The sequence below is a fragment of the Gemmatimonadaceae bacterium genome (assembly GCA_036496605.1).
Taxonomy (GTDB): Bacteria; Gemmatimonadota; Gemmatimonadetes; order Gemmatimonadales; family Gemmatimonadaceae; genus AG2.
Genome location: DASXKV010000054.1, coordinates 57672 through 115342 on the forward strand (window position 1 = coordinate 57672; position 57671 = coordinate 115342).

At 64.9% G+C, this 57671-nt stretch carries 53 protein-coding genes (2 of these 53 cut by a window edge); 34 read left to right on the forward strand and 19 right to left on the reverse strand.

Annotated features, from left to right (window positions below; genetic code table 11):
• The 4 genes from VGH98_21510 to VGH98_21525 form a co-directional block, all read left to right on the forward strand.
• Positions 1–1358: the 3' portion of a molybdopterin cofactor-binding domain-containing protein gene (locus tag VGH98_21510; protein ID HEY2378572.1), read on the forward strand. The gene continues 1012 nt to the left of window position 1, outside the view; only the last 1358 of its 2370 coding nucleotides appear in the window; its start codon lies off the left edge, out of view; it ends in the stop codon at positions 1356–1358.
• A 1-nt stretch (position 1359) separates the two neighbouring features.
• Complete coding sequence (locus tag VGH98_21515; GenBank protein ID HEY2378573.1) at positions 1360–2211, forward strand: xanthine dehydrogenase family protein subunit M; 852 nt, start codon at positions 1360–1362, stop codon at positions 2209–2211.
• A 113-nt stretch (positions 2212–2324) separates the two neighbouring features.
• Positions 2325–2501 carry a hypothetical protein gene (locus tag VGH98_21520; GenBank protein ID HEY2378574.1) on the forward strand — a complete coding sequence of 59 codons (177 nt, stop codon included), beginning with the start codon at positions 2325–2327 and terminating at the stop codon, positions 2499–2501.
• A gap of 18 nt (positions 2502–2519) precedes the next feature.
• Positions 2520–3077 (forward strand): PRC-barrel domain-containing protein, encoded by a 558-nt coding sequence (locus VGH98_21525; GenBank protein ID HEY2378575.1) that lies wholly within the window; start codon positions 2520–2522, stop codon positions 3075–3077.
• Between the two features lie 14 nt (positions 3078–3091).
• Here VGH98_21525 and VGH98_21530 read toward each other — a convergent pair whose 3' ends face one another.
• Together VGH98_21530 and VGH98_21535 are read right to left on the reverse strand one after the other, a co-directional pair.
• On the reverse strand, positions 3092–6238 hold the full coding sequence (locus VGH98_21530; GenBank protein HEY2378576.1) for a hypothetical protein: 3147 nt from the start codon (positions 6236–6238) through the stop codon (positions 3092–3094).
• Between the two features lie 26 nt (positions 6239–6264).
• Positions 6265–7272: an acetamidase/formamidase family protein gene (locus VGH98_21535; GenBank protein ID HEY2378577.1), complete on the reverse strand. Its 1008-nt coding sequence runs from the start codon at positions 7270–7272 to the stop codon at positions 6265–6267.
• 135 nt (positions 7273–7407) lie between these two features.
• Here VGH98_21535 and VGH98_21540 point away from each other — a divergent pair, with 135 nt between their 5' ends.
• Complete coding sequence (locus VGH98_21540; GenBank protein HEY2378578.1) at positions 7408–9231, forward strand: methyl-accepting chemotaxis protein; 1824 nt, start codon at positions 7408–7410, stop codon at positions 9229–9231.
• 124 nt (positions 9232–9355) lie between these two features.
• The gene (locus VGH98_21545; GenBank protein HEY2378579.1) at positions 9356–10006 is read left to right on the forward strand and encodes a hypothetical protein; all 651 of its coding nucleotides are present in this window, start codon (positions 9356–9358) and stop codon (positions 10004–10006) included.
• A gap of 66 nt (positions 10007–10072) precedes the next feature.
• Here the strand turns inward: VGH98_21545 and msrA are convergent, their stop codons facing one another.
• Entirely contained in the window at positions 10073–10615 is a 543-nt protein-coding gene (gene msrA, locus VGH98_21550) for a peptide-methionine (S)-S-oxide reductase MsrA (GenBank protein HEY2378580.1), read from the reverse strand.
• A gap of 87 nt (positions 10616–10702) precedes the next feature.
• On the opposite strand from msrA, the gene VGH98_21555 reads away from it, so the two are divergent.
• A complete protein-coding gene (locus tag VGH98_21555) occupies positions 10703–11392 on the forward strand; it encodes a hypothetical protein (GenBank protein HEY2378581.1) in 690 nt (229 codons plus the stop codon).
• Between the two features lie 47 nt (positions 11393–11439).
• On the opposite strand, the gene VGH98_21560 is transcribed toward VGH98_21555, so the two are convergent.
• The 4 genes from VGH98_21560 to VGH98_21575 all read right to left on the reverse strand — a co-directional run bounded on the left by VGH98_21560 (position 11440) and on the right by VGH98_21575 (position 17984).
• Entirely contained in the window at positions 11440–11817 is a 378-nt protein-coding gene (locus VGH98_21560) for a hypothetical protein (protein ID HEY2378582.1), read from the reverse strand.
• Positions 11814–14360, reverse strand: a complete 2547-nt coding sequence (locus tag VGH98_21565) for a penicillin acylase family protein (protein HEY2378583.1) — start codon at positions 14358–14360, stop codon at positions 11814–11816. The genes VGH98_21560 and VGH98_21565 overlap by 4 nt, the downstream gene beginning before the upstream one ends.
• Positions 14357–17278: a PAS domain S-box protein gene (locus tag VGH98_21570; protein HEY2378584.1), complete on the reverse strand. Its 2922-nt coding sequence runs from the start codon at positions 17276–17278 to the stop codon at positions 14357–14359. The genes VGH98_21565 and VGH98_21570 overlap by 4 nt, the downstream gene beginning before the upstream one ends.
• A 64-nt stretch (positions 17279–17342) precedes the next feature.
• On the reverse strand, positions 17343–17984 hold the full coding sequence (locus VGH98_21575; protein HEY2378585.1) for a hypothetical protein: 642 nt from the start codon (positions 17982–17984) through the stop codon (positions 17343–17345).
• Positions 17985–18193: 209 nt separating this feature from the next.
• Between VGH98_21575 and VGH98_21580 the strand changes: the two genes are divergently transcribed.
• The 6 genes from VGH98_21580 (at position 18194) to VGH98_21605 (ending at position 22645) form a co-directional block, all read left to right on the forward strand.
• Entirely contained in the window at positions 18194–18478 is a 285-nt protein-coding gene (locus tag VGH98_21580) for a hypothetical protein (protein HEY2378586.1), read from the forward strand.
• 110 nt (positions 18479–18588) lie between these two features.
• Positions 18589–19176, forward strand: coding sequence for a sigma-70 family RNA polymerase sigma factor (locus tag VGH98_21585; GenBank protein HEY2378587.1), 588 nt, complete (start codon positions 18589–18591; stop codon positions 19174–19176).
• A gap of 25 nt (positions 19177–19201) precedes the next feature.
• Positions 19202–19660, forward strand: a complete 459-nt coding sequence (locus VGH98_21590; protein ID HEY2378588.1) for a hypothetical protein — start codon at positions 19202–19204, stop codon at positions 19658–19660.
• Positions 19661–19683: 23 nt separating this feature from the next.
• Complete coding sequence (locus tag VGH98_21595) at positions 19684–20202, forward strand: hypothetical protein (protein ID HEY2378589.1); 519 nt, start codon at positions 19684–19686, stop codon at positions 20200–20202.
• A 90-nt stretch (positions 20203–20292) separates the two neighbouring features.
• Positions 20293–21129: a M48 family metallopeptidase gene (locus VGH98_21600; protein ID HEY2378590.1), complete on the forward strand. Its 837-nt coding sequence runs from the start codon at positions 20293–20295 to the stop codon at positions 21127–21129.
• Between the two features lie 163 nt (positions 21130–21292).
• Positions 21293–22645 carry an MFS transporter gene (locus VGH98_21605; protein ID HEY2378591.1) on the forward strand — a complete coding sequence of 451 codons (1353 nt, stop codon included), beginning with the start codon at positions 21293–21295 and terminating at the stop codon, positions 22643–22645.
• Positions 22646–22659: 14 nt separating this feature from the next.
• On the opposite strand, the gene VGH98_21610 is transcribed toward VGH98_21605, so the two are convergent.
• Positions 22660–24300 carry a S8 family peptidase gene (locus tag VGH98_21610; GenBank protein HEY2378592.1) on the reverse strand — a complete coding sequence of 547 codons (1641 nt, stop codon included), beginning with the start codon at positions 24298–24300 and terminating at the stop codon, positions 22660–22662.
• A 252-nt stretch (positions 24301–24552) separates the two neighbouring features.
• A complete protein-coding gene (locus VGH98_21615; GenBank protein ID HEY2378593.1) occupies positions 24553–25494 on the reverse strand; it encodes an aldo/keto reductase in 942 nt (313 codons plus the stop codon).
• A 114-nt stretch (positions 25495–25608) separates the two neighbouring features.
• Between VGH98_21615 and VGH98_21620 the strand changes: the two genes are divergently transcribed.
• The 3 genes from VGH98_21620 (at position 25609) to VGH98_21630 (ending at position 30312) form a co-directional block, all read left to right on the forward strand.
• Positions 25609–25956: a PadR family transcriptional regulator gene (locus VGH98_21620; protein ID HEY2378594.1), complete on the forward strand. Its 348-nt coding sequence runs from the start codon at positions 25609–25611 to the stop codon at positions 25954–25956.
• A 2-nt stretch (positions 25957–25958) separates the two neighbouring features.
• Positions 25959–28703, forward strand: coding sequence for an ABC transporter permease (locus tag VGH98_21625; protein ID HEY2378595.1), 2745 nt, complete (start codon positions 25959–25961; stop codon positions 28701–28703).
• Positions 28704–28839: 136 nt separating this feature from the next.
• Positions 28840–30312: a serine hydrolase domain-containing protein gene (locus VGH98_21630; GenBank protein HEY2378596.1), complete on the forward strand. Its 1473-nt coding sequence runs from the start codon at positions 28840–28842 to the stop codon at positions 30310–30312.
• A 46-nt stretch (positions 30313–30358) separates the two neighbouring features.
• Here VGH98_21630 and VGH98_21635 read toward each other — a convergent pair whose 3' ends face one another.
• Complete coding sequence (locus VGH98_21635; GenBank protein ID HEY2378597.1) at positions 30359–30820, reverse strand: DUF2214 family protein; 462 nt, start codon at positions 30818–30820, stop codon at positions 30359–30361.
• Between the two features lie 239 nt (positions 30821–31059).
• Between VGH98_21635 and VGH98_21640 the strand changes: the two genes are divergently transcribed.
• From VGH98_21640 to VGH98_21650, 3 genes are all read left to right on the forward strand, one after another.
• Positions 31060–32400, forward strand: a complete 1341-nt coding sequence (locus VGH98_21640) for an amidohydrolase family protein (GenBank protein HEY2378598.1) — start codon at positions 31060–31062, stop codon at positions 32398–32400.
• Between the two features lie 4 nt (positions 32401–32404).
• Positions 32405–32989 carry a hypothetical protein gene (locus VGH98_21645; protein HEY2378599.1) on the forward strand — a complete coding sequence of 195 codons (585 nt, stop codon included), beginning with the start codon at positions 32405–32407 and terminating at the stop codon, positions 32987–32989.
• Between the two features lie 61 nt (positions 32990–33050).
• A complete protein-coding gene (locus VGH98_21650; GenBank protein ID HEY2378600.1) occupies positions 33051–34949 on the forward strand; it encodes a M1 family metallopeptidase in 1899 nt (632 codons plus the stop codon).
• A 14-nt stretch (positions 34950–34963) separates the two neighbouring features.
• Here the strand turns inward: VGH98_21650 and VGH98_21655 are convergent, their stop codons facing one another.
• Positions 34964–35878 carry an MBL fold metallo-hydrolase gene (locus tag VGH98_21655; protein ID HEY2378601.1) on the reverse strand — a complete coding sequence of 305 codons (915 nt, stop codon included), beginning with the start codon at positions 35876–35878 and terminating at the stop codon, positions 34964–34966.
• A gap of 314 nt (positions 35879–36192) precedes the next feature.
• Between VGH98_21655 and VGH98_21660 the strand changes: the two genes are divergently transcribed.
• The 6 genes from VGH98_21660 to VGH98_21685 are packed head-to-tail and all read left to right on the forward strand — an operon-like array spanning position 36193 to position 43471.
• The gene (locus VGH98_21660; GenBank protein HEY2378602.1) at positions 36193–37227 is read left to right on the forward strand and encodes a ligase-associated DNA damage response exonuclease; all 1035 of its coding nucleotides are present in this window, start codon (positions 36193–36195) and stop codon (positions 37225–37227) included.
• Complete coding sequence (locus tag VGH98_21665) at positions 37224–38819, forward strand: ATP-dependent DNA ligase (protein ID HEY2378603.1); 1596 nt, start codon at positions 37224–37226, stop codon at positions 38817–38819. Before VGH98_21660 ends, VGH98_21665 begins: the two co-directional genes overlap by 4 nt.
• A gap of 15 nt (positions 38820–38834) precedes the next feature.
• Positions 38835–39458, forward strand: a complete 624-nt coding sequence (locus VGH98_21670; GenBank protein HEY2378604.1) for a hypothetical protein — start codon at positions 38835–38837, stop codon at positions 39456–39458.
• A 1-nt stretch (position 39459) separates the two neighbouring features.
• Positions 39460–41007 (forward strand): peptidylprolyl isomerase, encoded by a 1548-nt coding sequence (locus VGH98_21675; GenBank protein ID HEY2378605.1) that lies wholly within the window; start codon positions 39460–39462, stop codon positions 41005–41007.
• Between the two features lie 50 nt (positions 41008–41057).
• Entirely contained in the window at positions 41058–42077 is a 1020-nt protein-coding gene (locus VGH98_21680) for a cytochrome D1 domain-containing protein (protein HEY2378606.1), read from the forward strand.
• Complete coding sequence (locus VGH98_21685; protein HEY2378607.1) at positions 42077–43471, forward strand: carboxypeptidase regulatory-like domain-containing protein; 1395 nt, start codon at positions 42077–42079, stop codon at positions 43469–43471. The genes VGH98_21680 and VGH98_21685 overlap by 1 nt, the downstream gene beginning before the upstream one ends.
• A gap of 22 nt (positions 43472–43493) precedes the next feature.
• Here the strand turns inward: VGH98_21685 and VGH98_21690 are convergent, their stop codons facing one another.
• The 6 genes from VGH98_21690 to VGH98_21715 all read right to left on the reverse strand — a co-directional run bounded on the left by VGH98_21690 (position 43494) and on the right by VGH98_21715 (position 51314).
• On the reverse strand, positions 43494–45797 hold the full coding sequence (locus VGH98_21690) for a xanthine dehydrogenase family protein molybdopterin-binding subunit (protein HEY2378608.1): 2304 nt from the start codon (positions 45795–45797) through the stop codon (positions 43494–43496).
• The gene (locus tag VGH98_21695) at positions 45794–46789 is read right to left on the reverse strand and encodes a xanthine dehydrogenase family protein subunit M (protein ID HEY2378609.1); all 996 of its coding nucleotides are present in this window, start codon (positions 46787–46789) and stop codon (positions 45794–45796) included. The genes VGH98_21690 and VGH98_21695 overlap by 4 nt, the downstream gene beginning before the upstream one ends.
• A complete protein-coding gene (locus VGH98_21700) occupies positions 46786–47937 on the reverse strand; it encodes a 2Fe-2S iron-sulfur cluster-binding protein (GenBank protein ID HEY2378610.1) in 1152 nt (383 codons plus the stop codon). The genes VGH98_21695 and VGH98_21700 overlap by 4 nt, the downstream gene beginning before the upstream one ends.
• A gap of 129 nt (positions 47938–48066) precedes the next feature.
• The gene (gene ilvA, locus VGH98_21705; GenBank protein HEY2378611.1) at positions 48067–49047 is read right to left on the reverse strand and encodes a threonine ammonia-lyase; all 981 of its coding nucleotides are present in this window, start codon (positions 49045–49047) and stop codon (positions 48067–48069) included.
• A gap of 51 nt (positions 49048–49098) precedes the next feature.
• Positions 49099–49563, reverse strand: coding sequence for a RidA family protein (locus VGH98_21710; protein HEY2378612.1), 465 nt, complete (start codon positions 49561–49563; stop codon positions 49099–49101).
• A 65-nt stretch (positions 49564–49628) separates the two neighbouring features.
• Positions 49629–51314 carry a glutamine--tRNA ligase/YqeY domain fusion protein gene (locus VGH98_21715; GenBank protein ID HEY2378613.1) on the reverse strand — a complete coding sequence of 562 codons (1686 nt, stop codon included), beginning with the start codon at positions 51312–51314 and terminating at the stop codon, positions 49629–49631.
• A gap of 159 nt (positions 51315–51473) precedes the next feature.
• Between VGH98_21715 and VGH98_21720 the strand changes: the two genes are divergently transcribed.
• The 7 genes from VGH98_21720 to VGH98_21750 all read left to right on the forward strand — a co-directional run bounded on the left by VGH98_21720 (position 51474) and on the right by VGH98_21750 (position 56094).
• The gene (locus VGH98_21720; protein ID HEY2378614.1) at positions 51474–52532 is read left to right on the forward strand and encodes a cytochrome D1 domain-containing protein; all 1059 of its coding nucleotides are present in this window, start codon (positions 51474–51476) and stop codon (positions 52530–52532) included.
• Positions 52533–52537: 5 nt separating this feature from the next.
• A complete protein-coding gene (locus VGH98_21725) occupies positions 52538–52954 on the forward strand; it encodes a Rieske (2Fe-2S) protein (GenBank protein ID HEY2378615.1) in 417 nt (138 codons plus the stop codon).
• A gap of 188 nt (positions 52955–53142) precedes the next feature.
• Positions 53143–54402 carry an erythromycin esterase family protein gene (locus VGH98_21730; GenBank protein ID HEY2378616.1) on the forward strand — a complete coding sequence of 420 codons (1260 nt, stop codon included), beginning with the start codon at positions 53143–53145 and terminating at the stop codon, positions 54400–54402.
• 32 nt (positions 54403–54434) lie between these two features.
• Positions 54435–54749: a DUF2277 domain-containing protein gene (locus tag VGH98_21735; GenBank protein HEY2378617.1), complete on the forward strand. Its 315-nt coding sequence runs from the start codon at positions 54435–54437 to the stop codon at positions 54747–54749.
• A gap of 63 nt (positions 54750–54812) precedes the next feature.
• Complete coding sequence (locus VGH98_21740) at positions 54813–55181, forward strand: MmcQ/YjbR family DNA-binding protein (GenBank protein HEY2378618.1); 369 nt, start codon at positions 54813–54815, stop codon at positions 55179–55181.
• Entirely contained in the window at positions 55178–55705 is a 528-nt protein-coding gene (locus VGH98_21745) for an EVE domain-containing protein (GenBank protein HEY2378619.1), read from the forward strand. Before VGH98_21740 ends, VGH98_21745 begins: the two co-directional genes overlap by 4 nt.
• Complete coding sequence (locus tag VGH98_21750; GenBank protein ID HEY2378620.1) at positions 55672–56094, forward strand: DUF488 family protein; 423 nt, start codon at positions 55672–55674, stop codon at positions 56092–56094. Before VGH98_21745 ends, VGH98_21750 begins: the two co-directional genes overlap by 34 nt.
• Before the next feature lie 3 nt (positions 56095–56097).
• On the opposite strand, the gene VGH98_21755 is transcribed toward VGH98_21750, so the two are convergent.
• Complete coding sequence (locus VGH98_21755; protein HEY2378621.1) at positions 56098–56448, reverse strand: hypothetical protein; 351 nt, start codon at positions 56446–56448, stop codon at positions 56098–56100.
• Positions 56449–56672: 224 nt separating this feature from the next.
• Between VGH98_21755 and VGH98_21760 the strand changes: the two genes are divergently transcribed.
• Together VGH98_21760 and VGH98_21765 are read left to right on the forward strand one after the other, a co-directional pair.
• A complete protein-coding gene (locus VGH98_21760) occupies positions 56673–56813 on the forward strand; it encodes a hypothetical protein (protein HEY2378622.1) in 141 nt (46 codons plus the stop codon).
• A gap of 15 nt (positions 56814–56828) precedes the next feature.
• Positions 56829–57275, forward strand: a complete 447-nt coding sequence (locus tag VGH98_21765; protein HEY2378623.1) for a hypothetical protein — start codon at positions 56829–56831, stop codon at positions 57273–57275.
• Between the two features lie 8 nt (positions 57276–57283).
• Here VGH98_21765 and VGH98_21770 read toward each other — a convergent pair whose 3' ends face one another.
• Positions 57284–57671, reverse strand: the 3' portion of a protein-coding gene (locus VGH98_21770) for an AarF/UbiB family protein (protein ID HEY2378624.1). The gene runs 1292 nt beyond the window's last position; only the last 388 of its 1680 coding nucleotides appear in the window; its start codon lies off the right edge, out of view; its stop codon occupies positions 57284–57286.

Consider the following 57671-nt stretch of genomic DNA (forward strand, 5'->3'; position numbering starts at 1 on the left):
TGTACGCGACGCTCCTCTCGGGCGTGTATCGCATCCCGGCGATTTACGCGGAAGTCGACGCGGTCTTCACGAACACAACGCCCGTCGATGCCTACCGCGGCGCGGGGCGCCCCGAAGCCGCCTACGTCGTCGAGCGGATGGTCGACCTCGCCGCGCAGCAAATCGGCTTGAATCCAGCCGCGATTCGTCGCCTGAATTTCATTTCAGCCGACAGCTTCCCGTATCAGACACCCGTCGCGCTCGTGTATGACAGCGGCAACTACGCTCCGGCCCTCGAGCTCGCGCTTCGGACCGTCGATTACCCGAAGATCCTCGAGGAGCAGGCGCAGGCGCGGCGCGATGGCCGGTACATTGGCATCGGCCTCTCGACATACATCGAGGCGTGCAGCATTGCTCCGTCGCAGGTCGTCGGATCGTTAGGTGCGCAGGCGGGCCTCTGGGAGAGCGCCTCGGTCCGCGTTCACCCAACGGGCAAGGTTTCCGTATTCACCGGCTCGCATGCGCATGGGCAGGGACACGAGACGACCTTCTCGCAGCTCGTGTCGCACGAGCTGGGAATTCCGATGGACGACATCGAGATCGTTCACGGCGACACGGGCCGCGTGCCATTCGGCATGGGAACCTACGGCAGCCGTAGCGCCGCGGTCGGCGGGACCGCGATTCACAATGCAATCATCAAGATTACCGAGAAGGCGAAGCGGCTCGCGGCACATCTTCTCGAGGCAGCACCCGAAGACGTCGTGCACGAGAATGGCCAATACTTTGTGCGCGGCGCGCCCGATCGCGGCAAGAGCTTCGGCGAGATCGCGCTCGCCGCGTATCTCGCGCACAAATACCCGAGCGACCTCGAGCCCGGCCTCGAGGCGAACAGCTTCTACGACCCGAGCAACTTCACCTTCCCCTTCGGCGCGCATGTCGCCGTCGTCGAGGTCAAACGCGACACCGGCGAAGTGAAGGTGCTTCGCTACATCGCGGTCGATGATGTCGGGAATGTGATCAATCCGATGATCGTCGACGGAATGGTGCACGGGGGCGTGACGCAGGGCATCGCCCAGGCGCTCTGGGAGGAAGTTCGCTACGACGACACGGGCCAGCCGGTAACCGCATCGCTCATGAACTACGCGGTCCCGCGAGCGGATCAATTGCCGAGCTTCGAAACCGCGCGCACGGTGACACCGACGCCAGTGAACCCGTTAGGCATCAAGGGCGCAGGGGAGACGGGCACCATCGCGGCGACACCGGCGATTGTCAACGCCGTGATGGACGCGCTCGCTCCATTTGGCGTGAAGCACCTCGATATGCCGCTCACCTCGGAGAAGCTCTGGACGGCAATGCAGACCGCTGACGGGAGGGCGTGACATGTACCCCGCACCCTTTGAATACACGGCGCCGGCGACGATCGACGAAGCGCTCGCGCTCCTCGCGGAGCACGGAGAGAACGCGAAACTGCTCGCCGGTGGCCATAGCTTGCTGCCGCTGATGAAGCTGCGCTTCGCGCAGCCAACACACGTCGTCGATTTGCGCCGCATTCCTTCCCTGCGCGGCATTCGTCGCGAGAGTGGATCGTTGATCATCGGCGCGATGACGACCTACAACGAGCTGGCGACGAGCGCGGATATCAGGGACGCCGCGCCAATCGTCGCCGATGCCGCGTCGCAGATTGGTGATCCACAAGTTCGTAACCGTGGAACCATCGGTGGCAGCCTCGCCCACGCCGATCCGGCGGCGGATCTCCCCGCGGTGATCCTCGCGCTCGGTGCGACCATCGTCGCCGTGGGACGAGCTGGGCGTCGAACGATTCACGCCGACGCGTTCTTCCGCGAGCTGTTCGCAACCGCGCTCGACCCAGAAGAGCTGCTCGCCGAGATACGGATTCCGGTATCGACCGCGCGGTCGGGTAGCGCCTACGCCAAGCATCCGCATCCCGCGAGTCGATTTGCTCTCGTTGGCGTTGCGGCGACGGTGGACCTCGAGCGGATGAGTGATCGAATCCAACGCGTCCGCGTTGCGGTCACGGGTTTCGGGACCACGCCGTTACGGGCGATCCGCGTCGAGGAAGTGCTTGCGGGTCGTACCGCGGATCCCGACACCATTGCGGTCGCAGCGATGGAGCTCGACGCCGGCGCTCAAGGAGGCGACGCGTACAAGGTGCAACTTGCGCGCGTGTGTGCAGACGCCGCGTTGCGTCGCGCCGCGGAGCGGGCTCGGTAGGCACAGTATTCGCCGGCTACGCGAAGAGGAAGTAGCATCGCGAGCGCGTGGCGCCCCATTTGCAACAGTCTCCCTCCGCTGTCATACCCGAACCGAGTGGAGGGAGGAACGCGATGGCCGAAATTCGTGTCGAGCCGCAGCAACGCGGACGTGGACGGCTTTGGCTGCTGATCCTTCTGCTCATCATCGTCGTCGCCGCCGTGTGGTACTTCATGAGCAGGCGAAACGCAGGCGGCGTGGCCACTGCGTCGACACCGGCTCCCGCGTCCGCACCAGCGACGACACCCTAACAAGCAGGAGGCGGTGAGATGGCGGACATCGATCGCGACCGGCAGCGCGATGCAGCCGGCGTGGGACCGTACGCGCGCGACGCCGAGCGGCTCGTTCCGCTCGAGGATCTGGGGAGTTGGGATGTCGCCGAAGGCGAGCCCGATATTCGTGGGTGGGAAGTTCGCACGGTGGGCGGTCGCGACCTCGGCAAAGTGAAGGAGCTACTTGTCGATCCGGACGCGCACGAAGTCGTGATGCTCGACGTCGATCTCACCGGAAGCGATCAGCACGCGCTCGTGCCGCTGCGCATGGTGGAGATCGATCGCCCGCGTCGTGTCGTGCGGATGGACTCGGCGGACCTCACTCCGGCCGAGCGCGAGGCCGTCGGCGAGGCGAAAGAGAAACGCGCCGAACGCCGTGAGTGGTCGGACTCCGGGCGGGTGCGCTACGCTGGCCGCGCCGACGAGGAGAAGGTGGTCGAGCGTCGGCCGATGGTCGAAGAGGTAGTCGTTAGGCGGCGGGTCGTGGAGGATGCAAAGGACGAAGCAGCGCCGCGCCGGCTCGACGACGCGGATCGCTCGGAGCGATCGGACTAGCGGCCTCTGGACGGTTACTTATCGCCCGTACTGAGCTTCGGCAGTCCCGCGCGCTCGAGCTGCGTGCTGACCGCGGGAACATCCTTGGTACGAAGCGTGGACCACGCGGCGAGGAGCGACGCCAGCTGGCGCTGAAGGTCTGCAACGGCGGCAAGTACTTGCGTCGTCGGCGCACGGTCGCTGCCGTGGACGATGGCGTAGACCGCGGCAAGCTCGCCGTTGAGCGCCGTGAACGAGCTTGCCGTGCCGCCGCGGCGACCACCGCGACCACCGCGACCACCGCGACCGCCGCCACCGCCGCCCTCGAGTCCCGCTGCTTTCGCGTCGAGGGCAGCGATCGCGTCTCCGACGGATGCGCTGGCACGCTCCCGGGCCGCGCGTAATTCGGCGCGCAGTGCACGGATCTGCGCGAGGGCGTCCGAGTCCTGACGAAGGGCGTGCGTTACTTGCTGCGCGGCAGCGAATTGCTGGCGGAGATCGGCCAGCGGCGTCTTCACACGAGGATCCATTCGCACGATGAGTGGCTGCGTGAGGGACTTACCGCCAGCCGTTAGGCGCACGGTGTACTGACCAGGTAGCGCCCATGGACCGCGGGGCTCGCGCGGTGTGTCGCGCAGAATGGCCGCGATGGGATAGGCGGTGCTGAGCACGGCCGGGCGCTCGTAGGTGAGATCCCAGACGAAGCGATGCATACCCGGCGCCGCCGAGAGGACGTGCGTCTGACGGATCCAATACGCGGGGATGTTCCCGATGTCGGACGCGGCCATCGCCGTATCGGTGCTGGCGTAATGCCTAACGACTCGGCTCGATGCGTCGAGAATCTCGAGCGTCGCCGGGCCGGTCGTACCCGCACCGATGACGTAATCGAGGATGGCGCCGTCCGGTGGATTCTCGCCCGCCGGTTCGTCAGGCGGTATCGGCGTATCCGTGTTCTTGTTCCAGCGAAATCGCGTCGCGACTTGGGGCGCGAAGAGCGTTGTCGTCATCGATTGTGGCTTGGCCGCCGCCAACTGCCGCAAGGCCGTGATATCGTCGAGGATCCAGAAGCTGCGGCCGTGCGTGGCGAGGACGATGTCATCGTCCTTGATGACGAGATCGCGAATCGATGTCGCCGGCATGTTGAGCCGGAGCGACTGCCAGTGATCGCCGTCGTCGAACGAGACCCAGACGTGCGTCTCGGAGCCGGCGAAGAGCAGCCCGCGGCGCTTCGGATCTTCGCGCACGACGTTGATGATCGCTCCACTATCGATGCCGGTGACGATCTCCGTCCAGTTCTTGCCGCCGTCTCGCGTCCGCCAGATGTGCGGGCGAAGATCATCGCGGCGGAAGGTGTTCACGGCGGCATACGCCGTGTTCGCGTCGAAGTGCGACGCGTCCATGAGCGAGATCTTGCTCCACGGTGCGGCGCGGAGTACGGCCGGCGTCACGTCGCGCCAGTTCTTGCCGCCGTCCGTCGTGAGATGTATGAGGCCGTCGTCACTTCCCGCCCAGATCACGTCCTCGCGCAATGGCGACAGCGCGAGAGTGTAGATCACGCCCGGATGGCGTGAAGCAGCCACGGGCTCACCAGCGTACTTGCCGACATTCGGCGGCACGACCGAATCGGTGCGGGTGAGATCAGGACTGATCTGCTGCCAACTGCGTCCGCCGGTGAGCGTTTTCCAAACCACGTTCGACGCGAAGAAGAGGGCGTGTGGATCGAGCGGCGAGAAAAGCAAGGGCGCGGTGCGGAGAACACGATAGTCACTCGCACGCAATGCCTTCGGCGCAATCTCCTGGACGTCCCCCGTGCGCCGATCATAGCGCGTCACTTTGCCACCGTACACGATGTCGGGATCGAGCGGATCGGGAGCAACGTATCCGTACTCTTCGACTCCGACCGGATGCCAATCACGAAAAGTGATCTCACCGTCGTCGCCGCGGCTCGAGACGCACGCCGATCCCGACTCCTGCTGACCGCTGCAGACGCGATACGGAAATGCGTTGTCGGTGATGACGTGATAGAATGCTGCCGTGGGCTGGTTGTACCACGAGCTCCAACTCTCGCCACCATTCACCGTCACGATCGCGCCCTGATCGCCGGCGACGAGCATCGTATTCGGATCGTTTGGGTTGATCCAGATCCTGTGATAATCGTCGCCGCCCGGCGCGCCACGGAGCGCAGCGAAGGTCTTCCCCCCGTCGACGGACTTCCACGTCACCACGCTCGCCGTGTAGACGATGTCGGGATTCCTCGGGTCGACCTTGACCTCGGCGAAGTCCGACGCGCGGCCAGCGACGCGACTATCTTGAGTAACTTTATACCAGTTCTCGCCGGCATCGTCCGAGCGATAGAGACCGCTGTTGCGATTCGCGTCCACGGTCGCGAACATGCGGCTGGGCATCGTCGGCGCGACCGTGATACCGATGCGTCCGAGGCCGTCCTGCTCGAAGGTCGGAAGCCCCTTCCCGATCTGACGCCAGGTCGTACCGCCATCGATCGATTTGAACAGGCCGCTGCCTGGCCCCGAGAACTGTCCATTCTCCCAGGGCGCCTGACGGGCCTCCCAAAGCACGGCGTACACGATCATCGGGTCGGCAGGGTCGAGAATGACGTCGACGCCGCCGGTGCTCTCGTCCTTGTATAGAACTTTCTCGAACATGGAACCGCCGTTGCTGGATCGGTAGATCCCTCGCTCGGCGTTCGGCCCGTACGGATGACCGAGGACCGCGACGAAAAGGCGATTCGGGTCGCGTGGATCGACGACGATCTGCGGTATTTGCTGACCGTCGCGCAGTCCCAGATGCGACCACGACTTCCCGCCATCGGTCGACTTGTAGATCCCGTCGCCCGTCGAGAGGTCCGGTCGCTGCAAGCCTTCGCCGCTGCCGACATAGACCACACTCGGATTCGAGGGCGCGATCGCGATGGCGCCGATCGAGCCTGTCGGTTGGTCATCGAAGATCGGCTTCCAGGTGCGACCGTAATCAGTGGTCTTCCAGACGCCGCCGTCGACCACGCCGATATAGAAGACGTTAGGCTGATTCGGGATTCCCGCCGCGGCCTTGGTGCGGCTCGCGCGGTGCGGGCCGATCATGCGCCACTTCATCTCCCCGAACAGCTGCGGAGCGACCTGTTGTGCTTTGAGTGCAGATGCGACGAGTGTAAGAAGGACTGCCATCCTGAGCGACGCAAGAAGTTGTCTCATCATTTGAAAATGTTCTTGGGAATCATGACGTGGACGCCGAGCGTCCCGTCGACGAGCTCGGTGATATCGACATCGCACGCGACGCTTGTGAGCATATAGGCATCGTCGCGCGACAAGCCCTTCGTTGTGACGAGAAAGTTGATCGCCTCGCGCACGGCTTGCTTCGTCGCCGTGACGAGATTCGAGTCGATGCCCATCGTGATCCAGTGTGTCGGTGTCTCGGCTCGCGGCATTGTGAGATGCAGATCCTTACGGACGATGAGCTTGAAGCGCCCCGTGAGCGACGTCTCCATCGCGGTGATGTCCACCTCGCCATTGCCCTGCCCTGCGTGGCCGTCGCCGATCTCGAGAAGCGCACCCTTGGCCCAGACCGGGATGTACAGGGTCGTTCCGGCGACGAGCTCCTTGTTGTCGAGATTCCCGGCGTGAATGCCGGGCGGCGCGCTGCTGATCCGGCCCATCGACGCTGGTGGCGCAACACCGATACTCCCGAAGAACGGATGCAGCGGCACCGTTATCCCAGGCGCGAATTGCGCCGTCATGTGCTTTTTGTCGAGCGGGATGATCTTCGTTTTAGCGTATTCGTAATCCTCGGGCAGGAAGCCGCGACGAGGGCCGAAGCCATTGTAGGCATACGGAATCGCAAGTTCGATCGACTCGATGCGGATCTCGAGAACGTCGCCCGAGTCCGCGCCTTCGACATAGATCGGGCCCGTGAGGATATGTCCACCGGGCCCGCGGACTTTCACCGAATCGTAGATCGCGCGAAGGGATGTCTGGATGTCCGCCGGCTTCACGCCGACCTGCTCGAGACGCGTCGGACTGGACGTGATTTCCGTCCCGACGATGACCTCGTCGCCCGAGTGTACGCGAAGGACCGGTGTCGCTGCTGCATCGTAGTAACCGAAGGCCACGGTGGCCGGCGACGGCATGAGGGTATGGACGCGCTGCGCATGCGCTACGGCCGCGCTCGCAAGCATTGTGAGTGTTATCGCGAGTCGAGTCATGTTCCGGAGAAGTGATGTGTCGCAGTCGGTCAGATGAGCCGGGCGAAAGGTGCGTAGAGCCGCGCGACGGTGCCAGAGGCGTGTTACACGGCACTCTCGCGGGCGTCATCTGCAGTGAGCCAACTGCCTCCGAAAATGCCGATCCGCACTCCTGCCCGTGGCGCGAACGAGTCGCGGCAGAGCGGAGCCAATCCGCTCCGGGAGAAGGCGTTCGCGGCGCTCCACGGGGTGACGCGCGAGCTGAGCATCCAGCGCAAGATTCGCTTGCTGCCGACGATCGGCGGCGCGGCCATGTTCGCCATTCTCGTGATGACGATCGCGTTCGGAATGTTGAGCCGTCACAGCACAACGCGGATCCGCGACGGTTATTACCCGTCGGCACGGCTCAGCGCCGACCTGCGCGAGCGACTCGCGGCAATGGAGCACCGCTTTGATGATGCCAGCATCACGAAGCAACCGCAGGCGCTCAGAGACGCCGACACACAGCTCGACTCGGTGATCCGAGAGCTGGACGCCGCGCGAAAAAACCCCGTGCTCGACGTCCCAACAATCGAAGCGCTGCGGACGGCCGTGCGGCACTATCATGCATCCGCACGGCGCGTGAGCGAGCGCATGATCGCCGGTGAAACCGGCGACAGCATCGCGGACGCCACGGCGTGGACCACGAAGCAATACGATGCGCTCCGTGCCGAACTGGACGCGACCGCCGTCGCCGATCAGGAGCGCATCGAGAGCGCCTTCACGTCAGCAAGCCGACTCGAGCTCGCGACCTCGATCGCCATCGGGATCGTAGCGTTAGGCGCCGTCGCGTTTCTGTGGGTGCTGTCGCTCTTCACGGAGGAACTATTGACGCGCACGCTCACCGATCCGATCGGCGAAGCGGCACACGTCGCCGACCGCCTCGCGCGCGGCGACGTGACGGTCACGATTCCTTCGAGCGTCGATGGCGAGGTGGGGCGGCTGCTGCGCGCGATGGAACAGATGGTCCAGTACCTGAAGGAGATGGCGACGGCCGCGGAGGCAATCGCCGCGGGCGACGTCACCGTGCACATGGAGCCGCGTTCGGCGCAGGACGCCTTCGGCGTCGCGTTCCGGCACATGACGCAGTATCTGCAGTCGATGGCGCAGGTGGCGGACAGCGTCTCGGCGGGAAACCTCGCGCAAGCGGTCGAGCCGCGCTCGTCCGCCGACACGTTCGGCCGTGCGTTCGCGTCGATGATCGGTACCTTGTCGACGGCCGTCGCCGAATTGCGCGGCGCGGCGCAGGCGATCGCCGGCGCCGCGGCCGAGGTGGCGTCGTCGGCGCAGGAGCTCTCGCAGAGCACCTCGGACGAAGCGGCCGTCGTGCAGCAGGCCAGCGCCGCAATCGACCGCGTGCATTCGCTCGTTAGGCGAAACGCCGAGACGAGCCGTGAGACGGAGGAGCTGGCGCAGCGTGGCGCGAACGACGCCGAGCAGAGCGGCCACGCGACGCAGGACACCTTGCGCGCAATGCATCGCATCACCGAGCGGATCTCCGCCGTCGGTGAGATCGCGACGCAAACGAACCTCCTCGCGCTCAACGCGGCGATCGAGGCTGCGCGCGCCGGCGAGCATGGCCGCGGCTTCGCCGTCGTCGCTGCGGAAGTCCGTCAATTGGCCGAGGGCAGTCATCAGGCGGCGCAGGAGATCCAGACGCTCGTCTCCTCGAGTCATGGCGTCGCCCAGCGGTCGAGCGAACTGTTGACGACGCTCGTTCCGGCGATTGCGCAGACCGCGGCGCTCATGCAGCGCATCGCGTCGGCATCCGCGGAGCAGACGAATGGACTGAGCGAGGTGACGAGCGCGATGCGTGGCGTCGATCAGGCGACCCAACGGAACGCCGCCGCTGCGCAGCAACTCGCCGCGACAGCCGCGGAGATGTCGGCGCAGGCTGAAGTGCTTCAGGACTTGATTAGTACGTTCAAATTGGCGGCGTAGCGCGTGGACGGCGGGAACCGCGGAAAGCATGAGGGGCGGAAGCCCCGTGAAATGCGGAAACCGCTTCATGCGCGGTTCCCGCGGTTCGCAACGCCAAGGAACACATTCTGCATGCCTTCGCTGCATGACTGACGAAACAGCTCAACTTCGCCGCGAGATGGCAGGCACGCGCGACCGCATGGCGCGCGATATCGACGAATTGCGCGATCGCGCCAGACGGCGAGTCGATGCCGGGCGATTGGTGCGTGAGCACCCATGGTCTGCGCTTGGCGCCGCGGTCGCGCTTGGTGCAGTCATCGGAGGTACCGGCGCCGATGAGAAGGTCGCGTCCGCCGCAGCGAGTGCCGTCACTGGCAGGACTGCGAAACGGCGATCTCACGAGGACCGCGACGAGAGCCAGGCGCCGGTCGTCGAGGAGCATCGCCATCGGCCCGGAATCGGCGAGCGACTGGTCGGAATGCTCGGCGCAACGGTGGCGGCCACGCTGGACCGCGTGATCGATGAAGTGCGTGTCGCCTCACGCGAGTGGGGCGCGCGGAGGTCTCCCTCGATGCAGCGCGTGGCGCGACGAGCGCCCGTCGCCGCGGCCGCAGTGGTCGGGGCGGTGGGTCATGAAGGTGCGACCGACCGCGCCGTCGACGCCGTCCCTGTGCCTAACGAGATGGCACCTGCCGAGTTGGGGCTACGCGCTGAGGCGGTCGAGGCCGTCGGTGGCGGAACGCACGAGCCGCCCCTCGAGCCCGGAGCCGGCGAGCTCGGCGCGCGTTGGTCGTAGACGCCGCCGCGGTTGGTGATTAGTCGTGGGTGATGGGCGAATTCGGAGTCCCGCCAGCAACCGCCGTTAGGCGCGCATCTTTTCGAGGAACTTTTGCCGGAATTTCGCGACTTTCGGCGCGATGACGACCTGGCAGTACGGCTGCTCGGCGTTGTTCGCGAAGTAGTCTTGATGATAGCGCTCGGCAGAATAGAACGTGGTGAGCGGTTCGATCTTCGTCACGATCGGATCGTCCCATAGTTTCTCTGCCGTGATCTCGGCAATCACCTCGCGCGCCGTGCGCGCTTGCTCGTCCGAGTGCGTGAAGATCACCGAGCGATACTGAGTCCCGATGTCGGCGCCCTGACGATCCTCCGTCGTTGGATCATGGATCGTAAAGAAGACGTCGAGGAGCTCGCGGTACGTAACCTTTGTTGGATCGAAGGTGATCTGGACAACTTCGGCGTGCCCCGTCTGCCCGCTGCAGACTTCGCGATACGTCGGGTTCGGCGTCGTGCCACCCGCATACCCGGATTCCACTTTCTCTACGCCTCGCAGCTCGCGATAGACCGTATCGAGACACCAGAAACATCCGCCACCGAGCGTAGCTGACTCGCGCTCGCCTGTCATTTTACACACTCCTCCTGATTTCTCTCCGAAAGTTATCGATGCTGTCCAGTCGAGCGGGGTACGGTCTTCACATGTAGCTTGAGCGCGATGACCGGCCCGTCCCACTCCCCCCGCGCGGCATCAGCGCGTCAGCCCGAGCCGCGCTGGCCCGTGGCGATCGCGCTCCTCGCCGCCGCCAGTCTGCACTTCGTGTTGCCGCGCTCGCTCTTGATGGGGCCACCGTGGATGGTCCTCGGCGCGGTCGCGACTCTCATCGTTCTCGCGACGTATGCGCGCCGACGGCGGCGCTGGGCGCTCAACGAGCGGCTGAGCTATTTCGCGCTTTTCGTACTGACGGCGGCGCTGATCTTCGGCCTCGCCGGGCTCCTGTGGGCTCTGCCTCGACGACTCGAAGCACCCGCGGCACTGCTCCGATCAGCGGCAGTGCTGTGGGCGACGAACGTCGTGGTTTTCGCTGCCTGGTACTGGCGGCTCGACGCGGGCGGTCCCAACGCGCGAGATTTTCGCGACAAGCACGTCCGGGGCGCGTTCCTCTTTCCTCAAATGCTGCTGCCCGGCGCCGACGAGGAGCTGACGCTGGCCGAGGATGCGTTGGACGCCAACTGGCGGCCGGGATTCGTCGATTATTTGTTCCTCGCGTTCAACACGAGTACGGCCTTCTCACCGACCGACGTTCCGGTGCTTTCGCGATGGGCGAAGGGAATGATGATGGTGCAGTCGTGCATCTCGTTCACGAGCGTCGCCGTCATTGTCGCACGGGCCGTGAACATACTCTAATCTTCCGAGAAGTTCAGAGACCGGGCCTTCGCTCGTCGGATCGACAGTTATGACTTCGCTATTCGCGCACACGCTGCTTGTGCCACGATGGCGACACTCCACGCGAGTCCGGCCGCGAAGAGCAAAGTCACGGGAAAGAGCAGGCCCCACGGTAGAGCCAGCGCGCCGCCCGCGGCGCGCGCGAGCGCCCACGTACGTCCGTGCAGGCTGTCGATCACGAGCAGCAGCGCCCAGCCTCCGACCGCTCCCCACATCGCCTCGAGAGCCACTTCGGGGCGATCCCACCAGAATACGCCGGTGAGCACGGCCGCGAGCGGGACGATCCACCAGCCGACCAGCCAGCCGCCAAGCACGACGAGTGCACCGCACGCCAAAGCCGCGAGCGGCAATCGACGCGACGGTCGACGACGATGTGTGCCCGTCATTCGCGAGCCCTCAGGGTTAGGCGCGCCGAGGTCTCCTTGGCGCTCAGTTCGGGAATCCACTTCGGAACGACAAGCGCCTCGAGGTTGCCCTCGAGCCACTGCTGGAGATGATTCTTGTAGCGCGAGCTCGCTGGATTTCCCGACTGACCACCGGGATATGTCCCCCATGCCTTGAGCTCGTTCGAGGAGAGCTCGACGACCATCCGCCAGCTCGGACCGAAGATTCCCGCGCCACTCGACGGGTTGAGCGTTCCGCGTCCGCCCTGCGTCGGGAGGTCGAGCGCCGACAGCGACGGCAGGCGCAACGGATGCCAGATGTTGACGTGCCGAACGCGGCTCCACGTCCATCCGTTCTTCGCCGGATCGCCATAGCGAGCGCGCGCCGTGTCGAGCGCGGCCGCGAGGCTCGCGGCGAGAATGTCGTCGCGCGTCTCTCGACGCGCCGTGCGCCGGTCGTCCCACCATTCGCTCGTCGAATCGGCGAGGAGCTCGGCGAGCACCTCGCTCGACGGAGTCACGACGCGTCGAATGCCGCCGCGGGTCGGCGCTCCCGGTGCGATGAGCTCGTCCCATGTTCGATTGACGAGATCTCCGTACGCAAGCTCGAACAACACCGCCCGTTTGTTGCCGGTCGTGTACTTGCGATCCCACTCGCCGAGGAGGCGCGCCGCCTCGGCGAGCCTCGTTGCGTCGACATCCGGAACGGGATGCGTAGCCGCCCGCTGCGCGGCATTGAGAAAATACGGGACGAAGAGATCGGCGAAGACGCTGCCTGGATCGGTCTGGAAACGCCGCATCTTGTCGACCGTCATCGCGCTGTCGCCGCGAAGGAGTTGATTGATGCGTAGCGCGCGCCACGTCTCGTATTGTCCGCCGAACCAATAATTCGCCATGCGCGGATCGATCGGCTGCTGGTTCGCCGATGCGAGATAGCCCTGTTCCGGATCGCGTGCCTGCGGCGCGAACTCCACGGGGAGATAGCTGCGCCAGTCGCTGGCCGATGTCGTGCCGTCGCGAACAGTGAACCCACTTCCGCCGCCAGGCCTAACGGGAAAGCGACCCGTCGACCGGATGGCGATCGAGCCATGTCGATCGGCGACGAGCATGTTCTGCGCCGGTGAACGGAAGTACATGCCCATCACGCGCTGGAATTCGTCGACGTCCTTCGCCTTCGCCGCGAGACGGAAGCCTTCCGTCTCGTTCGACTGCTCGAGCACCGTCCAGCGCATCGACAGCCATTGCCCATTCTCGCGGCGGAGTGGTCCGCGATGCGTGAAGTACAGTGTGTCGACCGCGAGGATCTCGCCGCGCCGGCCGCGGTATTGCTCAATCCGCTGCTCGAGCGGCCGCCACGTGCCGTCCATGAAGTACTTGGTCGGGTGCTCGTCCTGATCGACTTTTTCGGTGTAGAAATCGAGGACGTCCGCGCCCGTGTTCGTGAACGTCCACGCAATATCGCGATTGAAACCGAGGATGATCGCCGGCAGGCCAGGGATCGTGACGCCATAGACGTCGAGTGTGGCCGGCACCAAGAGCTGCGCCTCGTACCAGATCGAGGGAAGGCTCAACTCGAGATGCGGGTCGCCGGCGAGCAGTGCGTCGCCCGTCGCCGACCGGCGCGGTGCGACCGCCCAATTATTGCTGGCGTAGGTTCGCGGCTCGTCGTTCCCCGTCGCCGCGGCGCTCGAGGGCATGTAGTCGTGAAGCGCAGCGATGAGCGTTTGTGAATCGACACTGTCCGGCGTGCCGGCGGGCGTGAGACGGGCAAAATCGAAGCGCGGCGCCTTCCGGCCGTTCGGCAGGATCGGCTCCTGAATCGGTGAGTTCTCGGGAAAGAGCGACGCGGCCGCGGCGGAGCCGACACGCGATGACGCGAGCGCACGCTCGAGCTCCGGCACGATGTAGGCAAGCGTCCATCCCATGCGGTTGAACAGCAGCAACGAGTTGAGCGGCTGCCACTTGGGCACGGCCTTGATTCCCAGCAGTCGAAATTCGAGCGGAAGTGCGTCGCGCGACATGTGGTCGATGTAGGCATTCACGCCGTCCGCGTATGCGCGCGTGAGCCGTGCCGTCTCCGGCGCCGTGGAGTCGATGAGCGCGAGCTTGCGCTCGGCAGACCACGGAATTGCGAGGCGCCGCATCTCCCGGTCGAGGGGCAATGCCTGCGGGCCGGCGATCTCGGTGAGTCGTCCGCTCGCCGCCATCGTTTGCAGCCAGAGCTGAAAGAGCCGGTCGCGCGCGACGACGTAGCCCAGCGCACGATAGGCATCGTCGTCCCTCGTCGCGAAGATGTGCGGCACGCCGCGCACGTCATAGCGAATCTCGACTGTCGAGCCGAGCGTCGGCACCACATCACTCGCTTCGTTAGGCAGCTCGGCAGTCCGCGCCAGCGCCCAGACGCCGTGCGCGGGGTCGAGCAGGGGACCGAGTGCGGGCGCCCGACCGATGGGCCACGCTCCGATCCAGAGCAGCGCCGTGAATAGCACGACCCCGCCGATCGTTCGTGCGCCTTGCTTGCCAATTGGCAACGTGCCGACCTTCATGCCGCTTCTCCCGTTCGCCGTTCCATGTCGCCCAGATGCACGCTGAAGGTCGATCCCTTGCCCGGTGTGCTCTCGAGTGTCAAGCGGAGTCCGAGCGCGTCGCACAACGAGCGAGCGATCGAGAGACCAAGGCCCGTGCCGCCGTAGGCGCGGCTGGTCGTCGAATCCGCCTGCTCGAACGGCTCGAATATGGCACGTTGACGCTCCGCGGGAATACCGATGCCGGTGTCGCTGACGTCGATGCGCCGCGGTCGCTGCGTCGCGCCATCGACGATGAGACCGATCACGACCTGTCCCTGGTGCGTGAAGCGCAGCGCATTGCCGGCAAGGTTGATCAACACCTGGCCCAGTAGTCGCGCGTCGGTCTCGATCGCGACGGGAAACGAAGGCACGTCGGCGCGGAGCGATACGCCGGCGGCCCGCGGTTGCCCCTCGAGCTGCTCGACGATCTCCCGGACGAGCGCGTCGAGGCGGACGGTTCCTGTCTCGACGGTGACACGTCCGGCCTCGATCTTCGCAACGTCGAGCAGGTCATTCACGAGCTTGAGCAAATGCTCACCATTGGCCTGAATGCGATCGAGATAGGTAAGATCATCGGCGCCGAAGTCGCCGGCTCCATTGCGACGGAGCACGCGCGCGAAACCAATCACCGAGTTGAGCGGCGTGCGCAGCTCGTGGCTCATGCGCGAGAGAAAGTCGCTCTTCGCACGACTCGCCGCTTCGGCCGCGTCGCGCGCGCTCAGAATGGCGGCCTCGTACCGCTTCCGGTCGGACACGTCCGTCACCGTGTCGAGCGTGCCGACCATCTCGCCGTCGGCGTTCGCCAGCGGGCCGCCAGAGATCTCCAGCCACGCGCCGGCGCGAGGGCCGTCGGTAACGCGGACCTCGCGACGGTCGGAATCATGCGCGGTTATGCCTAACCATTCCGCGGCGGCACGGCCGATGAGCTCACCCTCGGCGCGCCCGGTGAGCTCGAGCGTGCGTTCGTTCACGAATTGAATCCGGTTCTCCAGATCGGTGATGATCAAACCCTCTTTCATCGAGCGAACAATCGCGCGGAGACGCGCTTCCGATTCGCGCAACTCGGTCTCGACACGCTTGCGAAGGATCATCGAGCCAAGCTGCTTCGCGACGGTCGAGACGACGATCGCAGCGCTCTGGTCGCGACGCCGAACCGAGTTGAGAAAAAAGCACAGCACCGCGGTCACCTGGTGCCCCGCCATCACCGGCACGGCGCACACCGCCCGAAAGCCGTTCGCGACCGCGACCTTCCGTCGCGGTCTCGGCTCGTCTGCCTCGAGGTCCTCGATCCAGGCCAGCTCGCCCCTGTTCCAGACCGTTCCCGGCAGGCCCTCACCGAGCGCGAGCGAGAGGCCGCGTCCGCTCTCGATCAGCGGTGCGACGTCCGTGCCGGGAGCGGCGAAGCACACGTCCTGCCGCACGAGTCGCGCCTTGGGGTAATCGGGCAGCCACGCCTCGCCGTAGCGCCAGCGCGTCGACTGACAGATCGACGCCAGCATGACGCCTAACGCCGAATCGATATCCTCGGCGGCGCCGGCCTCGACGGTCACCGATTGCAGCAACTGGAGCACCGTCTCTTCCTGCCGCTTCTCGGTGACGTCCACGCCGAGGCTGACCGTGCCGACGACGCCGCCTAACGGGTCACGAAGCACGTTGTTGTCCCACTCGATGAGGCGCCGGCTGCCGTCGCGGCACACGATCTCGCGTTCGAAGCGCGCGGGGATCGTGCCGCGCCGCATCTGGGAGCGGAACGCACGCCTAACGGCGCGCTCCGGCATGCAGACGTCGAACCAGTTGTGGCCGAGCAGCGCATCGCGCGTCCAACCGGTGGTCTGACACAATCCTTCATTGCAGAAGGTGACCATGCCTTCAGGGTCCAGCGCGACCGCGACGAGATTTGGCGTCTCCAGCGTCGCGCGAAGCCGCTGTTCCGATTCCCGCAGCGCACCCTCGATGCGTTTGCGCGAGGTGATGTCGCGGCTCGAGCAAACGAACCAGAGTGGCTGTCCGGTTCTCGAATCACGAACGGCACGACCATTGGTCTCCAGCCATACGTAGGAGCCGTCCGGCCGTCGACAGCGCCAGGTCACCAGCGAGGAGCCGCGGTTGCGGTGGGCGCGATCGCGGCCCTCGGCAATGAGAATCCTGTCATCAGGATGAGCGAATTCGATCGGCGAGCGGCCGCGCAGGTCTTCGCTCTTGCTGCCGACCAGTTCCTCGAGCGCTGGCGCCGTGTACGTGAAGCTGCCGTCGAGGGCATGCGTCGAGATCATGTCCGACGCGTGCTCCGCGAGGAGCCGGTAGCGCTCGCGCGCTTCCGCAAGCTCGGCGGTACGCTGTTGCACTCGTCGCTCGAGCTCTGCGTTCGAAGCGGCGAGCAGGGCTTCGGCCTGTTTTCGCGACGAGACGTCGGCGAGCGTGACGGCGATGGCGTCATCGATCCGAACGGCCGACAGAGCGACCCAGCGTCGCTGTGTTCCTCCGGTCGTGTCGAGCTGGAACTCGTCGCGGTACGACTGGCCGCTCTCCGTCAGCCGAGCGAGGGCACGCGTCGCCTCCAGCTCGTGCGCGCGCGGCAACGTCTCGCCGACCAGGCGGCCGACGAGTGCACGAGGATTCCGGCCGGTGAATTCCTGGGACGCCGGGTTCAGATACACGACCTGAAAATCCGTGGCGCCCTGTTCGTTCTTGATCGGATGGAGAAGTGCAAAGCAATCTGGCGACGTGTCGTGCACCAGCCGGAATTGGTCCTCCGCTCGACGTAGCAGCGCGTCAGCGGCTGTCCGGATCCGCGCGTCGTAGGCCTGCCGCCGCCAGACGATTCGTCCAAATAGGGCTCCGCCAAGAAAGGCGGCGAAAAGCGCGGCGAGGGTTTCGTCGGGGGAAAGGAAGAACATCCATGACCGACGGATGAGCGATGTGAAGGCAACGGCAAAGCTCCATATGCGTTCCCGCGTGCACTCACCTCGCTCGCGCCAACTGCCTCTGCAGTGTCTCCGGAGTCTTATCCCCGAACTCGTGCGGTTCCAGCGGTACCCGGAGCTCGACCCCGTTCTGACTCACAAATGCCCGATACGGTGCCTCGGACGACTCGATGCGACGCCGTTCGCCCGAGCGGCGGTCGTACACATACCACCGCTCTCCGGACTCGGCCTGAAAGATCAAGGTTCCGTCGACGGCGCGTTCGGTGTACGCCGAGTTGCGTCGGTCACCAGCCAGACGACTGCGGCGATCTTGACGAGTCGCCTGATCCAGAATGCGTCCGAACATCTCGGCGTCCGTCGGCAGCTCGAGGTACGGTAAGCCTCGTTGCTGAGCCCAGCTGCCCGTGTCGCCTCGGTGGGTCACGCCAAAGACGACCACGCCGATGCCACGATGCTCGGCACGCGCAAGGAAGAGATCGGATCTGAACGTGTCGACTTCACCGTCCGCGACGATGACGAGAAGTGGAACGTGGCGCGCGAGCGCGTCCTCGGGTCGCTCGTTCGGATCCGCAAACACGGGCTCGAGTTGCGAGAGCTCGACGAGCATACCGAGGAGTGCACCCGTCATTGGCTGCGGTGTGAGGATCAGCACCTTGCCCCGGTTCGTGCGTATAGCCACGTGGTAGCCTCTTCGCTCCTTCGTCCGCTCGATGCGCGCTAACGTCAGTTCCCGGCACGCCGGCAAGGGATACAGAATCCCGCCGCAAATATATCCTGCCCTGCTCTCGATTCAGGTACACGTTTGCACAACAAATCCTTACACAGTGGAGATCCCGAACGGTGATGGTCGCTTACAATCCTCGCCCGCCGCGCGATGAGAGACGCTCGTTGTCGCCAGATGTCGCTGCGCAGCTTCAGTGTGCGCTCCGCGCGCATTGGGCCGAATCCGATGGCTCCGATGCCGAGCTGGCCGCCGCGCTCGAGGCGGTCGCTCAGGACGCGCGGGTCCGGGGACTCAGACCCGAGGAGCTCTTGCTCGCGATGAAAGCGGTCGAAGAAGAGGTCGCAGCGACCCTCAAAATCAACGTGACGCAAGATCGTGACCGTTTCCGGACTAGCCTCGTTGGCGCTTGTATGCGCGCCTTCTTCGCCGAAAAGAAACAAGACGGCTGAATGGTCGCTCTCCGGCCAGCAACCAACATTCGCCGGCGGCGCGGTGTACTAGGTACGAGCAGCGGCTCGGTCCCGAGTCGCACCGCAAATCCGGACCGCGCAGAGTACAAATGGCCGCCGCAAGGGCACTCGTGGGCTCGATAGCGTCTGACGATGCTCAACTCGTAGACGACCGCGAGTTGGTCGACCGCGTCAAGCATGGTGACGCCAGCGCCTACGATGCTCTGGTTCGCCGCCATCTGGCTCGCGCGACGATGGTCGCGCGGCGGCTCCTTGGTAATATCGAGGATGCCGAAGATCTGGTGCAGGACGCGTTCATGCGCGCGCTCGATCGGATTTCGACGTTCGATCAGACTCGTGCCTTTGCGCCGTGGTTTTTTCGATTGCTCATCAACACCGGGATCAACGCGCGGAAGGCGCGAGCGCTCCGCGCCGCCGAGCCCGAGCGAGGCGACTTTCCGTCGCGCGCGGCGAATCCGCTCGAGCTCGCGGAGCGCGAAGAGCTGCGCGAGCGATTCGTTGCCGCGCTCGCGTCGCTGCCGCCCCGACAGCGACTCGTGGTCTCGATGTTCGAAGTCGACGGCTTGTCGACGGCGGAGATCGCGGAAGCGTTAGGCATCAGCCGGGAAACGGTGCGATGGCACCATCATCAAGCACGACAGGCACTCCGCCACGCGCTGGCCGCGTTTCGGGGGTGATATGGATTCATCACGAGGAGAGACGGTGAACGAGGAGCGGAGAGTGGTGTCGTTGTCTGAGCCGGAGCGTGACACCCGGTTGGCGCGCGCGATCCGCGCCGCCGAGGGCGCGCCGCTGAGTGTTGCACGATTGGAGTTGTTGCGGACGAGGATCGCCGCCGCCGCGACGGCAGCATTGGAAGCACGGCGTGAGCGCGCATGGTGGGAGTGGATGACGCGGTGGGCGCGAACCGAAGTGGCGCTCGCGGCGGCAGCGACGATCCTGGCGGCCGTGGTCGGTAGCGCGAGCACGATTGGGCGCGCGGAGGTCGCGAGCGACACGGTGATTGCGGTGACGACCTCGTTGCGTCCGGCGGCGGCGACGCGCCTCGACAGCGTCGTCGCGCGGTCGCTCGCCACCGGGGCGTCTTCGGAACAGGTGATGAACGCGCTCGTCGGGCCGCCGAGCGGTGAGTGGCTGCTGACAGCAGCCGTGTCGCGTTGAGCGGAGCGCGGGGAGATGAACCGTTGCCAACATTGAGAGGATTCACACCATACGGCGCGAGCAAGCCGGCATTGGGGGCGCGTCCCGGAGCGACGCGTGCAATGGCGGTTGCCTTGCTCGTCGTGGTTGCGTTAGCGGGCATGGGACTCGGCTTCGCCGCGGACCGTCTCGCCTTGCATAACGAGCGCAACGGGTCGCGTCGCGCGCCGCCGCCATCCAGCTTCGGTGGGTCTTTCCGCGGACCCGGCCGCGAGGCCTACCGCGCACAGGGAATGCGTGAACGCCTGGCGCAGGAGCTCGACCTGTCGCCCGAGCAACAACGTCGCGTGGACTCGATCATGGCGCGGCAGACGGAGGATTTTCGCCGACTGCAGGAGGCCATGCGGCCGCGCTTCGATTCGCTGCTCGTGAGTGCGCAGGCACGTCTCGACTCGGTGCTGACACCTGCCCAACGAGACAAGCTCAAGACGCTTCGGTCTCGTGAGGTGTTCGGACCGCGAGACAGTTTTGGCTCGCGAGAACGGCGTCCACCGCCATTCTGATCGGTCGAGTTCGGTTCCCTCGGCGCCAGAGATCGCGTCGGCACCAGACCTGCCTTGAGAAGCGTTACGTCTCCAGGAGGAGGAACCGCAATGCAGCGTAGTTATGCGACCGGCGGATTCGCGGCGCTTGGTTTGGCGGTCGCGTTCGGAATCAGCGCCTGTGGCGTCTCGCAGCAGCAGGAAGTACAGCTGGGACAGCAGGAGTCGGCGCAGATCCAGCAGCAGCTGCCGCTGGTGCAGGATGCCGTCATCAACCAGTACGTCACGTCGTTAGGTAACCAGATCGCGCAACACACGTCCCGCGCCGATCTCCAGTGGCAATTCTACGTCGTGAACACGGATGTCGTGAACGCATTCGCGCTACCGGGCGGCATCGTTTACGTCAACCGCGGCGTGCTCGAGCGCGCGGACAGGATGGACGAGCTGGCGGGCGTGCTTGGCCACGAGATCGAGCACGTCGTGCGGCGCCACTCGGTGAAGCAGATGGAGCAGATGCAGGGCGCGAACGTGGGTGTGGCGCTCGCGTGCACGCTGACGAACATCTGCAGCAATCAGGCGGCGGCCGCGGCGATCAACGTCGGCGGCACGGCGATCTTCGCGAAGTTCAGCCGCGCGGACGAGGTCCAGGCGGACGAGGGCGGATTCCAGAACGTGATGAACGCGGGAATCAGCCCGGAGGGCATGCTCAGCTTCTTCCAGAAGCTGCTCGCCGAAGAGCAACAGAGCGGCGGCAACAGCAATGTGAGCTCGTGGTTCTCGGATCACCCGGGTACGCAGGACCGCATTGCCGATATCCAGCGGATGCTGGCGCAGGTCCCGCAGTCGAAGCTCCGCGGCCTAACGACAGACACGCAGGCGTTCCAGACGATGAAGCGACGCGTGATGAGCTTACCGCCGGCGCCGAAGCAATCGGCCAACTTGCGGTGAGTGGTGGTGGTTGGTAGCTGGTGATTGGTAGCTCATGATTCGGAAGGTCGGCGAGCGAAGCTCGCCGACTTTCATCGTTCTCCAACTACCAACTACCAGCCACCAACCACCAACCACCAACTACCTCCAGTGCCAAAGCACCGCCCCCGATCGTCAGGCTTTCGTGACAGTCGAGCGCAGCGAAGGGCACCCGGGGTATAACGAAGCCATCTTCTGCAGCGGCGCGCGCGTGCTGGCCAGCGGCGCCATGTTCGCCGGGCTGGCGCTCGCGCTCGGCGGCGGACACTTCACGATCGCGACGCTCGCCGCGCTTCCCTACGCCGCGCGACTCATGCACCTCGCGATGCCCGAGTTGTTGCGTCGGCATCAAGCGGGACGAGTCGCCTTCGTGGCAACGTGGTTCGAGCGGGCGGGGTTTTTCGTCGCCGCGTTGTTCGGCATCCTGCGTCCAGGCGCGTTCACACTTCCCGGATTCCTCGCTGGATTCGCGATCGGTGTCATCGGCCAACAACTCTACGATGGAAGCATGGCCTCGCTCCACAGCGAGGCGACAACGCCGGAGACGTACGGCCGCTACACCGCGATCAAGAGCAAGTGGGGTTCAGCGGCCGGACTTGCGTTAGGCATTCTCGCCGCCTTTGCGCTCGACGCGACGGAACGACTCGGCGTGCCGGCGCACGTCGCGCGGTCGCTTGCGATCGTTGGCGGCGTCGGCACCCATCTGCTCATTACACTACCGCTCGCGCGTCTTCGCGCTCGGGCTCGAACGATCGCGCTCGCCGAAGGAAGTGGACCATGCCTGCCGACACCGACGACGCCTAACGCGACGCAGACGCCGCAACGGACGTGGATCGTTCTCCCGCATACGCCGGAACAATGGCGACTGGTGCGCTTCGCGCTCGCGTGGGGCTTCGCCATCGGCTTCTCGACGCGCCAGGGTGAGGCCCTCGCGATCGGTCACCTCGGCGTATCGGTTGGTACGATCATGCTCCTGAGCGCCATCGCCGTCGGGAGCGGGATCGTCGGTGCGAAATCGTGGGGGGCGCTCGGTGACCGATTCGGAGGCAAGGGACTGATGTCGATCGCTTTCGCGGGTCTCTCGCTCGATCCGATTTGGTGGCTCGCGGCGATGTTCATCCATCCGGCGTTTCTGTTCGTCGGATATCTGCTGTACGGCATCTGCAACAGCGGCTGGAACATCACGGTGAGCATGACGCTCGTGCGGACGGCCGGCGCAGGGAGCGAGCGGATCCGCGCGTTCGTCGTCTACAGTGTCGCTTTCGGACTCGCCGCGGGCATCGCGCCGATGCTGAGCGGTGCCCTACTCGATGTCGTCGATGCGCGCTACGGACCGATTGCCGCCTACGCGGCGCTGTTCTCGATTGCGCTGGCGCTGCGCCTGTCGGCGTACCCCTGGCTCCGGCGAGTGCCGGCGCCTAACGCGGAGCGCGGATCGTATGTCTCCACTGTGATTCTACGGGCAATACGTCGGCGTGTGATGCGCAAAGCAGCCTAACGTCTTCTTCAGAACTAGGGTCGAACCGACTGCTCCTGCGCCATCTTCACCGCGGTGTACGCATTCACGACCCCGCCGGTCGCCGAGAGATCGCCGAAGCGCGCCGCGCCGCCACCCGGCTTCTGCACCGCCTGATCGCTGTGACGCACCGCCGATGCGAGGATGATGCGCTTGACGTCGGCCGCGGTGAGATTCGGGAAGTAGTCCATAAGGAGCGCCGCGAGGCCGGCGACGACGGGCGACGCCATGCTCGTGCCGCTGTCGCGCTCATAGCCGCCGGGCACTGTCGACAGAATGTCGACGCCGGGCGCAAACACGTCGACGAGCGTGTGGCCGTAATTCGAGAACGGCGCGACGAGCGCGTCCCCAGACTTCCATGACGACGCACCGACCTCGATCCAGTTCTGCGCGCGTCCGCCGCCGAGGTAGTTAGGCGTCGGGAAGCTCGGCTTCTCGTCGGAGTTCTCGGCATCGTTGCCGGCGGCGTGCACCATGAGAACGCCATGCGCATCCGCGTACCGAACCGCCGAGTCGACGACGCCCTTTTGTGGCGAGAAGGCCTTGCCGAAGCTCATGTTGATGACCTTCGCGCCGTTGTCGACCGCATAACGAATGGCGTTCGCGATGTCCTTGTCACGCTCGTCGCCGTCGGGAACGGCACGAACCATCATCACCTTGACCGACGGCGCGATGCCACCGATGCCGACCGTGCTGTTACGAACGGCGCCAATGATCCCGGCGACGTGCGTCCCGTGTTTCGCGTCGGGACCCATCACGTCGGTGTTGCCGTAGCCGCGCTGCGCCGTGTTGCTGTAGTCGTCACCGACGATCGCGCGCGCGTTGTACGTCGGATTGAGACCATATTGCATGCGCGACTCGTATTCCGTCTTCGCTTCGGCGACGTCCTTCGGTGTGATGCCTTCTTCGGCGAGGCGCAGGTAGATCGTCTTCGCGCGCGCGATATCGGCAGTCGCCGGCTGAATGGCCGACACGTTTTGTTTCGTCAACGAGTCGGTTCCCGCAGCCTTGCGCAGGATCGGAAGCATCTGCGAGAGAATCTCTTCGATCTGCGTAAACTGTTGCAGATTTTCCTGCGTCTCGTTCCGCGTCTTCTCGAACTCACTCTTGATCTGATCGCACTTGCCCTTCTCGTCAGGCGCCACCGGGCCCGGAGTCGGCCCGGTGCTCGTGCACCACGCATACAGGCGCGTCACCTCGAACGTGTCGTAGTGCACGTCCTTGCCGTCTTTGCCGCCGATGAAGTTCCAGCCATGCATGTCATCGACGTACCCATTGTTGTCATCGTCGCGACCGTTGCCGCCGATTTCCTTCGGGTTGGACCAGAGATGCGCGCGCAGGTCGGCGTGGGCCGTGTCAATTCCGCCATCGATCACGGCAACGAGCACCGTTTGCTGCGGCTGCTTTCCCGCCAGCAACTCGTGGAGCGCGCGTTCCGAGCTGATGCCCGGCACACCATCCGCTGTTTCGTCGAGCAGCTGCCAGTTCTTCTGCGGCTCCGATGGCGGCGGCGCGGGCGTTGCGGCTCTGGGCGCCGTGACGGGGGCGGGAGCCGGCGCCGGGGCAGCCACGGTTTTTGGCGCCGCACAAGCAGCGGCGACGGCAACGATAAATGCCAGCGATGACAGAGTCTTCATGAGTCGAAATTGGAGTCGACGAAATCTAGGCGACCAGGCGTTCGGACGGCGCTTGGGATGTGTAAGAATTGGGTAGTAGTGGGCAGAGGGTAGAGGGTTGGGGGCAGAGGGTAGAGGGCAGAGGGTAATGGGTGGAGGGTAGAGCGCAGAGCGTGGCCGCCGCATAACGCTCGCTGTACCCTCTACCCTCTACCCCCTACCCTCCATCCTCTATCCTCTACCCTCTACCCTCTACTCTGTACCCTCGACCCGCTACGCGGTCGTTCCGTCGTAGTACTGCTCGATTCGTTTTCGCATTGCGGTGTCAGGGAGGCGTCCGTGCGTCGCGACCATGTTGTCGACGAGGAATTGCACGCGCTCGGTTCCCGGAATGACGCACGTCACCGCTGGGTGTGACGCGAGATACTTGAGCAGGAGCTCCGCCCACGTCGTGACCTCGAGCTCGGCCGTCCAGGACGGCAAGGGTTTCCTCTGCACACGCTCGAGCGTGCGTCCGCGGCGGAAGGGCGAATTCACGAGGACGGCCATGCCGCGATCGATCGCGAGCGGGAGAATGCGCTCCTCGACGGCGCGGGCATCGATCGAGTAATCGACCTGAATGAAGTCGAGCGTTTGCTCATGCATCAACTTCTCGAAGGCCTCGTACTGGCGCGCGAAGCTCGTCGTGATCCCGACGTAGCGGAGGCGACCGGCCTGTTTCCATTCACGAATGAGCGGCAGTCGCTGCTCGACGCCGATGAGATTGTGAATTTGCATCAGGTCGATCTTGTCGGTGTGCAGCCGGCGCATCGATTCCTCGAGCTGTCGCTGCCCCGAATCGCGATCGTTCCCAGGACTGGTGACTTTTGTCGCGAGAAAGTAGCTCGGGCGGTTCTTGAGCTCGGCGATGATGTCGCCGACAACTGATTCGGCGTTGCTGTATGACGGTGACAGGTCGATTACCTTGCCGCCGAGTTCGGGGAAGCGCTTGATCACCTCGCGCAGCTCCGGCGTGATGGCGTCGAAATAGCGGGCGGTCCCCATGCCGATGACGGGAATCTTCTCTCCCGTCGAAGGGATCGGCTTCTCGATCAAAGGCGCTAGCCGTGACGACGCGGCAAAAAGATCGATACGGTCGAGCGTCACGGCGAGGCCGACGCCAACGCCAATCTTCAGCGCGTCACGGCGCGAGAGACCGCCGGGTTGTCCTGTCATGAAGTCTCCGTGAGAGAAGTCCCGCATGATTGTGAAGCCTCGGCGATGCACTCACAACCCTGTTGCGTTTCCGGTCCCGATGATATACTCCCCTCTAACACAGAGGGGTGCAGGATGCTCGATCCGGATGGTGGCGTTGTTCGCGGCACGCTCGACGTGCTGATCCTCAAAGCGCTCAGCTGGGGGCCGCGCCATGGGTACGCGGTCGCCGAGTGGATCGCGCTGGCGACTGAACGTGAGCTACTTGTCGAGGAGGGGCCACTCTACACGGCGCTGCACCGTCTCGAGAAGAAGGGTTGGCTGGCTGGCGAGTGGGGACTCTCCGACAACAACCGGCGAGCGAAGTATTACTCGCTGAGCCCGAGCGGGCGTCGGCAGCTGCGCGCCGAGATGTCGAGCTGGGAGCGGTATGCACGCGCCGTCTCGCGGGCGCTGGCGATCACGTCGTCAGCCATCGCCTAACGATGCGGCGCGCACTCCGGCTCATCTTCCGTCGGGCGCAGATCGCCGAGGCCGTCGACGACGAGCTCGCGTTCCACCTCGACATGCGCACGCAGCGGCTCATCGCCTGTGGCATGGCACCCGAGGCGGCGCGACGCGAAGCGCTTCGCCAGTTCGGCGACATCGACTCCGTTCGCAGCGATTGTGTCACCTTCGACGAGGAACGAGAACGCACCATGCGACGTCGTAATTATTCCGAGGAGCTGCGCCAGGACATCGCGTATGCGATCCGCACGCTCCGGCGCAACGCGGGCTTCTCGCTCGTCGTCGTGCTCACGCTCGCGCTCGGGATTGGCGCGAACACGGCGATCTTCACGTTGATCGACTCGGTGCTCCTGCGGCCGCTCGAGGTGCCTCGGCCCGAACAGCTTGTGGCGATCGGGAATCCGTCGCGCACCGGCGGCGTGTCCCAGGGCGGTCCCCGGCTCGATCTGATCTCCTACCCGATGTATCAGACGTTCCAGCAACGCGCCACGATGTTCCAGGGCATGCTTGCCTCGGGCCGCGTCGATCAGATGGACTTGGTCGTCGACGGACGCGCGCCCGAGCATCCGCGTGCCCGGTATGTCTCAGGAAATTATTTCCGTGTGCTCGGCGTGCCTGTCGCGCTAGGCAGGCCGTTCGGCAAGGCCGAGGATGCAGGGCCGGGAGCGTCGCCGGTGATCGTGATCAGCTACGACTACTGGATGCGCCGCTTTGCCGGCGACCGGTCGGTGATCGGAAAGAAGCTTTCGATCAACGACGTACCGATGACGGTGATCGGCGTCGCGCGCGAAGGATACCGCGGTGAGATCGTGGGCACGTCGTACGACGTGTGGCTGCCGATCACGATGCAGCCGGTTTTGGCGCCCCACGGGAAGTGGCTTGATGACTGGACGACGAGCTGGCTCTTGCTGCTCGGGCGACTGGTGCCCGGAGCAACGGTGGAGCAAGCACACGCCGCGATGACGCCAATCGCGCGACAGGCATTCCTGGATCATGTCGGTGCCTTTCGGTACTCGCCGCCCGCCAACATCGTCGCTGCGGCGCGCACCGACACGGTGCCGGTCTCCTCGGGCAGCCGTGGATTCTCACGTGTGCGGCGCGACTTTCATGAGCCACTCTTGATTCTGATGGCGGGAGTGGGGCTTCTGCTGCTGATCGTTTGCGCGAATGTGGCGAATCTGCTGCTCGCGCGCGCGGTGGCCCGAGGGCGAGAGATGGCCGTCCGACTCGCTTTAGGCTCCGGTCGCGCGCGGCTCGTAAGGCAGCTCTTGACGGAAAGCCTGATCCTGGGACTCCTTGGCGCGGCGGGCGGTCTTCTCGTCGCCTCGTGGGGAAGTCGGCTGCTCGTGACGCTGGCGGCTGACGGCGGTACCATCCCGCTAGACCTCTCGGCCGATCTTCCGGTGCTCGGCTTCACGCTGCTGTTGTCGCTGGCGGCTGTCGCCTTTTTTGGGCTCGCTCCGGCGCTCCGAGCATCGCGCATCGACCTCGCGACAACGATGCGGGCGCAGTCTCGCGCGCTCGGCGCCGGCTTCGGCACCGCGACGGGGCGGCGCATGCCAATAGCGAAGTTGCTCATCGTCGGCCAGGTGGCATTGTCGGTCGTCCTGCTCACTGGGGCGGCGCTTCTCGTGCGGAGCCTGCGCGCGCTCGAAAATCAGCCGATGGGGCTCGATCGTGAGCATTTGCTTATTGTCGACATTCCCGTCGGCGAGCGCGGATATGTCGGGGCGCGGCGCGGCGCCCTGGTCATGGATCTCGCCTCGCGGTTCGGGAGCATTCCTGGCGTGGAGGGCGTGAGCTACTCGGAGAATGGCATCTTCAGCGGTACCGAGTCTGAATCTGACGTATCCGTCGAAGGCTTCACGGCGCGCTCGGCGCAGGACTCCGCGTCGAATTACGACCAGGTCGGTCCCCGATATGCGGCAGCGATCGGTGCGCGAGTTCTCCAGGGCCGCGACATGGCGGCTCAGGATGGCGAGCATGGACGCGTCGCACTCGTAAACGAGTCGTTCGCGCGCTTCTATTTCCGGGACCGGGCCGCCCTCGGCAAGTTTTTCAGAGCCGACACGGTGCCGATCCAGATCGTCGGCGTGATCAACGACGTGCGAGATCACACCGACAATCTGCGGACCCCGCCAGCGCGCCGCTTTTATCTCCCGTACCTGCATCCCCAAGACGAGCCGATTGCGGCGCGGTTCGAGATTCGCACGCGCGGCGAGCCGGCACGCATCGGGCCGGAGGTGCGTCGCATCGTGAGTGCTGCCGACGCACATCTATCGATCGACATCGATCCACTCACGGTGCTGGTCCGGTCGACGGTGCGCGAGGAGCGCTTGCTGGCTCGTCTCGCGCTCGGCTTTGGGCTCGGCGCGCTGCTGCTCGCGGCGATCGGGTTGTATGGCGTGATGACGTACTCCGTGACCCGACGAACGGCCGAAATAGGGCTCCGGGTCGCGCTGGGCGCGCAGCGCGAGGCTGTGATCGGCCTCGTCGTCGGCGACGCGCTGCGAGTCGTCCTGATTGGTTTTGTTGTCGGACTGCCGGTCGCGTTAGGCGCGCTGCGGTTGCTCGGCGCGGAGCTCCACGGCGTCGAGGCGACCGATCCGTTGTCAATCGCGACGGCGTTGTCGGTGCTGCTCGTAAGCGCCGTCGTGGCGGTGTTGCTTCCCGCGTTCCGCGCATCGAGAGTCTCGCCCATCGTTGCGCTCCGGGAGGAGTGACGGAACTGGCGAGTGACTCGTGGCGCGGGGCGGTCCCTCGCCACTCCCGCCACTCGCCACTTGCGCAACACCGTCGCTGCCGCAGATTCGTCGCGTCCCGGTATACCACGTTGACGTTCGTTTCCAGACGCGAGCCATGATCCCGCGACGTCTTCTGCTCCTCGGCCTCATTGCACCGAGCCTTCTCAGTGCGCAGCAAGCTCCCGCTCGCGACCAATGGAGCTCAGTCCGCGACACGATCCATGCGCTCATGACGCGCGCGAACGTGCCTTCCGTCGCCGTCGCCGTCGCGCGTGGGCACAAGATCATCTGGGAGGAAGGATTCGGCTGGGCCGATCGCGAGCGAATGATTCGCGCGACGCCGAACACCATGTATTCGCTCGCGTCGATCTCGAAGCCGATGACAGCGACCGGGCTGTTGACGCTCGTCGAGCGCGGCAAGATCGATCTCGACAAGCCCGCGAACGACTATCTCGGCGTCGGCAAGCTCACCGGACTCGCCGGCGACGCGAGCGGCGCAACCGTGCGGCGCGTCATGAGTCACACCGCCGGACTTCCGCTGCACTACCAGTTCTACTACGCAAACCAGACGTATCCGGTCGTCTCCAATGACGAGACGATCGCACGCTATGGGATTCTCGTGAATCCCCCCGGCGAGGTGTATGAATACTCGAATCTCGGCTACGGAATCGTCGACCAGATCATCTCACGCAGCTCGGGTCAAGACTACGCCGACTTCATGCGCGTGAACGTGTTCGTGCCTCTCGGACTGACCCACACGAGCGTCGGGATTGCGCCGGGTCTCGAGGCGTACGCCGCCCAGCGCTACGATTTCAAGCAGAGGGCGATTCCCTTCTACGACTTCGATCACCGCGGCGCGTCGGCGATTTTCTCCAGCGCGCACGATCTCGTTCGCTTCGGGATGTTCCATCTGAAGGATCATCTCGCCGACCAGCGCGCGATCCTCAAGGACTCGACGCTCACGGCAATGGAGCAACCCGTCGCGCCGGCGAACTACGGCCTGGGGTGGATCATCGACGAACGCGGTGGACTAAAGGTCGTGTCTCACACCGGCGGCATGCCAGGAGTACAGACGGGCCTCACGCTCTATCCCGCCGAGGACGTGGCAATCGTCGTGCTGATCAACGCCGTCGCCGACGCGCCAAAGGTCACGCGCGAGATCGAGCGCATCGTACTCCCGAAGTACGCCGAGGCAGCGCGATTGGCGCAGACGCCGCCACCGGCGAAGGTGGCGTTCCAGCCACCTAACGAACTTGTCGGCGAGTGGTCCGGAACGATTCGGACGTGGGATCGCTCGATTCCGCTCACGGTCGCGATCAGACCAGACGGCGACGTGCACGTGCACGTCGAGGGTCAGCTCGAGGCGCTGCTGAACGATGCCAAGTGGGAGAAGAACGAGCTCACGGGTCGCTTCGCCGGCACGATCCCGACGAGCGACGCGAGCCGATGGCCGCACGAGATCGTACTGAGTCTGCGCCTGCGCAACGGAGCGTTGAGCGGCATGGCAGCTGCCGTGACGACGACGGATCCGGTGTATTTCGCGCTCACCTCGTATGCATCGCTGACGAAGAAGGTGGCGGCGAAGTGAATGGCTACCCGCGAATCGCGGCTGTCCTCTCGACCCTCGTCGCGCGTTATCCCCTCGAGCCGTACCCTCGCGCCATGGCAACGGCCGCGAACACCATCGCGATGACCAGCGCCGCCTCGATGTAGCTGACGCGTGCGATCCGGCGCGCCGCGGCGGGGTTGGGATTCCACGCCGACGTCCCGCGGCCGGCGATCTGACGCCAGCGAATCAGCGTGATCATCGGCCCGGCCTCGAGCAGGAGGATGATGACAAGAAACGTCATCTTCGTGAAGAAGGCGTCGTTGTGGATGTAGTAACTCGTCGCCTTCTCGGTGCCGGCGAGGAGTCGCCAGAGTCCCGTGACAATCCAGAGCACCGCGGCGGTGCCCCACCAGGTGTCGGCGCGAAAGGCGCGCACCATCGCCGCACGATCGAGCGGCCGGCTCAGCGCATTGCCGCGAGCCCAGACGGCACCCAAGCCAATGCCGAGTGCGATGAGATGGAGTGCTGCTAGAAGGAGGCGCAGCATGCGCGTAAAGCTGGAGCCGCAAGGCACGAGGTGCCAGGGGCAACACCGAGTGGGTGTAGCCGTCGCCCCGGTTGCGACTCGCCTAACGGTGATGCTCATCACGGCTCATGAATCCGAGGATGGCGCAGGGCTTGGCGGCCACGAGAAACCGAGGTCGGACAGCAGAAATCAAGCGTCCCCCTGGCGGTCGCGGCGAAATTCCAGGAAAATCCCGGACGAACACCAAAGGGAACATGAACATGTCGCGGTCCGTGCTCGTCTTTGCCATTTGCTTTGCGGCGTTGCTCTCGAGGGCTGTTGCCGCGCAAGCACCAGTCGATTCGGCGCTCGTTACGTACATCGCCTCGATCCGGGCGATCGACAACCACGCGCATCCGATGCGGCCCGTGCAACCGGGGGAGCCGGCCGACAGCGAATTCGACGCCCTTCCGCTGGACGGCATTCCGCCCTTCCCGCTGCCGTGGCGCTTGCGCCTCGAGAATCCGGAGTGGCGCGCCGCCGAGTCGTCGCTGTTCGATATTCCGAACACCGGCTCGGACGAGTCGTTTCGGTCGACGCTCCATTCGCGCCGCGCTGAGGAGCTTCGCGCGCGAGGCGAGAACTATCCGTCGTGGGTGCTGGACCGCGCGGGCATCGACGTCATGCTCGCCAATCGCGTTGCAGTCGGACCGGGCCTAACGCCGCCGCGCTTTCGTTGGGTCGCCTTCGACGATGCACTCATGCTGCCGCTGGACCCGCGGGGTGAGGCCGCACGCACGCCGGATACGCGCACTCTCTATCCGAAAGAGCAAACCTTGCTGAGGCGATATCTCCGCGGGCTGCATCTCACGAAGCTGCCGGCGACTCTCGACACCTACGTCGCCAACGTGCTTCGTCCCACGATCGTGCGGCAACATCGCGAGGGCGCCATCGCCGTGAAATTCGAAGCGGCATACTTGCGCCCGCTCGACTTCGGAGACGCAAACGTCGCCGATGCACGCCGCATCTACGCACGCTACATCTCCGCTGGCGTGCCGACGCACGCGGAGTACAAGACGCTCCAGGACTATCTTTTCAAGGAGATCGCACGTGAAGCGGGACGGCAAGGCATGCCCGTGCACATCCACACGCTCGACACCTTTGGCGGGTTCTACAGCGCGCGCGGAAGCGCGCCGCACCAGCTCGAACCAACATTCAACGATTCCACCCTGCGCGGCACGTCGTTCGTCATGATCCACGGTGGATGGCCGTTGTACGCACAGACGCAGTCCATGCTGTCGAAGCCTAACGTGTACGCCGACATTTCGATGATGGTTCTCGTCGCCGAACCCCGCGAGCTTGCGAATACGTTGCGCTCATGGTTGACGGCGTGGCCGGAGAAGGTGCTCTTTGGAACGGACGCGTTCGACGGCGGCCCGGATCAGGGCTGGGAAGAGGGCGTGTGGCTAGGCGCGTCCACGGCGCGGCGTGCGCTGGCGATGGCGCTCACCGGGATGATGCGCGACGGAGAGATCGATCGCCCTCGCGCCGAAGCACTCGCGCGCATGGTACTGCGTGAGAATGCAGCGAAGTTATATGGTACGTCCCTCGCGAGCCGCTGAGGTCATGACTCGCATCTTTCTGCTGTCCCCAGCGCGGTGTGATGGCGAGCGCGCGAAGCTGATTCTCAGTCCAACCGCCGAGTTCCCGCTGGCGCGTGCGCTGCGCGAGCCGCCGGGCGTGGAGATCGGCGAGGTGTTCAGCTTCCTGAGTGGTCTCTACTTTCGGGGGAAGCTCGCCTACGCGCGCGCGTTCGGCGCCGAGCTGCTGGTGATCACGACTGAGCGCGGTCTCGTGCCGCCGACGCAGCGCGTCACGCGCAACGATCTCTGCTCCTTCGCGGAGGTCGATATCGGCACGGCCAGCGAGCGGTATCTCGCGCCGCTGTGGCGCGACGTCGAGCTCGTCGCGAAGCGCACCGAGGAGGTCGTGCTCCTCGGCAGCATCGCCACGGGGAAGTACGCCGACACGCTCGTTGCGGCACTTGGCGAGCGGCTGGTGTTTCCCCGCGAGTTCGTCGGACGCGGCGACATGAGCCGCGGCGGGCTTCTGCTGCGTCAGGTTCGCGAGGGGCGCGAGCTCGAGTACATCCCGGTGGCCGGAGCCGTTAGGCACGGCACTCGTCCGCCAAAGCTTGCGCCTTTGCGGTGAGCAGCAAAGTGACGATTCGCGTTGACCTTCCACTGTTCAACCCAGCCACCAACCAGGCCCGATGCGAAGCCCGCGTGCTGCTCTGTTGCTCTTCCCGCTCTTCCTGACGTCGCCAAGCGCCTTGCGCGGGCAAATGCCGCAGGGCGCGGCCGCCGTCGCCGACACGTCGCCTTTTCGCGCGCTCACACTTCCGAGCCCTAACGAGTACCGAAGCGGATCGGGGCGCCCGGGGCCGCGCTACTGGCAGCAGCGCGTCGACTACCGCATCACAGCAACGCTGGACCCGGCGAGGAACGAGGTACGCGGAAGCGAGACGATTCACTATACGAACAACAGCCCCGACGCCCTGCCGTATATCTGGGTGTACCTCGAGCAGAATATCTGCGCACCGAACAGCATTACCAATCTCCTCAACCAGCCGCCGCTCGTTTTCCTCGGCTCCTCCTTCGATTTTTCCTGCCAGGGGTTCAACGGCGGGCTCATGCTCGATTCGGGAAGCGCGCGCGGTGCCGTGTTCGGCACGACGATGCGCATCGACCTGGCCACGCGACTCGCCGCGGGCGCGTCGACGGACCTCCGGTTCGCCTGGCATTTCGGCGTGCCCGCGCAGGGTGGAGGACGCATGGGACACGACGGCCCGCTGTATGAGATCGCTCAATGGTATCCGCGCGTCGCCGTCTACGACGACGTGAGAGGGTGGAACCACGAGCCCTACATCGGCGCGGGCGAGTTCTACCTCGAGTATGGCCGTTTCGACGTCGCGCTCACGTTGCCCGCGTCGTACATCGTTGCCGCGACGGGACGGCTCGCCAATCCGGAGCAGGTGCTGACCAGCACGCAGCGCTCGCGCCTAACGAGTGCGCGGCGATCGAAGAAGCCGGTCGCGATCATCACCAGGGAAGAAGCGGGCCGCGCCGATCGCACGCGTCCGACGACCCAGGGCTCGCTGACCTGGCATTTCACCGCCGACAGCGTGCGCGACTTTGCCTTCGCGGCGGGTCCCGACTTTCGCTGGGATGCGACAAGCTACGATGGCATCCTCATCGAGACGTTGTACCGGCCGACGGCGGACAAATGGGAAGAGGCGATCCGCATGGCGCACGACGCGATCAAGTACTTCAGCGATCAATGGTATCGCTATCCATATTCGCATGCGACGACGGTCGAGGGCCCGATCGAAGGAATGGAGTACCCGATGCTGACGTTCGTGCCGAATAGTCCCACGCGCGAGGATCAGCAGTGGGCGCTCTCGCACGAGTTCGGGCACGAGTGGTTCCCGATGATCGTTGGCTCGAACGAGCGGCTCTATCCGTGGATGGACGAAGGCTTCAACACGTTCATCGATCTCGCGGGCGCGGCGAAATACTTCGCGGGCACACCCTACGGTGACTCCATCGAGGTCCATCCCCTGCACCTCTACGGCGATCACGCCCAGCCAGGTAATGAGCAACCGTTGATCGAGAAGCCAGTCGAGGTTCGCGATCTCTTCTGGGGTGGCTACCAGAAACCGGCGCTCATGATGCAATTGCTTCGTTACGAGGTACTGGGCAAAGACCGGTTCGACGCGGCATTTCGCGAATACATTCGCACCTGGGCATTCAAGCATCCGACGCCCACCGATTTCTTCCACCTCATGCGTGACGAATCGGGGATGGAGCTCGATTGGTTCTGGCGAGACTGGATCTTCACGACGTCGCGTCTCGACCAGGGAGTTGACTCGGTCAGCAACGGCGTGATTCATCTGGCGAATCGCGGCACGATGGTCATGCCGGCTGAGCTCGCGATCACCTTCGCCGACGGTACACGCTCTACCGTTAGGCTTCCGGTCGAGATGTGGAATCTGGGATCGCGCTTCGACTATCGGGTGCCGGAGCGCAAACCGGTGCGGCGCGTCGAGGTCGATCCGCGGCACGCGCTCCCTGACGTCGATCGCAGCAATAACGTCTGGCCGAGGAGCTAGGAGCCGTCCTACCCTCAGTAGACAGCGAGATCAACGCCGGCGACCACATTCCCATTGAACCTCGACCGCACCTCCGCGACGATCTCGTCAGCCGTCTCACCGAAGAACAAGAGATGGCTGAGTACGAGGAGCTTCGGTCGCGCACGCGTCGCGACGTCGCCTAGCTCGGTGCCGGAAGTATGGAACGTCGAGTGGTAGCGCTGAGCGTCCGCGGGCAAGCCGTCGAAGCCCTTCTTCGAGTAGACCTCGTGCACGAGCACATCGCACCCGTTACACGCGTCGACAATCGAATCGCTCGGCCGGGTATCGCCCGACACGACGATGCTCCGCCCGGCGGCGTCGAAGCGATAGCCGAACGCGTTTTTCCAGCTGCCATGTGACACGCGAAACGCTTTCACGGTGACGTTCGAGTCGCGATATACCTCGCCCGGCGCGACCTCGTGCACGATGATTCGATAGGCGCTGGAATCGCCGTGTTCGAGACCGTGTATGCGGAGGTCGATGTCTTCGCGATACGCCCTGAGCAGATTGTCGACCATCGCGCGAGTGCCCGGCGGGCCGTACACGTGCAGCGGTCCTTTCCGGTGCATGACGGCTGGCGTCAGCATCAGATCCGGCAAGCCCAAGGTGTGGTCGGAGTGCAGGTGCGTAATGAAAACATGGCGCAGGTTGGCGACGCGCAGCGCCGCGATCGAGTCCTGCCGCGCCGCCGCGGTCGCACGCCTGACGATTCCAGGGCCCGCGTCGACGAGATACGACGCGCCGTTGATTACGATCGCGAGGCCCGGTCCACTGCGCTCGGGATCGGGGATCGGCGTCCCCGTCCCAAGCAGCACCACCCGTGCTCGCGTCGTGTCGCGCGTGGCCTGCGCGGCACCGATGCTCGCGAGCGCAACGCTGGCCATGACTGAAAGCAATGTCAATCGCATGAAGTTGGTCCTTCGTTGTTCCATCTTGGAGCGTGTTCGGGATTCTTGAACAGATCGATGACCTTGGGAAGGTCATAAGACAAGCGAATGCGAGGTCCATGTCATCGGACCTCGAGTCGCTGCCATCCGACCACGAGTCGCGGTCATCTGTCCCTGGCCCCCGTGCCATCCGACCACGAGTTGCGGTTCTCTGTCCTGGACCCCGTGCCATCCGACCACGTCTCGATGTCTCCTATCCTCAACTTTCTGTGTGCTGTCCTCGACTCGCCGAGCGGTGACCGCGTCCGGTCGGCGACCACTTCTAGATTTCGACCGTGCTCCTCACCGTCACCGACCGCGGCCTGTACTGTGAGGCCGGCGATTTCTATGTCGATCCCTGGCTGCCGGTACCGCGCGCGGTTATCACCCACGCGCATGGCGATCATGCGCGCTGGGGCTGCGACACCTACCTCGGCGCGCGCGATGGAGAGCGCGTTCTGCGCACACGCCTCGGCGTTGGCGCGACGATTCGCTTCGCGAGCTACGGCGAGCCGGTCAACCTCAATGGCGTGCGCGTGTCGCTGCACCCGGCGGGCCACATTCTCGGATCGGCGCAAGTGCGCATTGAGCACGCCGGCGAGGTGTGGGTGGTCTCCGGCGATTACAAGACGGAGCCAGACAGCACCTGCGCGCCGTTCGAACCGCTCCGCTGCCACACGTTCGTCACCGAATCGACGTTCGGGCTGCCCATTTATAGGTGGTCGCCCGAGGCTGTCGCCCTCGACGAGATTCGCGGTTGGTGGCGAACGAACGCCGCGTTGAGCCGTGCATCCGTGCTGTTCGCATACTCATTAGGTAAGGCCCAGAGGATACTTGCCGGCCTCCGCGATGAAGACATCGGGCCGATCTATACGCACGGCGCGATCGAACGGCTCAATCGCGATTATCGGGATTCCGGCGTCGCGATAGCCGACACGATCTATGCGAGCGCGCTCCCGCGCAGACACGACTTCTCGAATGGACTCATTCTCGCGCCCCCGTCCGCGGGTGGATCGCTCTGGCTCCGTCGCTTTGGTGCGATCTCGACCGGATTTGCGAGCGGCTGGATGCGCGTCCGCGGGGCCCGAAGGCGACGGACGATCGATCGGGGCTTCGTACTCTCCGATCACGCGGATTGGCCGTCGTTGCTCGATGCGATCGCCGCGACGGGCGCCGAACGCGTGTGGGTGACGCACGGCTATCGCGGACCCGTCGTGAAGTGGCTCGTCGAGCACGGCGTCGAGGCGGAATCGGTGGTCAGTGGGTGGGAGGGCGAAGGAGAGACCGAACTTCTGGATCTCGCCGTCGCCGGCGAGGAGATCGTCGAGTGAAGCGTTTCGCCGCGCTGGTCGCCGCAATAGACGAGACCACGCGTACGAGCGAGAAGATCGACGCGATGGTCGAATACTTCACACATGCTCAACCCGCGGACGCGGCGTGGGCCGTTCATTTTCTCAGTGGGGAGAGGCCGAAGCGGCTCATTCCGGTGCGTCGGCTCACCGAGTGGGCGACGCAGGCGAGTGGCATCGCGCCGTGGCTGTTCGACGAGTGCTATACCGCGGTCGGCGATCTCGCGGAGACGATCACGCTCCTCCTCCCGGAAAGGGACACCGCCGTCGCACGTCCACTGCATGTGTGGATCGAAGAGTATCTCCTGGCGCTCGCCGGTCGAGACGATGGCGAGCAACGCGAGGCCATCCTGACCTCGTGGCGTGAGCTGCCGAGCGGCGAGCGCTTCGTGTGGAACAAGCTCATCACCGGCGGATTCCGCGTCGGCGTGTCACAGCCGCTCGTCATTCGGGCCCTTTCGCGAGCAAGTGGTATCGCCGAAGGTGTCATCGCGCACCGCCTAACGGGCAACTGGCAACCGAGCGCCGGGTCGTGGACGGCACTGATCGCGGTCGAGACCAACGACGCCGACATTTCGCGGCCCTATCCGTTCTTCCTCGCCTACGCGCTCGAGGAGAGCATCGAATCGCTCGGCGACATCGCTTCCTGGCAAGCGGAATGGAAGTGGGATGGCGTTCGCGCGCAACTCGTGCGCCGCGACGGACGAACGTTTCTCTGGTCACGTGGCGAGGAGCTCGTGACGGATCGTTTTCCCGAGATCAGCCAAGTCGCCGAGTGGCTGCCGGATGGCACAGTACTGGACGGCGAGATCATGCCGTGGCGCGATGGCTGTCCGCTCCCCTTCGCCCAGCTGCAGCGCCGCATTGGACGTAAGTCGTTAGGCGCGAAGATCCTCGAGGAAGTACCGGTGGTGCTCGTCGTCTACGACCTGCTCGAGGTCGCGGGTAAGGATGTTCGCGAGCAGCCCTTCTCATGGCGTCGCGCGCAGATCGTCGAGCTGCTTCAGGACCTGCGCGTCAACGGGAGGCTCATTCTCTCCCCCGCCGTGGCGGCGACAAGCTGGGCCGAGATCCGAGACGCCTGGGCCGGCGCGCGCGAGATGCACGCGGAGGGGTTGATGCTTAAGCGGCTGGACGCACCGTACGGCGTCGGACGCCGGCGCGGCGGTTGGTGGAAATGGAAAGTGCAGCCCTACGCCGTAGACGCTGTGATGATCTACGCACAAGCGGGCCACGGCCGCCGAGCGTCGCTCAATACGGATTACACTTTTGCCGTGTGGGATGGCGGCGCGCTCGTGCCCTTTGCAAAGGCATACTCGGGCCTAAGCGATGCGGAGATCCGGGACCTCGACGCGTGGATCCGTCGCAACACGGTCGAGAAGTTCGGTCCTGTGCGCAGCGTGAAGCCCGAGCAGGTCTTCGAGCTCGCGTTCGAGGGCATTCAGCCGAGCTCTCGGCACAAGTCCGGCGTCGCCGTTAGGTTCCCGCGGATCGTCCGTTGGCGAACGGACAAAAAGGCCGAGGACGCCGATACCTTGGCGACGCTTCGCTCGTTGATGCATACTCCACGTTGACAACTCTCTCATCGTATGACTTGTCGGCCCACGGCATTCCGACTGCATTCGCTGGCCCTCCCCCTCCTTCTGGGGTTGCAGACGACGGCCTGCAATACCGGCGATGGGCTCGATCCTGGCGACGTCAGCCATGTGCTGGTCACCTACAGCGGAGAGCGGAGCGGGACGTTCGACGCATCGGGACGGCCCGACAGCTCGACAAATGATAACGTCATCGCGCGAGGAGACTACGCCGTGGGCGTCACATACGCCGGGACTACGCGCAGCGGTACCTTCAGCATCATCGCCGACGACGACGCCGGCGCGCCGTACGGGAATATGCTGCTGTTCGGCTTCATACCGGCGCACACCGGAACGTACCCCTTGACGAGGGTTGTGACCGGGGCGCTGCTCTTCGGCGTCACCTGGGAGGGTCGGTCGTTCGGCGAAGACGCGTTCTACTCGATCGACAATGGGGAAATCACAGTTACGTCATACAGCTCGACGCGGGCGCAGGGCATGTTCACGGCCACGGCGACTCACTATCAGTTCAATCCGAATCCTGTCGCGCTCGGCACCATCCACGTCGACGGAAAATTCAATGTTGCGTTCGACAACGTCGTTGCGATCTCCTACCGGTGCTACCTCTTTGCGTGTTGATATGAGCATGTGCGAAAGCGGACTGCGGCTTCTGGCGCTGCTCCTCTGCTGCGCGCTCCTCCCGGCACCGGCGCGTGCGCAACAGCCGGCACTCACCAGCGCCGATTCGGCTCTGGTCGGACGCATCCTTCTTGCCGAAGATCAGAGGGATGTGTCGAATCCGGCACTCGCCGAGGGCGCACGGCATCCCGATCAGCGAATTCAACTGCTCGCGCGTCGGGCAACGGCGCGTATTGGCGATCCGAAGTTCGCCTCGCGCGATTCCTTTCCGAAGTTGCCCGCTCCGCCTGCATATCAAGATCCCGCGTGGCGCCTTCGGTATCGGGCGCTCACGCCGAGCGACTGTCTCGCGTTGCGCGGGGCGCTCGCCGACAGCGTGTGGGCGGTGCGCCTTCACGCCATCGATCTCGTGAGCGCAACGTGCGCCCACGATTCGCTCTGGACACGAGCGCTCATCACGTGGGTGCGCACCGTCCCCCCTAACGCATCGCGGCTTCACGCCACGGCGTCGTGGCAACCGGCGGCGCACGCCTTGGTAGCGCTCGCGCGAACGCGCCCCGAAATCGGTCGACGGATGCTTCCGGTTATTGCGCGCAAGCACACGGCGGCGCTGCGCGTCTACGCAGCGCGCACTGCCGCGATCCTCAACGATACGTCGGCGCTACGAACGCTGGCGCGCGATCCCGATGACAACGTCATGGAAGCGGCGATCGACGGCCTTAGCAAGGTCGCCGGTCATTCGGCGGACGACATCTATCTTCTCACCCTGAGCGCGCGCGGCTACCAGGCCGTTCGCGCCGCGGCGCGGGCGCTCGCCGGTTCGTCGCGCAAGGGTGAGGTCCTCAACGCCGCGCTCGCGGCCGAGCGACGACTGCGGAACGATTCGAGCGAGACGTCGCGCGACGCGCGGCTCGCGCTGCTCGAGCGCGTGAGCGAACAGGCGGACCCCGCGCACGCAATGGCGATTGCTGCGCTCGCGACGGACTTCGATTGTGCGGTGGCGCAAGCCGCGGCGACGATTGCGGCGCGCCTGGCACCCACATCGGGAATGGCGCCGAAGTGCACGCGCCTTCCCGTTAGGCTCTCACCGGATGCCGTCGCGCTCGCATTGGGACGGGACGCGCGACTCCGCGTCGTCATGGCCGACTCGAGTGGCGGCGGCTCGTTCGTCGTTCGCCTGCGCGGCGACGTCGCACCCATTATGGCGGCGCGCATCCTCGAGCTCGCGCGCGCTCACTACTACGACGGTCTCACCTGGCAGCGCGTCGAAACGGATTTCGTGATTCAAGGCGGCAGCCCGCACGCCAATGAGTACGCCGGCAACCCGCGCTTCATCCGCGACGAGCTCGGGACGGTGCCACACGTGCGTGGTGCAGTAGGGATGAGCACGCGCGGCCACGATACCGGCGACGCGCAGTGGTTCGTGAATCTGCGGGACAATCTTCGACTGAACGCGGACTACACGGTCTTCGGTGAGGTCGTAGAGGGAATCGATATCGTCGATGGTGTGCTCGAAGGTGACGTCATAGCGCGGATCGAAGTGCTGTAACCACATGACAGAGGCTTGCGACGCGCTGGGCGGCGTCCCACACTAGCCGCATGAGATTCCCACCACTTCTGCTCGCGCTCGTGACGCTCGGCGTCGGCGTGCACGAGACGCCGCACGGCACCATCATCGCGAGCAACATGCGCGACAACACCGCCACGGTGATCGACGCGGCATCGGGCAAAGTGCTCGCGACCGTCACGACAAGCGAAGCGCCTCACGAAGTCGCGACGACCCACGACGGCAAATGGGCCGTCGTTAGCAACTATGGAACACGTGAGCGTCCGGGCAACAGCATTACGGTCATCGATCTGAACCGGCTCGTCGTGGCCCGCACCATCGACCTCGGCGAGTACCGTCGACCGCATGGGATGGCGTTCTTCCCCGGTGACACGCTGCTCGCAGTGACGTCGGAGGTGAGCCGCGCCGTGCTCCTCCTCGATTTCCGCAGCGGCAAAGTCATTGGCACCGTGCCGACGAGCGGGCGAACGTCGCACATGTTGGCGATGTCGTCGGCCGGCGACGAGCTGTTCACGACGAACATCGCCGATGGATCGATCAGCCGGCTCGACGTTGCGAAACGCTCAACGCGAATCGTCATTCCCGTTGCCAAACAAGTGGAAGGAATCGCGATCAGCCCAGACGGTAAACACGTGTGGGTTGGCAGCAATGCCGATGGAATTGTCGTCGTCATCGATACCGACAAAGGACAGCCGATCGACACGTTGATCGGCTTTGGGATCCCGTATCGGCTTGCCGTGTCACGCGACGGCGCGACGGCGATCGTGACCGATCCGTCCCGTGGTGAGGTCCGTATCTTCGATGCACGGACGCGCCGTCAGCGTTCTCTCATCACCGTCCCGCGCGGCGGCGTGCTGCCGACAGCAGAGGTTCCGGGTTCGCCGTCGCCCGAAGGAGTGACGACGTCGCCGGACGGGCGCTGGGCGTTCGTGACGTTGCAGGGACGCAATCTCGTCGCCATGATCGATCTCCAGCAGGGCACCATCGTCGCCTATGCGCCGACCGGCACCTGGTCCGACGGAATCGCCTATTCGACGCTCGAGGTCCGTTGATGCTTCGTTACCTGATCCGCGCGGTAGTTGCGACCTCGTGCCTTCCGGTCGCGGCCCTCATCGCACAAGGCACGGTCATCGGAACCGTCACCGACAGCATCGGCCACCACCCGCTCGCGGGTGCGCTGGTGCAGATCGTCTCCGACTCGGCGAAGGTTTCCAGGAGCGCGAACTCGGACTCGCTCGGTGCGTTTCACTTCGATAGCGTCCCCGCGGGTTCGTACATCATCGGCTTCTTCCATCCCTCGCTCGATAGTCTCGGCATCGAGCTCTCGCCGAGGCGTTTAGTCGTTAGGCAAGGAGAGACGGAAAGGGCCGCGCTGTCGATTCCGTCGGCGTGGACAATCGAGACGCAGCTGTGCCATGCCGCACCGATGCGGGATTCGACTGGCTTGCTGCTCGGGCACGTCCGCGACGCCGACACGCAACAGCCGCGCGACGCAACGGTCACGGTGTTCTGGACGGAGCTCAGCATCGGTCAGGGCGGCATACAGCGCAACCGTCGACAGATTCCCGTAAAGACGGACGCCATGGGCTGGTTTGCGTTCTGCGGCCTTCCGAGCGACGCCGAGATAAGCGCGAGTGCGCAGGCCGGCGACGAGGCGAGCGGCGACGTGATCGTGCGCGTGCCGGCGGGCGGATTGTCGATGCGTGACTTCCTCGTGAGTAAGGCGGATTCTACCATCGCCGTTTACGCGGCCGGCGACACGACGCCCTCGGCGGCGCGCGTGCCCGTCGCGACGCTGCGTCGCGGCAATGCGCGCGTCAGCGGTGTTGTCCGCACTTACAAGGGAGAGCCCGTGAACAACGCCGAGGTGAGCGTTCCTGGTACGGGCGTGTATGGACGGACTCAGAAGGCCGGTGAGTTCGCGCTCGCTGGTCTCCCGGCGGGTACGCAGACGCTCGAGGTGCGCGTGATCGGCTTCGAGCCCAAGCACGTCATCGTCGATTTGACGCGAGACCACCTAACGACGATCCAGGTCGCGCTCGACCGGCCGGTACAGACGCTCGACGCGGTGAGGGTGTATGGCACCGGCAGCACGCGGCTCGCGGAGTTCGAGCGGCGGGTGAAGGCAGGCTTTGGCCACATTCTGACACCCGGGGACATCGAGAAGCGACACGCCACGCAGACGACCGATCTCTTCCGAACGGTTGTGGGGGTTCGCGTGGTGCCTGGACGCTTCGGCAACGTCGTGTTGCTGCGCAACTGCCGTCCCACAGTCTATCTGAACGGCATGCGCCTGGATGACAACGCCGCCACGGAGATCGACCAGCTCGCGAATCCAGACGAGATCACCGGCATCGAGGTCTACACGACAGCTAGCAGGCCGATCGAGTTCTGGGGCAATAACTGCGGTTCGGTCGTGATTTGGGCCGGGATGCTGCCGCGATAGAGGGGCTAGGGGCTAACCCCTCTTACGCCAGCACTTTCTCGATCAGAATCGGCAATTCGCGCACACGCCTTCCCGTCGCGTGATAGACCGCGTTCGCGATCGACGCCGCGACGCCCGTGATGCCGATTTCGCCGACCCCTTTCGCACCGACGGTGCTCACGTGCTCGTCCGGCTGCTCGATGAACGCCGTATCGATCACCCCGACATCGGCGTTCACCGGTACGCGATATTCCGCGAGATCAGCATTTATGTAACGGCCGGTGCGCGGGTCGATGAGAGTTTCCTCCTCGAGCGCCATGCCGACGCCCCACACGACGCCGCCGTGAATCTGGCTGCGTGCCGTTTTGGCGTTCAGGATTCGGCCCACCGCGTGCGCCGTGACGATGCGCGGCACGCGAATGATCGCAAGATCCGGGTCGACGCGCACTTCGGTGAATACCGCACCGAACGAGTGCATCGAGTACTCCTGCGTCTCGGCGCCAGGACGCGACGAACCCGCCACCTCGATTGGCTCGGCGCCGTGGCGGGCGAGCAAGGCGGCGTATGACTCGCCACGATTCAGGTCACCGCCGAGGGTGAGTCGTCCATCCGCCGCCCGAACGTCACCCTCCGCGGCCTGGAAGAGCGGCGATTGGCGGTCGGCGATCGCGAGCTGGATGAGTTTTTCCCGCAGCGCGACAGCGACGTCGTGCACGGCGGAGCCAGTGGAGGCCGCCGTCACCGAGCCCGTCGACGCCGGATTCTCCGGCATGTCGGTGTTGCCCAACTCGAAGCGCACGCGCGCCGGCGCGATGCCTAACGCGTCGGCGGCAATCTGCGTCATCGAGGTGTACGTGCCGCAGCCGATCTCCTGTGTTCCGGCCCGCACGTACGCCTGTCCGTCGGGCATCATGCGCGCAACAGCGCCCGCGGGCGCACGTCGAGCTGGATACGTCGCCGTCGCCATTCCCCACCCCACCAGCCACCGGCCGTCGCGCATCGACCGCGGCTGCGGGTTCCGTTTGCTCCAACCGAATCGCTGCGCTGCCGAGTCGTAACACTCGCGCAGGCCTTTGCTCGACCAGGGCCGGCCGCTCTCCGGATCTTTCTCCGCGTAATTCTTCAAACGCAAGGCGAGCGGATCGATCTTCAGCTCGTACGCAAGCTCGTCCATCGCACATTCGAGCGCGTACGTGCCGGTCGACTCGCCCGGCGCACGCATGAATGTCGGCGAGCCTACGTTGACACGAACGAGGTCGTAGATGGTCTCGACGTTCTCGCATTCGTACAGCAGCCGCGTCTGATTCGTCGCCGGCTCGACCCAATCTTCGATCGTCGACGTCGTCGACTTGCTGTGATGTCTCGTCGCAGTGAGCGTTCCATCGCGGGTGGCGCCTAACGTTACCCGCTGCTCGGTGCGTGGCCGTCCGCCGACGGGTCCGAACATCTGTCGCCGCGTGAGCACGAGCTTCACCGGGCGCCCGACTTCGCGTGCCGCCATCGCGGTCAGCGTCTCGTGCGACCATGGCCCGCCTTTACTGCCGAAGCCGCCACCCGTGAAGTATGCGATGACTCGTACTTTGTCCGGCGTCAGCCCCAGGTACCGCGCGACAGTGTTGCGGACACTCGTTATGCCCTGCGTCGATTCGTACAGCGTCAACGAATCACCGTCCCACTGCGCGATGGTGCTGTGCACCTCCATCGGGTTGTGATTCTCGAGCGGCGTCACATACGTCTGATCGACGGTGACGGATGCGGCGGCAAGCCCTTGCTCGAGATTGCCGCGTGTGACGACGCGTTGGCCGCCTAACGGGTGAACGTCTTCCGGCGGGATCGTCGGCGCCTTGTGCCAGTCGAGAACCGGTCGCTCGCTGTCGTACGTGACACGCACCAGGTCCACCGACTCGCGAGCGTGCTCGAATGTGTCGGCAACGACGACACCAATCGGCTGGCCGTTGTAGCGGACGACGTCATCCTGTAACAACGTCGGAAGGCGCATCGACACCGCGCTGCGAGCGCCAGGGCCCTGGCTGCCCGATTCTCGAGAGCCGCTGCTCTCCCCTGAGCTCTGCGCGTGAGGTCCTGGTGTCGGCGCGCCGGGCAGGCGCGGCACGTTGAAGGGGGTGAGGATCTTGATCACACCCGGCGCCTTCTCGGCGACAGTCGTGTCGATCGCCTTCACGCGGCCCTTGGCAATCGTGCTCGTGATGATGACGCCATGCACGATATTCGGAATCGGATACTCGGCGGCGTACTTCGCTCCGCCGGTCACCTTCAACCGTCCGTCGACGCGGTCGAGCGGTGTGCCCACACTCTCGGTGCGTTTGGGTTTCCGCATCCAGGTCATGTCGTCACCTCCGTGAGCGCGCGTACGAGCGTGCGCTTGGCGAGCAACACCTTGAACGCGTTATCACGATGTGGACGTGCCTTCGCCAACGCGGCCTCGGCCGCTTCACGGAAGGTATGTTCGCTGACCGGCTTGCCAATGAGCTCGTGCTCGGCCTCCGTCGACCGCCATGGCCTGGTCGCAACGCCACCTAACCCAACACGCGCGTCCTGGATCTTTCCGCTCTGAACGTCGACGGCCACCGCGGCCGAGGCGAGAGCAAATGCGAAACTCGCGCGGTCGCGAACCTTGAGGTACAGTGAGCGCTTCGCCGCTGGGAGAGGCGGCAGATCGATCGACGTGATCAGCTCGCCCGGACGAAGCGTCGTCTCACGCTCGGGATGTGTGCCCGGCACCACGTGCAGCGACGCAAAGTCGATCAACCGATCGCCAGCACCGGGGCCGCGAATGGTCACCGTGGCGCCCAACGCGACCAGAGCGACCGCGAGGTCGCCAGGATATGTGGCGATGCAATGATCGCTCACACCGAGAACTGCCTCGGTCCGATTGATTCCAGAGAGAGCCGAGCAACCGGAGCCCGGCTCGCGCTTGTTGCAGGGCATCGCGGTGTCGCGAAAGTACGGACAGCGCGTGCGCTGAAGGACGTTACCGCCGATCGTTGCCATGTTGCGCAACTGACCCGACGCCGCGAGCAGGAGCGCCTGGCTCACGACCGGATAGCGTTCGCGCACGCGTGCATCCCATGCGACGTCGCGCATGCGCGCAAGCGCGCCGAGTCGCAGGCCGCCGCCAGGCATGTCGGCGATCATCGACAGCGACGGGTTACGGCGGCCGAGGTCGTTGATGTCGACGACGTGGCCAGGACGCTCGACGTTGAGCTTCATGAGGTCGATGAGGTTCGTACCGCCGGCAACGTATTTCGCCGACGGTGCAGTACCGGCGCGAAGCGCAGCCTCGATGTCCGTGGTGCGGACGTACTGGAAGTCGATCATTGGGTTCGCCCTCCGCCGTTCGAGGCCTGTGCGCGCCTGACTTCCTGCACGGCGGCAACGATGCCTGGGTACGCGCCGCAACGACAGATATTGCCGCTCATCGCTTCGCGCACGTCGTCGTCACCCGGTCCCCACGGCTCGTCGAGCACGCCGACCGCCGACATGATCTGACCCGAGGTGCAGTAGCCGCACTGGAACCCGTCGTGGGTGATGAACGCCTGCTGCATCGGGTGCAGCCGCTCGCCCGACGCGAGGCCTTCGATTGTCGTTATGCGATGGCCCTCCTGCATGACGGCGAAGGTCATGCACGAGAGCTCGCGCCGTCCGTCGACGTGCACCGTACACGCGCCGCACTGTCCGTGGTCGCACCCTTTCTTCGTGCCCGTAAGACCCGCGTACTCGCGCAGCGCGTCGAGCAGCGTGACGCGCGGCTCGACGTCGAGGGTGAGGTCGCGCCCATTGACGTTGAGTGTGACGCTTTGCGCGTTCAGCGTCGAGCGCTCAGCGTTGAGCGCGGCGGCGCGCTCGGCGTGGGCTTCGAGTGGACGGAGGACCAGCGCGAAGGCGGCGGCGAGCGTCGTCGCGACGAAGTCTCGGCGCGTCCACGACAAATCGTGCGCGCACTTGTGGCCGTCGCCGTAGTCGTTGTCGTTAGGCTCGGCCACGAATGGTGCGGCCACCGCGCTGATCGCTCGCGCCACTTCGACGGGGTTCGCGAGCGATATCGGGCCGACCTGCGACCAGCGGACGATGCCGTCCGCATCGATGACGAACACGGCCGATTCGCTGCCGGCGCCAAATCGCCGCGCGATGCTCGCGTCGGACGAGCTCAGCACTGGCAGCGAGATTGCACCGTCACTGAAAGTGAGGCTTCGCCAGGGGTCGCCGCCGCCGATCTCGAGAAGGCGCGCACCCGCGACGCCTCCGAGGCTCGCGACGAGTCGATTGTACGTCTCGATGTACTCGGCGCGCGCCGGATCCCAGTGAGCGCCGTGGAAGGCGATGACGACGGGCGAGCCGCGGAAATCGGACAGCCTGAGGCGGCCCGTACCGCTAGTCAGCTCGAAGTCCGGCGCGGCGTCGCCGGGTTCGATCACGTCACCGGCCGCGCAGGGCGCGACGGGCTCTCGATCAATGAGCGAGCGCATGTAGCGTGATGGGTTTTGTCGCCGCCTATCTGCGGCAAGACCCGTGCTGACGCTGCTGGCTGGTGGTTGGTGGCTGGTTGTTGGTGGTTGACTACCGATTACCAACAACCAGCTACCAACCGCCGGGCCCTAGTTCCAGGTCAAACCCCGTAGCTGATCCAGATTCACATTGCCGCCCGACAGCACGACGGCGACGCGTGAGCCCTTCGGGAGCCTAACGAGTCCGTGCAGCAGCGCGCCGACGGGAGCCGCGGCGGCGCCTTCGACGACCAGTTTGCAGCGTTCCATCACCCAGGTCATCGCGTCGAAGATCTCGCGGTCCGGCAACGCGACGATGTCTTCCACGAATCGTTGCACGACCGAGAAGTTCAGCTCACCACATCGCCGCACGCGCAAGCCGTCGATGATCGTGCGGCAGTCGATCGTCTCGAGCCGGCCGGCCGCGACGCTCCGTTGCATCGCCGGGCCATCCGACGACTCGACGCCGATGACCTTGGCCTTCGGGTTATGGCTCTTGATTGCCATCGAGACGCCGGAGATCAGTCCGCCGCCACCAATTGGCACGATGACCGCGTCGACCTCGGGCCAGTCTTGAGCAATCTCTAATCCCAGCGTCCCCTGTCCGGCAATGAGCTGCGGATCGTCGAACGGATGGACGTACGTGAGCCCTTCCGTGCGGACGAGCTCCTTCGCTTTCTCATTTGCCTCGTCCCAGATCATCCCGTGGAGCACGACCTCCGCGCCGTATCCCTTCGTGGCGGCGATCTTCGCTGGTGTCGCGTTCTTCGCCATGCAGACGACCGCTCGTATTCCGTGAATCTTCGCGGCGAGCGCGACGCCCTGCGCGTGATTCCCGGCCGAGGAGCAAACGACGCCCCGTCGTTTGTCCTCCTCGGGCATCAGCGCGAATTTGTTCAACGGGCCGCGGATCTTGTACGATCCGACGCGCTGGAACATCTCGGCCTTGAGCCGAATGTCGTATCCGGTGAGCTCACTGAGCTGGCGGGATGTCAGCAGCGGCGTGCGCTTGATGTGCGGCGCGATGCGCGCGCGCACTTCCTCGAAGTCGCGCAGCGTGAGGGTGAAGGGCTCGGCGGCGATGGCGGACATCGAGGAAAGGGGCTAGGGGCTAAAGACCAGGGGCTAGTGGTGGTTGCTGCTTCACTTCTTGACCGCAGCCGTGCATTCGATCTCGAGCAGAGCGTTGGGCACGACGAGGGCGGCGACCGCGACCGTCGAACGCGCGGGCGGATCGGTCGGGAAGAACTCTCGGTAGACTTTGTTCATCGCCGCAAAGTTCGCGGCGTCGGAGAGGAAGACCGTGCACTTGGCGACGTCGGCCATCGTGGCGCCTGCGAGCTCGAGGTTCGCCTTCACGTTCTCGAGCGCCTGCCGCGTCTGACCCTCGATACCGCCGTCGGCAAGCTTGCCTCCGGCCTGCGTGCCCATCACACCAGACAGAAAGATCAAATCCCCGACACGGACGGCCGTGGAGAGCACGCCCCCCGGGCGGGCATCGGGTCGGTTTATAACTTGCTTATTCGACGAACCTTGCTGTTGCTGAGCGGAGAGATGACTGGCCGTGGCGATGAGGGCAGCGGTGATGAGTCGACTTCGAACTGGCACAATTCACCTCGCGTGAGCTTCGTCTCGACAACGGAATGGACCCCTATCGTGCCGATACTCGTGATTCATCCACGCTCCCTCACCTTCGCCCACGTATCTCTCAAAGTCACCGTTCGGTTGAACACCAACATATCCGGCTTCGAGTCCACCGGATCACTCATGAAGTATCCTGTTCTTTCGAACTGGTACCGCGTCCCTGTCGGATCCGACCCGACGCTCGGCTCGATCTTCGCCTTCGGCACGACGATCAACGAGTTCGGATTGAGAACATCGGTGAACTCCCGGCCGTCCGGAAGGTCCTCGGGATCGGGCACCGTGAACAACTTGTCGTACAGCCGGAGCTCGCAGTCGAGCGCGTGCCGCGCCGAGACCCAGTGAATCGTGCCCTGCACCTTGCGTCCGTCGGGTGCATCGCCACCGCGCGTCGCCGGGTCGTACGTGCAGCGAAGCTCGACGATCTCACCTGAAGAATCCTTGACGACGTCCGTGCACGTGATGAAGTAGCCGTAGCGCAGCCGCACCTCGCGACCCGGCGCGAGCCGGAAGAATTTCTTGGGCGGATGCTCCATGAAATCCTCGCGCTCGATGTAGAGCTCGCGCGAGAACGGCACCGGACGCGATCCTGTCAGCGGCACGTCGTGCGGGTAATACGACGCCTCGAGGTGCTCGTCGCCTTGCTCGGCGTAATTCGTGATCACCACCTTCAGCGGATTCACGACGCACATGACTCGCGGCACGCGCATGTTGAGATCGTCGCGCACGTAGTGCTCGAACGTCGCGAGCTCCGTACGGGCTGGCTTGCGCGCGACACCGATCGCCTCCGCGAAATTCCGGATGCCCTCGGGCGTCACGCCGCGACGCCGAATGCCGGCAATCGTCGGCATCCGCGGATCGTCCCAGCCGCCGACGTAGCCCTCATTCACCAGTCGCAGAAGCTTCCGCTTGCTGAGCACCGTGTAATCCAGCTCCAATCGCGCAAACTCGATCTGCGTCGGCGGGTTCTCGAATCCTGCCTCACGCACGAGCCAATCGTAGATCTCGCGGTTGTCCTTGAACTCGAGGGTGCATAACGAGCGCGTGATCCCCTCGAATGCATCCGACAGGCCGTGCGCAAAATCGTACAGCGGGTACACGGACCACTCGTCCCCGTGCCGATAGTGATGCGCGTGGCGAATCCGCAGCAGGAGCGGGTCGCGCATGATCATGTTCGGGTGCGCCATGTCGATCTTCGCGCGCAGCACGTGAGCGCCGTCCGGAAACTCGCCCGCCTTCATGCGTCGCAGGAGATCGAGGTTCTCGTCGACGGAGCGCGAACGATTCGGGCTGTCGACGCCGGGTGTCGTCACCGTGCCGCGGTTGACGCGAATTTCGGTCTCATTTTGCGAGTCGACATAGGCCTTCCCTTTATTGACCAGCAGCTCGGCGATGCCGAAGAGCTTGCCGAAGTAGTCGCTGGCGTAGAACAGACCGTCCCATTCGAAGCCGAGCCAGCGCACGTCCTGCTGGATCGACTCGACGTAACGCACGTCCTCCGTCGCCGGGTTCGTGTCGTCGAATCTCAGGTTGCATCGGCCGTCGAACTCCTGGGCGATGCCGAAGTTCAAGCAGATCGACTTCGCGTGACCGATGTGAAGGAAGCCGTTAGGCTCGGGCGGAAAACGCGTTGCGGGCGCGCGGCCGAAGCGGCCGGTCGCAACATCCTCGACGACGAGCTCGCGGATGAAATCTCGCTTCGGGGGAGCAGCAGTCACGACAAGAAAAGGGGCTAGGGTCTGGGGCCGAGGGGCTCGGGCCTCATTGAAAGGTACAGAGCCCGTCCAATGCTGAAAATCGCCTCTGCGCACTCGGATATCGCGCAACGCACCCGCCGACGATATGCTCATGCTGTCGAGTCTACCGACGGAGCCCAGATGAGCACGCGTGCATTGTCCACATCACTCGGAGCCCTGCTTGTTGCCGCGGCAATCGTCGCCGCCAGCAGGGCGCTGCCAGCACAAGATCACGCGCGGACGTCTCCATTCGTCTTCGTGGAGAATACCAACGGCGGTGACGTCTCGATCATCGACGCCTCGACGCTGAAGGTTGTCGGGACCATTCCCGTCGGTCTTTCCCCTGACGATATCGTCGCCGCGCCCGCGGGCGACGTGCTTTACGTGAGCCGCATCGTCCACCGCGCCGACGGCCGGCCAACAGGGACTGGCGAGCTGGTCGCGATCGACCCCCACGCTCGGCAGGTCAGCTGGCGCGTGGCCTTCCACGGGGTTCCCAATCACGTCGCCGTCTCGCCCGACGGACGACGCGTGTACGTCACCGTTGTCTCGGGGAACTACGTTGACGTCTTCGATCCCGCCAAACGCGCTCTCGTCGACAGCGTCGATGTCGGAACTGGTCCGCACGACATCGAGGTCTCGCGCGATGGCAAGACAGTCTACGTCGGTCTCATTCGCGGCACCGACGTCACCGTGTTCGACGCCGCGAGCAAACGCGTCCTGCGCAAGATTCCATTCACCGCCAACGTGCGCCCGATCGCGCTCTCTCACGACGAAAGTCGACTCTACGTTCAGCTCTCCCAATACTATGGCTTCGTCGTCGCCGATCCGCGGACGGGAAAGATCTTACGTCGCGTCGACATGCCGATGCCCAAGGGCGCGAAGACGCCCGATACGCTCCCGGTGACGACGAATCACGGCCTCCGCATCACCGCCGATGGGCGGTATCTCATCGCCAATGGCAGCATGACGGATCTCGCCGGGATCTATTCCCTGCCCGAGTTGCGCCTCGTGGCGACCGTGCCCGTCGGACGGGATCCCAACTGGGTGACGCTCTCGCCCGATGGGCGGCGCATCTTCGTCAGCAATCGCGGCTCCGACGACGTTTCGGTCATCGATCTGGCGTCGCGGAAGGAGGTCGCCCGGGTGAAGGTTGGCCGCTATCCGCAGCGCATGACGTCCGTCGCCCTCGCTCGTTAGGCTCGGTGTTGCGCTCCCGGCGTGAATTCCTCGGCGACGCCGCGCGTCTCGCCGCCGGCGCGGCCGCGGTCGGATGCGAGCGCTCGCATCGACCGCCACCCCTCTTCGAGACCACCGTCGACGTGTCGACGCTCGCCACCGACGGTGCGACGCTCGTGACGTCCGCACCAGGCCTCGACGGTGCGCCAATCCTGGTGGTTCGCGACGGCGCAGGCCGCTTTCACGCTCTGTCGATGCAGTGCACCCACGAAGGCTGTCCGGTTCGGCCGCCCCTGCAGGGCGTGATCACCTGCCCGTGCCATGGGTCGCAATACGACCTCCAGGGCCAGGTACGCCGTGGACCCGCACAACTGCCGCTGGCGCGGTACGCGGTGGAGTACCATCGGTGGACGAAACGTCTCACTCTTCGAGTCGATGCGTGACGGCGGAATCCAACGCGACCTTCGTGCACTTTGTACGTTCCAGGGCGGTCAAATTGATTGCAGCAATTCTCCTTGAATCCCCGATGTCGACACGACGCTCTTTAGTCATCATTTCCGTAGCAGCCGCGCTCGCGGTCGTCACCGACTGCCACTCCAAAGCGCCTGAAGTCGTTCCTCCTCCTCGCCCGTTGAGCGATTCTGCCGTCGCCGCGCTCCGCTGGGTCGACGCGCACGCCATTCCGATCACATTACGCGATTCGAATCAGCTCATCATCGACCGGGCGCCATTCGTCGGATTTGTCGGCAGCGCCCGAGTGCTCGGGGTGAGCGAGCTCACCGAGGGCACGCGCCAGTTCACGGAGATGATGTTGGGAATCCTCGAAACGCTTTCGTCGCAGGGATTCCGCGGTATCGCGATTCAGGCCCCGATGCCTGAATCGATGGAACTGGATCGCTACGTGCGGACCGGCGTCGGCAATCCAAGGCAGTGGCTTCGCAACCTCGGATCATCGCACTGGAACACACAGGAGATCCTCGCGCTCGTCGAGTGGATTCGCAATTACGACCGCGATCGTTCGCGCGTTGACCAGATTGGCTTTTATGGCTTCGAGCTGCCAGGGGCGGGTCACGCACTCGCCGTCATTACGACACTGCCGGACAGCGTCGGCGGCTCGGCGCTGAATGCCTGGCTCCGAAGAACGATTCAGTGTGTCTCGACCGGCGAGAGCGCGGCGTGGGGTCGTGATGGTCCGGCCTCCGACAGTACGTTCTGGAATCGCTGCCGCGGTGAGACGGCAGCGGTCGTCGACTCTCTCGACGCGTTGCGGATGCGTCTCGCTTCTCGCCCGAGCGCGCAGGCAACAGTCATCTTTGCGGAACAGATGGCCCGCCTCGCGCAGCACGACGCGGACGTCGGACTACGCCACCTTCCGCGCCATCAAACCGTGGCCGACCACATCATGTGGCTCCTGAACAGTCTCGGTCCCGACGGCCGGCTGCTCGTGTGGGGGCGTGACGTGGAATCGGGGCGCCTGACGGGCGAGGGCGGCGTCGTCCAGTCGGCCGTGCCGCTCGCGAGCGCGCTTGGGGATCGCTATCGCAATCTCGCGTTCACCGCGGGCCAGGGCGTCGTCCGCGCCCAGCCGATCAACGTGGGCCAGCGCGAGCCGGGCGGCGAGACCAACATGCGGCTGCGCCCCGTGCGCCCCGAGTCATTTGAGGATGTGCTCAACCGTGCATCGGCGAATGATTTCATGCTCGATCTGCGCACGGCCGGGAGCGAGCCCGGATCGGGCTGGCTCAAGGGACCGCATCAGGCGCGGCTCGTGAGCGGTGTGTACTCCGAGAGCGCGCTTGGCGTTTTCGAGACGCCGCTGCAATTTCCGTCGTATTACGACGGCCTTCTTTTCGCCAAGACCGTGACGCCCGCCTCACCGCTGAGACGTTAGGCGTCAGGCTGACCCTCTGACCACACAGACGCATGTGCCGGAACATCAAAACCCTGGCGAATTTCTCGCCGCCTGCGACGGATGACGAAATTCGCGCGTCGGCACTGCAGTTCGTTCGGAAGCTGAGCGGGACGACGAAGCCGTCGCGCGCGAACGAGGAACCGTTCAACCGCGCCGTCGAGGAAGTCACCGAGGCCGCCGAGCGACTCATTCGCTCGTTGCACACCAACGCAACGCCACGTGATCGTGAGGAGGAGGCGCGCAAGGCGCACGAGCGTGGGCAGAAGAGATTCGCGCAGGAGCGATCGCGGGCCGGTCGGGAAGACCGCCAAAGGAGCGGGGCGTAAGAAGGGCGCGTCGAGAAGGCTCCGTTCTAGACACCGCCCGCATCTCTGCTCACCTTTCGACGTATGCTTCGGTCTCCCCTCACGCGCGTCCGCAAGCTCTGCCTCGCTCTTCCTGAGGCGCACGAGGTGGAAGCGTGGGGTGAGCCGACCTTTCGCGTCAAGAACAAACTCTTTGCGATGTACGCCTCGTCAGGCAATCACCACGGCGCTGGCCGTCCCGCGATCTGGATGAAAGCGCCTCCCGGCAATCAGGATATCATGGTGCGCGCTCAGCCCGATCGTTTCTTCGTTCCGCCGTACGTGGGACCGAGCGGCTGGATCGGCGTCAATCTCGACGCCGACGTCGATTGGAAAGAGCTCGACATGCTGCTGCGCGACTCGTATCGGCTCATCGCGCCGAAGCGCCTCGCCGCGCGCGTGGAGGGCGAATGACGCCCACCGAGCATGGCGAAGGACGATGGGCCGCCGCCTTCACACCACGGGCACCTAACGAGAAACGTTACTGGCTCGTGAAATCCGAGCCCGACGTGTTCTCCTTCGACGACCTCCGTGCCGCGCCCAAGCAGACTACGCAATGGGACGGCGTGCGCAATTTCGCCGCGCGCAACTTCCTTCGCGACGGAATGAAGCGCGGCGACCACGTCTTCTTCTACCACTCGAGCTCCAACCCGCAAGCAATCGTTGGCATCGCCGAAGTCGCGCGCGACGGCTACCCCGATCCAACCGCGACGGACAAGAAGCATCCCGCATTCGATCCAAAGTCCGACGCGAAGGATCCAACCTGGTATGCCGTCGACATCAAGGCCGTTGCGCCGCTGCCGCGGCCGGTGACGCTCGCCGAGATCAAGGGGGACAAGGCGCTCGCCGACATGGCGCTCGTCCGCATCGGCCGGCTCTCGGTTTCGCCAGTGACGCCGAAGGAGTGGGCGACGATCGTCGCGATGGCCGACCGCTGATGGCGATCTGTGTCGTTAGGCTCGGAGAGCCGCGCGAATCGAACGAGGGACTGCGGCTCGGTACCGTCCGCCGGCCCCCGCGCGGCGTCCGCAAGGAGGATTTCGCGACCGGCGACTGGTTCGATCTCTGGCTCCCTGATCTTGCGCCGACAGCCGCCATCGTCAAATGGGCATTCTCCGAGCCGTGGACACAGGCACGCTGGGAGAAGTTCGCGCGCGCCTACCGCCGCGAGATGCGTGCGCCCGAGCAGCAGCGCCTCATTGCGCTTCTCGCGGCCTTGTCAAAGCAAGCGAATTTCTCGATCGGCTGTTACTGCGAAGACGCCTCCCACTGCCATCGGACGCTGCTCGCCGAGCTTCTCGTCGACGCCGGCGCGACGGTCGTCTAACGACTATCGCACCATCACCTGGATCGAGGAGGTCGCGTCCGAGTGATCGGACCGCGCCAGTACCGTCACGACGCCGGTGTGAAGACCGGTAATTCGCCCGGTGCTCTGGTTCAGTGAGACGTAGAGACTGTCGCCCGGGCGGCTGAAACTCCAGTTCGGCGACCCATGTGACTGATGTCCGCCGTCACACCAACTGTCGCTCGCGTTAGGCGTGAATGATTCGCCAACGGCGACGATGACGACGCCAGGCGTGATGACGACCGCTGCCCCGGCCCCCGAGCAGGTGGGATCGCCGACAATGACGCAACCGGAAACGGCAAGGAGCAGCAGCGCTGCGGCAAGAACGCGTTGCATGACGACCTCTCCGAGTGTGAGTTCGACCTGTCGTGCCCAAGGCGAGAGGAATGCCGCGGCCTCGGGCACTTTCGCGTTCACGGAACTTGGCTCGGCACGGGGACTTGGCGTTTACGCCGGCTCGTTCGGGATGTCACGCTGTGTCACTCTGGGCGTCTCGCGGCGTGTCGAGTTGCAGCGCTCACGCACGTCCGGGCGACCAGCCCCGTTGGAACATCCCCTGCATGGCTCGTACATACCTCTTCCCGGAGCTCTCCGTGGCGAACGAGACTATTGACTGGCAGAAGGACGTCGACGCCGCGCTCGCGCAGGCGGCTCATGAGAACAAGCCTCTTCTTCTCGACGTCACCGCTGCGCCAACCTGAACGGGCTGTGCTCGGCTGGAAGCCGAGGTGTATCCGGATCCACGCGTCGGCGCGTTCATTGCGCGGCGATTCGTACCCGTGCGTATCCACGTCAAAGATCAGCCGACGATGTGGAAGCGCTTCGAGATTCGCTGGACGCCGACGGTGCTGGTCCTGGCGCCAGACGGCAGCGAGGTCCGGCGGGTCGAGGGCTTTCTCCCCAAAGAGGAACTACTCGGTCAGCTGGGTCTGGCGTTAGGCTATCTCGGCGTGAAGCGCAAGGACTGGACGGCCGCGCGGCAGGAGTTCGACGATGTGGTCCAACAGTACCCGGACACGAGCGCCGGCCCTGAAGCACTCTATTGGAGCGGAGTGGCGAAATACAGCGCGAGCCATGACGCGTCGGAGCTCAGAGCACTGGGGAAGCAGTTTAAAGAACGTTATACGGACACCGCATGGGCAAAGCGGGCCTCGATCTGGTAAGGCGCGCGCTAGCGCGCCTTCCACATCGACCTCACCACGCCGAGCAGCAACACCACGGCGGCAACGACGCCAGTCGTCGCCGTGAAGTGATCGCCGCGCACCCGCGCCAGATAGGCAATGATGCCCGCGCCAGCGGCGAGAACACCGAACACCAACTGCTGCGCCGCGTCGTACACGAGATTCGCGCTCTCGCGTAGCCCCTGAACGCGGATCTCGACGTCGCCGCGATTCGCCCGAGCGACGAGGCGGTTGAGCCCCTCCGGTAGCGTCAGGACCGAGAGTGCCATGTCCTTCACTGCGGACCTAACGAGTGTCACCCAGTCCTGTCCGCGGCCGAGGACGAACTCCTCGAGATATGGTTGAATCGTCCGCATCGGCGCCATCGTGGGATCCAGG

Excerpts from the sequence above, each read along its gene's own strand:
- VGH98_21640 (HEY2378598.1), top strand. The coding sequence starts at position 31,060 with ATGTCGCGGTCCGTGCTCGTCTTTGCCATTTGCTTTGCGGCGTTGCTC.
- VGH98_21690 (HEY2378608.1), bottom strand. The coding sequence starts at position 45,797 with ATGACCTGGATGCGGAAACCCAAACGCACCGAGAGTGTGGGCACACCG.
- VGH98_21565 (HEY2378583.1), bottom strand. The coding sequence starts at position 14,360 with ATGAAGGTCGGCACGTTGCCAATTGGCAAGCAAGGCGCACGAACGATC.
- ilvA (HEY2378611.1), bottom strand. The coding sequence starts at position 49,047 with ATGTCCGCCATCGCCGCCGAGCCCTTCACCCTCACGCTGCGCGACTTC.
- VGH98_21620 (HEY2378594.1), top strand. The coding sequence starts at position 25,609 with ATGCTCGATCCGGATGGTGGCGTTGTTCGCGGCACGCTCGACGTGCTG.
- VGH98_21530 (HEY2378576.1), bottom strand. The coding sequence starts at position 6,238 with ATGGCAGTCCTTCTTACACTCGTCGCATCTGCACTCAAAGCACAACAG.
- VGH98_21675 (HEY2378605.1), top strand. The coding sequence starts at position 39,460 with ATGAGCATGTGCGAAAGCGGACTGCGGCTTCTGGCGCTGCTCCTCTGC.
- VGH98_21585 (HEY2378587.1), top strand. The coding sequence starts at position 18,589 with ATGGCCGCCGCAAGGGCACTCGTGGGCTCGATAGCGTCTGACGATGCT.
- VGH98_21615 (HEY2378593.1), bottom strand. The coding sequence starts at position 25,494 with ATGACAGGACAACCCGGCGGTCTCTCGCGCCGTGACGCGCTGAAGATT.
- VGH98_21670 (HEY2378604.1), top strand. The coding sequence starts at position 38,835 with ATGACTTGTCGGCCCACGGCATTCCGACTGCATTCGCTGGCCCTCCCC.
- VGH98_21695 (HEY2378609.1), bottom strand. The coding sequence starts at position 46,789 with ATGATCGACTTCCAGTACGTCCGCACCACGGACATCGAGGCTGCGCTT.
- VGH98_21635 (HEY2378597.1), bottom strand. The coding sequence starts at position 30,820 with ATGCTGCGCCTCCTTCTAGCAGCACTCCATCTCATCGCACTCGGCATT.
- VGH98_21555 (HEY2378581.1), top strand. The coding sequence starts at position 10,703 with ATGACCGGCCCGTCCCACTCCCCCCGCGCGGCATCAGCGCGTCAGCCC.
- VGH98_21525 (HEY2378575.1), top strand. The coding sequence starts at position 2,520 with ATGGCGGACATCGATCGCGACCGGCAGCGCGATGCAGCCGGCGTGGGA.
- VGH98_21760 (HEY2378622.1), top strand. The coding sequence starts at position 56,673 with ATGGCTCGTACATACCTCTTCCCGGAGCTCTCCGTGGCGAACGAGACT.
- VGH98_21535 (HEY2378577.1), bottom strand. The coding sequence starts at position 7,272 with ATGACTCGACTCGCGATAACACTCACAATGCTTGCGAGCGCGGCCGTA.
- msrA (HEY2378580.1), bottom strand. The coding sequence starts at position 10,615 with ATGACAGGCGAGCGCGAGTCAGCTACGCTCGGTGGCGGATGTTTCTGG.
- VGH98_21600 (HEY2378590.1), top strand. The coding sequence starts at position 20,293 with ATGCAGCGTAGTTATGCGACCGGCGGATTCGCGGCGCTTGGTTTGGCG.
- VGH98_21680 (HEY2378606.1), top strand. The coding sequence starts at position 41,058 with ATGAGATTCCCACCACTTCTGCTCGCGCTCGTGACGCTCGGCGTCGGC.
- VGH98_21520 (HEY2378574.1), top strand. The coding sequence starts at position 2,325 with ATGGCCGAAATTCGTGTCGAGCCGCAGCAACGCGGACGTGGACGGCTT.
- VGH98_21755 (HEY2378621.1), bottom strand. The coding sequence starts at position 56,448 with ATGCAACGCGTTCTTGCCGCAGCGCTGCTGCTCCTTGCCGTTTCCGGT.
- VGH98_21740 (HEY2378618.1), top strand. The coding sequence starts at position 54,813 with ATGCTTCGGTCTCCCCTCACGCGCGTCCGCAAGCTCTGCCTCGCTCTT.
- VGH98_21625 (HEY2378595.1), top strand. The coding sequence starts at position 25,959 with ATGCGGCGCGCACTCCGGCTCATCTTCCGTCGGGCGCAGATCGCCGAG.
- VGH98_21515 (HEY2378573.1), top strand. The coding sequence starts at position 1,360 with ATGTACCCCGCACCCTTTGAATACACGGCGCCGGCGACGATCGACGAA.
- VGH98_21560 (HEY2378582.1), bottom strand. The coding sequence starts at position 11,817 with ATGACGGGCACACATCGTCGTCGACCGTCGCGTCGATTGCCGCTCGCG.
- VGH98_21570 (HEY2378584.1), bottom strand. The coding sequence starts at position 17,278 with ATGTTCTTCCTTTCCCCCGACGAAACCCTCGCCGCGCTTTTCGCCGCC.
- VGH98_21735 (HEY2378617.1), top strand. The coding sequence starts at position 54,435 with ATGTGCCGGAACATCAAAACCCTGGCGAATTTCTCGCCGCCTGCGACG.
- VGH98_21645 (HEY2378599.1), top strand. The coding sequence starts at position 32,405 with ATGACTCGCATCTTTCTGCTGTCCCCAGCGCGGTGTGATGGCGAGCGC.
- VGH98_21630 (HEY2378596.1), top strand. The coding sequence starts at position 28,840 with ATGATCCCGCGACGTCTTCTGCTCCTCGGCCTCATTGCACCGAGCCTT.
- VGH98_21745 (HEY2378619.1), top strand. The coding sequence starts at position 55,178 with ATGACGCCCACCGAGCATGGCGAAGGACGATGGGCCGCCGCCTTCACA.
- VGH98_21650 (HEY2378600.1), top strand. The coding sequence starts at position 33,051 with ATGCGAAGCCCGCGTGCTGCTCTGTTGCTCTTCCCGCTCTTCCTGACG.
- VGH98_21540 (HEY2378578.1), top strand. The coding sequence starts at position 7,408 with ATGCCGATCCGCACTCCTGCCCGTGGCGCGAACGAGTCGCGGCAGAGC.
- VGH98_21685 (HEY2378607.1), top strand. The coding sequence starts at position 42,077 with ATGCTTCGTTACCTGATCCGCGCGGTAGTTGCGACCTCGTGCCTTCCG.
- VGH98_21655 (HEY2378601.1), bottom strand. The coding sequence starts at position 35,878 with ATGCGATTGACATTGCTTTCAGTCATGGCCAGCGTTGCGCTCGCGAGC.
- VGH98_21700 (HEY2378610.1), bottom strand. The coding sequence starts at position 47,937 with ATGCGCTCGCTCATTGATCGAGAGCCCGTCGCGCCCTGCGCGGCCGGT.
- VGH98_21545 (HEY2378579.1), top strand. The coding sequence starts at position 9,356 with ATGACTGACGAAACAGCTCAACTTCGCCGCGAGATGGCAGGCACGCGC.
- VGH98_21720 (HEY2378614.1), top strand. The coding sequence starts at position 51,474 with ATGAGCACGCGTGCATTGTCCACATCACTCGGAGCCCTGCTTGTTGCC.
- VGH98_21610 (HEY2378592.1), bottom strand. The coding sequence starts at position 24,300 with ATGAAGACTCTGTCATCGCTGGCATTTATCGTTGCCGTCGCCGCTGCT.